The 56505-nt window shown below is 61.4% G+C and carries 55 protein-coding genes, 2 tRNA genes, 2 pseudogenes and 1 riboswitch (1 of these 60 only partly in view); of the genes and pseudogenes, 17 read left to right on the forward strand and 42 right to left on the reverse strand.

The genetic code is table 11. The features are described from left to right. Positions 1-77, reverse strand: a tRNA-Met gene (locus KG088_RS15735). A gap of 85 nt (positions 78-162) precedes the next feature. Further along, positions 163-1128, reverse strand: coding sequence for a choline ABC transporter substrate-binding protein (locus tag KG088_RS15740; RefSeq protein WP_406565615.1), 966 nt, complete (start codon positions 1126-1128; stop codon positions 163-165). Between the two features lie 199 nt (positions 1129-1327). On the opposite strand from KG088_RS15740, the gene betI reads away from it, so the two are divergent. The 3 genes from betI (at position 1328) to KG088_RS15755 (ending at position 6160) form a co-directional block, all read left to right on the forward strand. Next, the gene (betI, locus tag KG088_RS15745) at positions 1328-1933 is read left to right on the forward strand and encodes a transcriptional regulator BetI (RefSeq protein ID WP_213826954.1); all 606 of its coding nucleotides are present in this window, start codon (positions 1328-1330) and stop codon (positions 1931-1933) included. Positions 1934-1944: 11 nt separating this feature from the next. Beyond that, entirely contained in the window at positions 1945-3414 is a 1470-nt protein-coding gene (betB, locus tag KG088_RS15750; protein WP_213826956.1) for a betaine-aldehyde dehydrogenase, read from the forward strand. A 298-nt stretch (positions 3415-3712) separates the two neighbouring features. Next, positions 3713-6160, forward strand: coding sequence for an acyl-CoA dehydrogenase (locus KG088_RS15755; RefSeq protein WP_213826957.1), 2448 nt, complete (start codon positions 3713-3715; stop codon positions 6158-6160). 99 nt (positions 6161-6259) lie between these two features. On the opposite strand, the gene KG088_RS15760 is transcribed toward KG088_RS15755, so the two are convergent. The 4 genes from KG088_RS15760 to KG088_RS15775 form a co-directional block, all read right to left on the reverse strand. Further along, positions 6260-8113, reverse strand: a complete 1854-nt coding sequence (locus tag KG088_RS15760) for an SLC13 family permease (RefSeq protein ID WP_213826959.1) — start codon at positions 8111-8113, stop codon at positions 6260-6262. Positions 8114-8116: 3 nt separating this feature from the next. Beyond that, on the reverse strand, positions 8117-9445 hold the full coding sequence (locus KG088_RS15765) for an aspartate aminotransferase family protein (protein WP_213826962.1): 1329 nt from the start codon (positions 9443-9445) through the stop codon (positions 8117-8119). A 128-nt stretch (positions 9446-9573) separates the two neighbouring features. After that, positions 9574-10551 carry an NADPH:quinone reductase gene (locus KG088_RS15770; protein ID WP_213826964.1) on the reverse strand — a complete coding sequence of 326 codons (978 nt, stop codon included), beginning with the start codon at positions 10549-10551 and terminating at the stop codon, positions 9574-9576. 64 nt (positions 10552-10615) lie between these two features. Next, positions 10616-11185, reverse strand: coding sequence for a hypothetical protein (locus tag KG088_RS15775; protein WP_213826966.1), 570 nt, complete (start codon positions 11183-11185; stop codon positions 10616-10618). Positions 11186-11390: 205 nt separating this feature from the next. Between KG088_RS15775 and KG088_RS15780 the strand changes: the two genes are divergently transcribed. After that, the gene (locus KG088_RS15780; RefSeq protein ID WP_213826968.1) at positions 11391-12167 is read left to right on the forward strand and encodes a glycerophosphoryl diester phosphodiesterase; all 777 of its coding nucleotides are present in this window, start codon (positions 11391-11393) and stop codon (positions 12165-12167) included. A gap of 186 nt (positions 12168-12353) precedes the next feature. Here KG088_RS15780 and KG088_RS20065 read toward each other — a convergent pair. The 6 genes and pseudogenes from KG088_RS20065 to KG088_RS15805 all read right to left on the reverse strand — a co-directional run. Further along, positions 12354-12437, reverse strand: a pseudogene (locus tag KG088_RS20065) (cobyric acid synthase); the annotation flags it as partial. Continuing rightward, positions 12433-12615: pseudogene (locus KG088_RS15785) on the reverse strand (cob(I)yrinic acid a,c-diamide adenosyltransferase); the annotation flags it as partial. The pseudogenes KG088_RS15785 and KG088_RS20065, both read right to left, overlap by 5 nt. Before the next feature lie 87 nt (positions 12616-12702). After that, positions 12703-13470: an ABC transporter ATP-binding protein gene (locus KG088_RS15790; RefSeq protein WP_213826970.1), complete on the reverse strand. Its 768-nt coding sequence runs from the start codon at positions 13468-13470 to the stop codon at positions 12703-12705. Further along, positions 13470-14438 (reverse strand): FecCD family ABC transporter permease, encoded by a 969-nt coding sequence (locus KG088_RS15795; RefSeq protein WP_213826972.1) that lies wholly within the window; start codon positions 14436-14438, stop codon positions 13470-13472. Before KG088_RS15795 ends, KG088_RS15790 begins: the two co-directional genes overlap by 1 nt. A 12-nt stretch (positions 14439-14450) precedes the next feature. Further along, positions 14451-15347, reverse strand: coding sequence for a cobalamin-binding protein (locus tag KG088_RS15800; protein ID WP_213826974.1), 897 nt, complete (start codon positions 15345-15347; stop codon positions 14451-14453). After that, on the reverse strand, positions 15347-17206 hold the full coding sequence (locus KG088_RS15805) for a TonB-dependent receptor domain-containing protein (protein WP_213826976.1): 1860 nt from the start codon (positions 17204-17206) through the stop codon (positions 15347-15349). The genes KG088_RS15800 and KG088_RS15805 overlap by 1 nt, the downstream gene beginning before the upstream one ends. Before the next feature lie 144 nt (positions 17207-17350). Beyond that, positions 17351-17575, reverse strand: a riboswitch (cobalamin riboswitch). Positions 17576-17739: 164 nt separating this feature from the next. On the opposite strand from KG088_RS15805, the gene KG088_RS15810 reads away from it, so the two are divergent. Continuing rightward, positions 17740-18816 carry a PA0069 family radical SAM protein gene (locus KG088_RS15810; protein WP_213826978.1) on the forward strand — a complete coding sequence of 359 codons (1077 nt, stop codon included), beginning with the start codon at positions 17740-17742 and terminating at the stop codon, positions 18814-18816. Between the two features lie 42 nt (positions 18817-18858). Here KG088_RS15810 and KG088_RS15815 read toward each other — a convergent pair whose 3' ends face one another. The 14 genes from KG088_RS15815 to KG088_RS15880 form a co-directional block, all read right to left on the reverse strand. Beyond that, positions 18859-19713 carry a DUF2797 domain-containing protein gene (locus KG088_RS15815; protein WP_406565616.1) on the reverse strand — a complete coding sequence of 285 codons (855 nt, stop codon included), beginning with the start codon at positions 19711-19713 and terminating at the stop codon, positions 18859-18861. Continuing rightward, positions 19697-19981: a YeaC family protein gene (locus tag KG088_RS15820; protein WP_213826980.1), complete on the reverse strand. Its 285-nt coding sequence runs from the start codon at positions 19979-19981 to the stop codon at positions 19697-19699. Before KG088_RS15820 ends, KG088_RS15815 begins: the two co-directional genes overlap by 17 nt. A 12-nt stretch (positions 19982-19993) precedes the next feature. After that, the gene (locus tag KG088_RS15825; protein WP_213826982.1) at positions 19994-20848 is read right to left on the reverse strand and encodes a rhomboid family intramembrane serine protease; all 855 of its coding nucleotides are present in this window, start codon (positions 20846-20848) and stop codon (positions 19994-19996) included. 187 nt (positions 20849-21035) lie between these two features. Further along, entirely contained in the window at positions 21036-22022 is a 987-nt protein-coding gene (locus KG088_RS15830; RefSeq protein WP_213827112.1) for a metallophosphoesterase, read from the reverse strand. A 19-nt stretch (positions 22023-22041) separates the two neighbouring features. Then, positions 22042-22941, reverse strand: a complete 900-nt coding sequence (locus KG088_RS15835) for an NAD(+) kinase (protein ID WP_213826984.1) — start codon at positions 22939-22941, stop codon at positions 22042-22044. A 63-nt stretch (positions 22942-23004) separates the two neighbouring features. Then, positions 23005-23874 (reverse strand): DMT family transporter, encoded by an 870-nt coding sequence (locus KG088_RS15840; RefSeq protein ID WP_213826987.1) that lies wholly within the window; start codon positions 23872-23874, stop codon positions 23005-23007. 91 nt (positions 23875-23965) lie between these two features. Then, positions 23966-25645 carry a glycerol-3-phosphate dehydrogenase/oxidase gene (locus KG088_RS15845; RefSeq protein WP_213826989.1) on the reverse strand — a complete coding sequence of 560 codons (1680 nt, stop codon included), beginning with the start codon at positions 25643-25645 and terminating at the stop codon, positions 23966-23968. Between the two features lie 142 nt (positions 25646-25787). Further along, positions 25788-27527 (reverse strand): ABC transporter substrate-binding protein, encoded by a 1740-nt coding sequence (locus KG088_RS15850; RefSeq protein ID WP_213826990.1) that lies wholly within the window; start codon positions 27525-27527, stop codon positions 25788-25790. Between the two features lie 56 nt (positions 27528-27583). Then, a complete protein-coding gene (locus KG088_RS15855; RefSeq protein WP_213826992.1) occupies positions 27584-27856 on the reverse strand; it encodes a DUF2160 domain-containing protein in 273 nt (90 codons plus the stop codon). 13 nt (positions 27857-27869) lie between these two features. Further along, complete coding sequence (locus tag KG088_RS15860; protein ID WP_455026878.1) at positions 27870-28751, reverse strand: carbohydrate ABC transporter permease; 882 nt, start codon at positions 28749-28751, stop codon at positions 27870-27872. 13 nt (positions 28752-28764) lie between these two features. After that, the gene (locus KG088_RS15865) at positions 28765-29646 is read right to left on the reverse strand and encodes a carbohydrate ABC transporter permease (RefSeq protein ID WP_213826997.1); all 882 of its coding nucleotides are present in this window, start codon (positions 29644-29646) and stop codon (positions 28765-28767) included. Next, positions 29639-30739 carry an ABC transporter ATP-binding protein gene (locus KG088_RS15870; protein ID WP_213826999.1) on the reverse strand — a complete coding sequence of 367 codons (1101 nt, stop codon included), beginning with the start codon at positions 30737-30739 and terminating at the stop codon, positions 29639-29641. Before KG088_RS15870 ends, KG088_RS15865 begins: the two co-directional genes overlap by 8 nt. A 1-nt stretch (position 30740) precedes the next feature. Next, entirely contained in the window at positions 30741-31829 is a 1089-nt protein-coding gene (locus tag KG088_RS15875) for an ABC transporter ATP-binding protein (protein WP_213827001.1), read from the reverse strand. 497 nt (positions 31830-32326) lie between these two features. Continuing rightward, positions 32327-33010, reverse strand: coding sequence for a YqaE/Pmp3 family membrane protein (locus KG088_RS15880; RefSeq protein WP_319941455.1), 684 nt, complete (start codon positions 33008-33010; stop codon positions 32327-32329). 83 nt (positions 33011-33093) lie between these two features. Here KG088_RS15880 and KG088_RS15885 point away from each other — a divergent pair, with 83 nt between their 5' ends. The 4 genes from KG088_RS15885 (at position 33094) to putP (ending at position 36564) form a co-directional block, all read left to right on the forward strand. Next, positions 33094-33501, forward strand: coding sequence for a CBS domain-containing protein (locus KG088_RS15885; RefSeq protein ID WP_213827003.1), 408 nt, complete (start codon positions 33094-33096; stop codon positions 33499-33501). 383 nt (positions 33502-33884) lie between these two features. Then, positions 33885-33958: transfer RNA gene (locus tag KG088_RS15890), tRNA-Gly, on the forward strand. 99 nt (positions 33959-34057) lie between these two features. After that, the gene (locus KG088_RS15895) at positions 34058-34432 is read left to right on the forward strand and encodes a hypothetical protein (protein WP_213827005.1); all 375 of its coding nucleotides are present in this window, start codon (positions 34058-34060) and stop codon (positions 34430-34432) included. Positions 34433-35073: 641 nt separating this feature from the next. Further along, a complete protein-coding gene (gene putP / locus KG088_RS15900) occupies positions 35074-36564 on the forward strand; it encodes a sodium/proline symporter PutP (RefSeq protein ID WP_213827007.1) in 1491 nt (496 codons plus the stop codon). Positions 36565-36716: 152 nt separating this feature from the next. Here the strand turns inward: putP and KG088_RS15905 are convergent, their stop codons facing one another. Beyond that, the gene (locus KG088_RS15905) at positions 36717-37010 is read right to left on the reverse strand and encodes a hypothetical protein (RefSeq protein WP_213827009.1); all 294 of its coding nucleotides are present in this window, start codon (positions 37008-37010) and stop codon (positions 36717-36719) included. Between the two features lie 282 nt (positions 37011-37292). On the opposite strand from KG088_RS15905, the gene KG088_RS15910 reads away from it, so the two are divergent. After that, positions 37293-37907, forward strand: coding sequence for an OmpW/AlkL family protein (locus tag KG088_RS15910; RefSeq protein ID WP_213827011.1), 615 nt, complete (start codon positions 37293-37295; stop codon positions 37905-37907). 99 nt (positions 37908-38006) lie between these two features. Here KG088_RS15910 and KG088_RS15915 read toward each other — a convergent pair whose 3' ends face one another. The 5 genes from KG088_RS15915 to KG088_RS15935 all read right to left on the reverse strand — a co-directional run bounded on the left by KG088_RS15915 (position 38007) and on the right by KG088_RS15935 (position 41124). Continuing rightward, positions 38007-38507, reverse strand: a complete 501-nt coding sequence (locus KG088_RS15915) for a gamma-glutamylcyclotransferase family protein (protein ID WP_213827013.1) — start codon at positions 38505-38507, stop codon at positions 38007-38009. 7 nt (positions 38508-38514) lie between these two features. Next, positions 38515-38847 (reverse strand): YqcC family protein, encoded by a 333-nt coding sequence (locus KG088_RS15920; RefSeq protein ID WP_213827015.1) that lies wholly within the window; start codon positions 38845-38847, stop codon positions 38515-38517. Between the two features lie 72 nt (positions 38848-38919). Continuing rightward, on the reverse strand, positions 38920-39678 hold the full coding sequence (locus KG088_RS15925) for an amino acid ABC transporter ATP-binding protein (protein ID WP_213827017.1): 759 nt from the start codon (positions 39676-39678) through the stop codon (positions 38920-38922). Next, positions 39675-40349, reverse strand: a complete 675-nt coding sequence (locus KG088_RS15930; protein ID WP_213827019.1) for an amino acid ABC transporter permease — start codon at positions 40347-40349, stop codon at positions 39675-39677. Before KG088_RS15930 ends, KG088_RS15925 begins: the two co-directional genes overlap by 4 nt. A gap of 16 nt (positions 40350-40365) precedes the next feature. Continuing rightward, positions 40366-41124, reverse strand: coding sequence for an amino acid ABC transporter substrate-binding protein (locus KG088_RS15935; protein WP_213827021.1), 759 nt, complete (start codon positions 41122-41124; stop codon positions 40366-40368). A 325-nt stretch (positions 41125-41449) separates the two neighbouring features. Between KG088_RS15935 and KG088_RS15940 the strand changes: the two genes are divergently transcribed. The 4 genes from KG088_RS15940 (at position 41450) to KG088_RS15955 (ending at position 44517) form a co-directional block, all read left to right on the forward strand. After that, positions 41450-42499, forward strand: a complete 1050-nt coding sequence (locus KG088_RS15940; RefSeq protein WP_213827023.1) for a DUF3549 family protein — start codon at positions 41450-41452, stop codon at positions 42497-42499. 88 nt (positions 42500-42587) lie between these two features. After that, on the forward strand, positions 42588-43025 hold the full coding sequence (locus tag KG088_RS15945) for an ATP-dependent zinc protease family protein (protein ID WP_213827025.1): 438 nt from the start codon (positions 42588-42590) through the stop codon (positions 43023-43025). Positions 43026-43055: 30 nt separating this feature from the next. After that, positions 43056-43964 (forward strand): 30S ribosomal protein S6--L-glutamate ligase, encoded by a 909-nt coding sequence (gene rimK, locus KG088_RS15950; protein ID WP_213827027.1) that lies wholly within the window; start codon positions 43056-43058, stop codon positions 43962-43964. Between the two features lie 112 nt (positions 43965-44076). Continuing rightward, complete coding sequence (locus tag KG088_RS15955) at positions 44077-44517, forward strand: hypothetical protein (RefSeq protein ID WP_213827028.1); 441 nt, start codon at positions 44077-44079, stop codon at positions 44515-44517. Here the strand turns inward: KG088_RS15955 and KG088_RS15960 are convergent. The 7 genes from KG088_RS15960 to KG088_RS15990 all read right to left on the reverse strand — a co-directional run bounded on the left by KG088_RS15960 (position 44411) and on the right by KG088_RS15990 (position 51303). Then, positions 44411-45199, reverse strand: a complete 789-nt coding sequence (locus tag KG088_RS15960) for a SanA/YdcF family protein (protein ID WP_319941456.1) — start codon at positions 45197-45199, stop codon at positions 44411-44413. The two genes, KG088_RS15955 and KG088_RS15960, sit on opposite strands and share 107 nt — an antisense overlap. Positions 45200-45273: 74 nt before the next feature. Then, positions 45274-45846: a putative Fe-S cluster assembly protein SufT gene (sufT, locus tag KG088_RS15965; protein WP_213827032.1), complete on the reverse strand. Its 573-nt coding sequence runs from the start codon at positions 45844-45846 to the stop codon at positions 45274-45276. A gap of 8 nt (positions 45847-45854) precedes the next feature. Further along, on the reverse strand, positions 45855-47114 hold the full coding sequence (locus KG088_RS15970; RefSeq protein ID WP_213827034.1) for a cysteine desulfurase: 1260 nt from the start codon (positions 47112-47114) through the stop codon (positions 45855-45857). Positions 47115-47142: 28 nt separating this feature from the next. Next, positions 47143-48504: a Fe-S cluster assembly protein SufD gene (sufD, locus tag KG088_RS15975; RefSeq protein ID WP_213827036.1), complete on the reverse strand. Its 1362-nt coding sequence runs from the start codon at positions 48502-48504 to the stop codon at positions 47143-47145. Next, complete coding sequence (sufC, locus tag KG088_RS15980) at positions 48501-49253, reverse strand: Fe-S cluster assembly ATPase SufC (protein ID WP_213827038.1); 753 nt, start codon at positions 49251-49253, stop codon at positions 48501-48503. Before sufC ends, sufD begins: the two co-directional genes overlap by 4 nt. 70 nt (positions 49254-49323) lie before the next feature. After that, positions 49324-50766, reverse strand: coding sequence for a Fe-S cluster assembly protein SufB (gene sufB / locus KG088_RS15985; RefSeq protein ID WP_213827040.1), 1443 nt, complete (start codon positions 50764-50766; stop codon positions 49324-49326). 72 nt (positions 50767-50838) lie between these two features. Then, entirely contained in the window at positions 50839-51303 is a 465-nt protein-coding gene (locus KG088_RS15990; RefSeq protein ID WP_213827042.1) for an SUF system Fe-S cluster assembly regulator, read from the reverse strand. 332 nt (positions 51304-51635) lie between these two features. On the opposite strand from KG088_RS15990, the gene KG088_RS15995 reads away from it, so the two are divergent. From KG088_RS15995 to KG088_RS16005, 3 genes are all read left to right on the forward strand, one after another. After that, on the forward strand, positions 51636-52307 hold the full coding sequence (locus KG088_RS15995; RefSeq protein WP_213827049.1) for a DsbA family oxidoreductase: 672 nt from the start codon (positions 51636-51638) through the stop codon (positions 52305-52307). A gap of 163 nt (positions 52308-52470) precedes the next feature. Beyond that, positions 52471-53373, forward strand: coding sequence for a complex I NDUFA9 subunit family protein (locus tag KG088_RS16000; protein WP_213827051.1), 903 nt, complete (start codon positions 52471-52473; stop codon positions 53371-53373). Between the two features lie 187 nt (positions 53374-53560). Beyond that, the gene (locus tag KG088_RS16005; protein ID WP_319941457.1) at positions 53561-54691 is read left to right on the forward strand and encodes a histone deacetylase family protein; all 1131 of its coding nucleotides are present in this window, start codon (positions 53561-53563) and stop codon (positions 54689-54691) included. 98 nt (positions 54692-54789) lie between these two features. Here KG088_RS16005 and gloA read toward each other — a convergent pair whose 3' ends face one another. The 3 genes from gloA to KG088_RS16020 all read right to left on the reverse strand — a co-directional run. Continuing rightward, positions 54790-55335 carry a lactoylglutathione lyase gene (gene gloA, locus KG088_RS16010; RefSeq protein WP_213827053.1) on the reverse strand — a complete coding sequence of 182 codons (546 nt, stop codon included), beginning with the start codon at positions 55333-55335 and terminating at the stop codon, positions 54790-54792. Positions 55336-55396: 61 nt separating this feature from the next. Further along, positions 55397-55891 (reverse strand): Hsp20/alpha crystallin family protein, encoded by a 495-nt coding sequence (locus KG088_RS16015; RefSeq protein ID WP_213827055.1) that lies wholly within the window; start codon positions 55889-55891, stop codon positions 55397-55399. A gap of 211 nt (positions 55892-56102) precedes the next feature. Beyond that, positions 56103-56505: the 3' portion of a VIT1/CCC1 transporter family protein gene (locus tag KG088_RS16020; RefSeq protein ID WP_213827056.1), read on the reverse strand. 356 nt of this gene lie beyond the right edge of the window; 403 of the gene's 759 nt are visible here — the last part of the coding sequence; the start codon falls outside the window, past its right edge; the stop codon is at positions 56103-56105.

Raw genomic sequence — 56505 nt, forward strand, 5'->3', positions numbered from 1 at the left:
TGGTGGCTACGCCCTGATTCGAACAGGGGACCCCATCATTATGAGTGATGTGCTCTAACCAGCTGAGCTACGTAGCCTTATCAACACGTTGCCCGGCCATGGCCGGGCAACGGAGACAGATTATGCACGCGGGCACGCGCCAAGGCAAGCCTATGCGTCCGCTCACGCCTCGATATCAAGCGCCTGCTTGACCGCTGGCAGGGCTGGCTCACCCTCCAGGGTAGTCACGCCGTCCAGCCAGGTCTCGAGGACCTCGGGATTAGCCTGAAGATAGTCACGTGCCGCGTCGCGTGGGTCGGCGCCGTCGTCCATGATCGTCGCCATCAGCTGGTTTTCCATCTCAAGGGTGAATTCGAGATTCTCGAGCAAGGTGCCAACGTTACCGCACTCCTCGACATAGCCGCCGCGGGTGTTGGTATACACAGTCGCACCGCCCAGATCGGGGCCGAAATAGTCGCCGGCACCTTCAAGGTAGGCCATGTCAAAGTTGGTGTTCATGGGGTGTGGTTCCCAACCAAGAAACACCATCCATTTCTCGCGCGGCACCCGCGCGCTCAACTCGGCGAGCATGCCCGCCTCGCTGGAGTCGACCAGGTCCCAATCGCCGAGGTCGAAGGCATCGTCGTCGATCATCTGCTGAATCAGCTCGTTGCCGTCGTTGCCGGCCTCGATGCCATGCAACCGGCTTTCGAACTGCTCGGCATGCTCGACGAGATCCTCGACCGAGGTGACACCAGCATCGTGGACATACTGCGGAACCGCCAGGGTGTACTTGGCACCCTCGAGATTGGCACCCAGGCGGTCGACATCACCCTCTTCGACGTAGGGATCACTGATCGATGCCATTGAGGGCATCCAGTTGCCCAGGAAGACATCGAAGTCGTCATTTTTCATGCCTTGGTAGGCGATGGGCACCGAAACCGTATCGATGCGCGTCTCGTAGCCCATGGCCTCGAGAACCTCGGTCGCCAGGGCTGTCGTGGCCGTGATGTCGGTCCAGCCGACTTCGGCGAAGCGCACGGTTTCGCATTGCTCCGGCACGTCAGCCATCAACGGCGTTGCCACAAGTCCCAAGGCCACAGCGCTCAGGGCAAGGCTCATCTGACGTTGCATGGTTGTCTTGTTCATCTGGATTCCCCTCGAATGGATCATCGTCTCAAGTAGCTCAAAACGTCATTGCGGCGTCACGATCGACACCGACCAGCCATCGCACTACAGGCAGTTTTTATTGATTGAACGTTCAATAAAGAAATGGCAAGCTGACCTTATGGTAACCATGCCAGTGGGTGTGGTGGCAAGACGAATACCTAACGAAGGAGCCTGCAGGGTGCCCAAGGTTGGAATGGAACCCATCCGTCGTCAGCAGCTGATCAGGGCGACCATGATGTCCATCGATGAAGTCGGGCTGGCCGATACCACGGTGATGCGCATCGCCCGCCATGCCGGTGTCTCTGCCGGCATCATCGGTCATTATTTCGGCGGCAAGGATGGCCTGCTCGAAGCGACGATGCGCCAGATCCTTCACGATCTGGGTGAGGCCGTGGCCGCCAGGCGACGGTCGCTGGAGGCCCCCAGCCCCCGCGCGCATCTGGGGGCCATCATCGACGGCAACTTCGATCGCAGCCAGGTCACCGGGCCAGTGGCCAAGACTTGGCTGGCATTCTGGGCCAGCAGCATGCACGCGCCACGGCTCCAGCGACTGCAGCAGGTGAACGATCGGCGTCTGTATTCAAACCTGAGCAACCAGTTCTGCCGCCTGATGCCACGCGACCAAGCCCGCCAGGCGGCGCGTGGTCTTGCGGCGATGATCGATGGCCTCTGGCTGCGCGGCGCCCTGACCCCCGAGGGCCTGGATGCCACGCAGGCACGATTTCTGGCCCATGCCACACTGGATAAGCTGCTTGATGGCAACCAAACCACGCCAAATTTCTGAAGGAGGCCTCAATGGCAACTCTAGACCTACAGACCCTTTTCATCGACGGATGCCGGATAGCTGCCAGCTCCGGCGAGACCTTCGCCATCACCAACCCTTTTGACGGCAGCCATCTCGCCACCGTGCAGCAAGCTGCCGAAGCCGATGTCGACGACGCCGTCGCCGCGGCACGCCGCGGTCAGCGCCACTGGGCGGCCATGACCGGCATGCAGCGGGGTCGCATCCTCAACCGTGCCGTGGCGCTCCTGAGAGAGCGCAACGATGAGCTCGCCGAGCTCGAAACCCGCAATACCGGCAAGCCGATCAGCGAGACCGCGGCGGTCGACATCGTCACCGGCGCCGATGCGCTGGAGTACTACGCCGGCCTGGCACCGGCCATCGAGGGCACCCAGATCCCGCTGCGTGAGGACTCCTTCGTCTACACTCGCCGCGAGCCGCTCGGCGTGGTCGGGGCCATTGGCGCCTGGAACTACCCCTTCCAGATCGCTTGCTGGAAGGCTGCCCCGGCGCTGGCGGCCGGCAACGCCGTGGTCTTCAAGCCCAGCGAAGTCACCCCCCTCACCGCCATGGTGCTGGCCGAGATCTTCACCGAGGCCGGTCTGCCCGATGGCGTCTTCAATGTCGTGCACGGCGACGGCCGTGTCGGCCAGATGCTCACCGAGCATCCGGGCATCGACAAGGTCACGTTCACAGGCGAGGTGGGGACCGGCAAGAAGGTCATGGCCGCCGCCGGTGGTTCGACCCTCAAGGACGTGACCATGGAGCTTGGCGGCAAGTCGCCGCTGATCGTCTACGCCGATGCCGACCTCGACCGTGCCGCGGATGCCGCCATGATGGCCAACTTCTATTCGAGTGGGCAGATCTGTACCAACGGCACACGGGTCTTCGTGGAACGCTCCGTGAAGGACGCCTTCGAAGCACGAATCAGCGAGCGTGTAGCACGCATCAGGGCCGGCGACCCGAACGACCCCAGCGTCAACTTCGGCCCGCTGGTCAGCTTCGAGCACCAGGCCAAGGTGCTCGGCTACATCACGCTGGGCAAGCAGGAAGGCGCCCGGGTGCTGGTCGGTGGCGAGGCCTGGGATCAGGGCGACTTCGCGAAAGGGGCCTGGGCGGCACCCACGGTGTTCACCGATTGCACCGACGACATGCGAATCGTGCGCGAGGAGATCTTCGGCCCGGTGATGACGCTTCTTGCCTTCGACGAGGAAGCCGAGGTGATCAAGCGCGCCAACGACACGCATTACGGCTTGGCCGCCGGGGTCTTCACCGAGAGCCTGAATCGCGCCCACCGCACCATTCACCAGCTGGAGGCCGGCATCTGCTGGGTCAACACCTGGGGGGAGTCACCGGCCGAAATGCCGGTGGGCGGCGTCAAGCAGTCCGGCGTAGGCCGCGAGAACGGCGTCGAGACTCTGGCCCACTATACCCAGACCAAGTCGGTGCAGATCGAGATGGGCCCCTTCGAGTCGGTGTTCTAAGGAGACCCCCTGCCCCCAATGGCACGCCGGCGAGACAGGCAACGCAACGGCGCCTGGCCTGAGCGGCGAGTTCCGCCGGACTTATCGGAACCGAACCTCCACGCCCCGCGTCGGCTGACTGCCGACGCGGGGCGTTTGCGTTGAGACGGAATCAATATCCTGCATGGTCAATTGCAGAACAATGGGCTAATCTGCAAGAATTCAAACAACCGTTCGAAACCAACTATCCGAAACCAACTGTACCAAACGCCTCGTTCGAACGTGTCATGATTCAACTTCATTACGAAGGAGACCTTCGATGCTCACCTTGATCCTGTTCCTACTCGCGGTGGCCGGCCTGCTGGCGGTCATGCGGCGTGAAGCCGGCGCCTTGCCCGCGATCGGCGTTTTGGCCGTTCTCGGCCTGATCGGTCTGATCACCGGCGCACCGGTATCCGGCGCTATCCTGCTGCTCGGCGCCGTTGCCATCGCCGCCGCAGGCCTGCCGGCGCTGCGCCGCCGCTGGCTGTCGCCACGGCTGTTCGCCACCTTCAAGAAGGTCGCCCCCAAGGTATCGGATACCGAACGCACGGCACTCGAGGCCGGCACCGTCGCCTGGGACGGTGAACTGTTCTCCGGACGCCCGGCATGGGATCGGCTGCTTGGCGTCGAAGACGAGGGGCTCTCGAGGGAAGAACAGGCCTTCCTCGACACCCAGTGCAGCGTCGCCGCCGGCATGTGCAACGCCTGGGAAATCGCCAAGGAGCGGGCGGACCTGCCCCAGGAGCTTTGGGACTTCCTGAAGCGCGAAGGCTTCTTCGGCATGATCATTCCCAAGCAGTATGGCGGCCTGGGCTTTTCCGCCAAGGCCCAGTCGCTGGTGCTGCAGAAACTCTCGGTCAGCGAGACACTGATGGTTACCGTCGGTGTGCCCAACTCGCTGGGACCGGGCGAACTGCTGCTCAAGTACGGCACACAAGCGCAGAAGGACCACTATCTGCCCCGTCTGGCCGATGGCCGCGAGATTCCCTGCTTCGGCCTCACCGGTCCGCGCGCCGGCAGTGACGCCACCTCGCTGCCCGATACCGGCGTGGTCTGCCGGCAGATGATCGATGGCGAGGAAGTACTGGGCCTCAGGCTGAATTTCGAGAAGCGCTGGATCACCCTGGCTCCCATCGCCACCGTGGTCGGGCTGGCCTTCCGTCTCTTCGATCCCGAGCACTTGCTTGGCGACGAGGAGGACCGCGGCATCACCTTGGCGCTGATTCCGCGTGACACCCAGGGTATGGAGATTGGGCGCCGCCATCACCCCATCGGCAGCCCGTTCCTCAACGGTCCGATCAAGGGCAGGGATGTCTTCGTGCCGCTCGACACCATCATCGGCGGCAACGAGATGATCGGCCAGGGCTGGCGCATGCTGGTCGAGTGCCTCTCCGTCGGCCGCTGTATCACCTTACCCTCCGGCGCCACCGGCACCGCTCGCTACGCCGTTGGATGGAGCGGCGGCTTCGCGCGTATCCGTCGCCAGTTCAACGTCCCCGTAGCGGAAATGGAAGGCGTGCAGGAGCCCTTGGCACGCATGAGCGCCCTGGCGTACATCGCCCGCTCTGCGGTCTACCAGACCGCCAACACCATCGATCATGGCGAGAAGCCGGCGGTGCCCTCGGCAATTCTCAAGAGCCAGCTCACCGAATTCCAGCGGCTGATCCTGAGCGATGCCATGGATATCCACGGCGGCAAGGCCGTCACCCTGGGGCCGCGCAATTACCTGGGCATCGGCTATAGCGCCAACCCGGTGGCGATCACCGTGGAAGGCGCCAACATCATGACTCGCAACCTGATGATCTTCGGCCAGGGCGCCATTCGCTGCCATCCCTACGTGCTCGAGGAACTGGCCGCCAAGGACGCCGACAATCTCGAGGCCTTTGACCACGCCTTCTTCGCCCATGCCGGCCTGGTCTTAGGCAATGCCGCCCGCGCCCTCACCCAGGGGCTGGGCCTGGGCAGGCCAAGCACGCCCTTCGACACCACTGCTGCGCCTTACGCCCGGGACGTCGCCAGGCTCTCTGCCGGCTTCGGCCTCTGCGCCGATGCCGCCATGGCAAGTCTCGGCTCTTCCCTCAAGCAGCGCGAGATGCTCTCGGCGCGCCTGGGCGATGTGCTCTCCAATCTCTATCTGGCATCGATGACCCTCAAGGGCTGGCATGAGGGCGACAAGGTCGAGGGCGAGGCAGCGCTGTTACATTACGGCTGTACCTACCTGCTGGAGCGCGCCGAGCAAGCCTTCGATGAAGTCTTCGACAACCTGCCCAACCGAGCCCTGGGCCGTCTGCTACGTGTCCTGGTGATGCCTGCCGGCCGACGCTGGAAGCGCCCCCACGACGATCTGGCCCGCGAGATCGCCCAGGCCGTGTCACGTGATACCGTTCTGCGTCGCTACCTCCTGGAGGGTACCTGGCAGCAAAATGATGGCACGCGTGACAATCCACTAGCGCATTACAATGCCCTTCTCGCCACCCAGGAGCGCGCCGAAGCCCTTTACCGTACCGTCAACAAGGCCCATGCCAAGGGCGCCATACCGGCACAGGCCCTGCACCCCGAGCAGCGCGTGGAAGCCGCGCTGGCCGCGGGCCTGATCAGCGAGGACGACGCCATCTTCATGCGCGAGCGCGAAGCCGAAGTACTGGAGCTGCTCAGCGTTGATGACTTCGACTACGACGAGTTCGCCACCGACAAGGCCAACATCCTGCGCCACAATGCAGCATGATCCCGGCTGCCTGACCGTGTTTCGCCAGCCCAAAGCGCCCAGGCAATGCCTGGGCGCTTTGCTGTTCACCATCTCAAGAAGCACGGCCAGGAAGCCACCTCAGAGCGGCCAGACCAACAGAATCATCGGGACGGCAACAACCAGCACGACTAGCGACAGGGGCAGGCCGAGCTTCCAGTAATCCCCGAAGCGGTAGCCGCCCGGGCCCATTACCAGCGTATTGGACTGATGGCCGATGGGCGTGAGAAAGGCACAGGAGGCGCTGACGGCGACGGCCATCAGGAAGGGGTCCGGTGAAGCATTGAACCCGCTGGCCAGGCTGGCGGCAATCGGCGCCATCAACAACGCCGCCGCGGCATTATTGATCACGTTGGAAAGCAGCATCGAAAGAATAAAGAGCCCGGCGAGCGTCATCATCACCGGCCAATCACTGCCCAGTGCCAGCATCGCGTCGGCGATAAGCGCCGCCCCACCGCTGGTTTCAAGCGCCTTGCCGACCGGCAGCATGGCTCCCAGCAGAACGATTACCGGCCCGTCGATGGCCTGATAACCCTCGCGAAGTGGCAGCACCCCCACCAACAGAGACACCAGAGCCGCCGTGGCAAGCGCCACGGCGGCTGGCAGCAGGTCAAGCAGCATGACTAGAATGGCGATGGCGAAGATACCGATCGAGACCATCAGCAGGCGCGGGTGGCCAAGGCTCAGGTTCCGGTTGGCCAGTGGCAGGCAGCCCAGGGTGGCCAGGCTCTCGGAAATGTCGCTGACCCCGCCCTGCAGCAACAGCACATCGCCAGCGCGAAAGCGGATATCGTGGAGACGCTGCTTGAGACGGCCCCCATCGCGCGCCACTGCCACCAGATGCAGGCCGAACTGGTTGTGAAGGCGCAGCTGGCTGATGGTCCGGTTGATCATCATGGAGTCGTTGCGTACCACGCCTTCGATCAGCTGTAGCTCCTCGGTATCGACGATCTTGTTGCGTGGCTCCTGTGCGTCGCCTTCATCATCGGCCGGCTTCCCGACGTCGTTCACCTCGTCATCTTCGTCCGACTTGGCACTGAGCAGGAGTCCCGTCTTGTCCTCGAGCTGCTTCATCTCTTCGGGACCGGCTTCCACCAGCAGCACATCGCCCTCGCGCAGGCTACCGTGAAAGGCATGTCCCGCGCGTTGCCGACCATCGCGTACCACGGCCAGCACCGGAATGGTTTCCTCCAGCGCCGCATGCAGGTCAGGCAGCGTCCAGCCCACCGCTTTAGCGTCCTTGCCGACCTGCACCTCGAAAAGATAGCTCGCCGTATCGAACATCTCTTCCCGGGAGGCCTTGCCGGCGCGTTGTGGCGTCAACCGCCACCCGAACAGCAGGATAAAAGCCAGGCCGACACCAGCGACCACCGCCCCCACCGGCGAGAAGGAAAACATCTCGAACGCCTCCCCGGTGACCGATTCGCGATAGGTGGCGATGATGATGTTGGGCGGGGTGCCGATCAGCGTGGTCAAGCCGCCGAGCAACGACCCGAAGGCCAGCGGCATCAGCAGCAGCGAGGGCGAGGCGTCATGCTCCCTGGCCATACGCATCGCCACGGGCAGCAGCAGCGCCAGGGCGCCGACATTGTTCATGATCCCCGACAGCACTGCGACGGTGCCGGTGAGTACCAGCAATTGCAGAAGGAGACGGTCGCCCGCCTTGAGCACCTGTTCGGCGATCATGTCGACCACGCCGGAGCGTTCGAAACCACGACTCAACACCAGCACCGCCGCCACCGTGATCACCGCCGGATGGCCAAACCCCATGAAGGCCTCATCGGCCGGCACCAGCCCCAGCATGACGCCTCCCAGTAGCGCAGAGAGCGCCACCAGGTCGAAGCGGAAGCGCCCCCAGACGAAGGCGGCCAGTGTCAGCCCCAGAAGAATGAAGACCAGTGCGCTGTCCGACAGGAACGGCCAGTTAGCCGACATGCTTCACAAGCGTCCCAACGCATCGCGTACGGCGTGGTCGAGCTTGTCGGTAAGCTCGTCCAGATGAGACTCTTCGAGGATGAAGGGCGGCGCCAGCAGGATATGATCGCCGGTCCGTCCATCGAGTGTCCCTCCCATGGGGTAGCACATCAGGCCATGCTCCATGGCGGCTTTCTTGATCCTCGCATGAAGCTTGCGTTCGGGATCGAAGGGCTGCTTCCTGTCGCGATCCTCGACCAGTTCGATACCCCGGAACATGCCTCGCCCTCGAATGTCGCCGATATGCGGGTGTGAACCGAAGCGCTCGACCAGACGCTCGTGCAGTCCGTCTCCCAGGCGCGTCACCTGCGGCAAGAGTTGGCGCGCCTCGATGGCGTGCTGCACGGCCAGGGCCGCGGCACAGGCCGTCGCATGGCCGATATAGGTATGGCCGTGCTGGAAGAACCCCGAACCATTGGCAATAGCGTCATGGATTCGACGGCTGACCAGGGTGGCGCCGATCGGCTGATAGCCGGCACCGAGCCCCTTGGCAACGGTGATCAGGTCCGCCGTCACGCCTTCCTGCTCGGCGGCGAAGAGCGTACCGGTGCGACCCATGCCACACATCACCTCATCGAGGATCAGCAGGACGCCGTGACGATCACAGACCTCGCGCACCCGAGTAAAATAACCTGGAACCGCCGTCACCGCACCCAGGGTCGCCCCGACCACCGGCTCGGCCACGAAGGCCATCACGTTCTCCGGCCCCAGGCGCTGGATCTCCTCCTCGAGCTCAGCGGCCAGGCGAATGGCGTACCCTTCCAGGGTTTCGCCCGGTCGCAGGCCGCGATAGGCATAGCAGGGGCTGACATGACTGACATTGATCAGCAGGGGTTCGAACTGGCGACGCCGCCATTCATTGCCGCCCGTGGCCAAGGCGCCAAGAGTATTGCCGTGATAGCTTTGACGCCGGGCGATCAGGTGCTTGCGCTCGGGCTGGCCGATCTCGATGAAGTACTGGCGGGCGAGTTTCAGCGCCGCCTCGATCGCCTCCGACCCTCCCGAGACGAAATACACCGACTCCAGCCCCTCGGGCGCGCGCGCGACGAGATGGTCGGCGAGGGCCTCCATCGGCTCGGTGGTAAAAAAGGACGTGTGCGCATAAGCCAGCTGACCTACCTGATGGCGAATAGCTTCAATGACGTCGGCATCGCTGTGGCCAAGGCAGGATACCGCGGCACCGCCACTGGCATCCAGGTAGCGTTTGTCGTGGCTGTCAATCAGGTAGGGCCCTTGCCCCTTGACGGCCATCGGATAGCGTTGCGTCAGGTTGCGGTGGAATACGTGGCTCATGACACTCTCCCGAACTGTTCACTTCCATGCGCGTTGTTCTTTCCCATGATAGTGGCTTGCCAATGGCGGGAAATAAACCCGCCATCGTGAGCCACGCATACCACCTTCCTTGAATGAGAGCCGAGGGATCAGGGCAAGAGGATGGTGGACCCGGTCGTCTTTCTGCCCTGCACGGCATCCTGTGCCTTGCCCGCCTCCGCTAGCGGGTAGCGCTGGGCGATGTCGATCGTTACCTTGCCGCTCTCCAGCATGGCGAAGAGGTCGTTGGCCATCATTTCCAGGCGCTCGCGAGTATCGGCATAGCCGTTGAGGCTCGGGCGGGTGGCGAAGAGCGAGCCCTTCTGGTTCAGGATACCGATATTGACGCCGTCCACCGGCCCCGAGGCATTGCCGAAACTGACCATCAACGCGCGGGGTTTCAGGCAGTCCAGGGAGAGCTCCCAGGTATCCTTACCCACCGAGTCATAGACCACGTCGCACATCTCGCCATTCGTCAACTCGCGCACCCGCTCGGCCACGTCCTCGCGAGTGTAGTCGATGGTCGCCCAGGCGCCATTCCTCTCGGCGAGGGCCGCCTTCTCGGGCGAGCTCACGGTACCGATCAGCTTCACGCCCAGCGACTTGGCCCATTGGCAGGCGATCGAACCCACACCCCCGGCGGCGGCGTGAAAGAGAATCGTCTCGCCACCTTTCAGCGGACAGGTCAGACGCAGCAGGTAATGCACGGTCAGGCCCTTGAGCAGACAGGCAGCGGCGGTCTCGAAATCGACGGCAACCGGCAGCACCACGGCCTTGTCGGCGGGCGGGTTATGAAATTCGGCGTAGGCGCCCAGCGGGCCCTGCGCGTAGGCAACGCGGTCCCCCGTCTTGAGGTGCGTGACGCCCTCGCCCACCGCATCCACCACGCCGGCTCCCTCGGTCCCCAGTCCAGAAGGTAGCGAGGGGGCGGGATACAGGCCGGTGCGGAAATAGATGTCGATGAAGTTCAGACCGATCGCCTCGTTCTTCACCCGGACCTCGCCAGGGCCGGGCTCGGAGGGCGCGACGTCGACGAGTTCGAGAACCTCGGACCCACCGGTGCGGGCGAATTGAATGCGTTTGGCCATGAAGCGCTTCCTTGGATAGTTAACGGGAGATCATGCGCTATCCAAACGCTGAACGCCCCGGCGGTCAAGTGAGGGTGTCGGGGAACGCTTCCAGGCCATCGACAAAGCGACGCTTTTCGTTCTCGAACATCCTGGGATCATGCTTGAAGTGGCGTAGCACGACATCGTCATCGACCCGCAAGGTCGCGGTGAGCTCATCAAGACGTTCGGCGGGATGGCGAGATGCCACGCCGATACGCTCGCCGTCACCTCCAGTCAGCCAGCGGGTGATGCCACAGCGGCGATAGAATGCCTCCTGCTCGGCATCGGCGGCGCTCACTCGCAGCGGCGCCTTGAGCGCCAGCTCGCCGATCAGCCGACAGCGGGGCTCGTCGTTCTCGGTAAGGCTGCAGGCCAGGGTCAGCGTCATGCCCTCGCCGGTCTCATCCAACACCAGCAAGGCCAGCGCCAGCGGTGTTCCCTCGGCGTTCACCAGTGCCAGCAGGCGCGCGGCCTGTTCGACAAACAGCACCCGACGGGTGCCGGCAAATGTCACCAGCGGCGCCAACCCCGCCGCCTGGCCGTAATGTTCGGCACACAACCGTGCCAGGCAAGCATCGCGGTTGGCCTCGTCGGTGACATGCAATACGTTCATTGCGCTATCCTTTGATCTCGTTATGATCACGTTCGGCGCGAAGCCTAGCATAACCTCATCTCGCTGGCGTGGCGGCCACGTTGTCCACGGGTGAGGAGACAGCGCCTTTGCGACATTCATACGTTTGTCATTTTTCAGACACAAACTCGACCCTTGTCTATCGCACCTTAATTCGCAAGTTATCCGCACCGAGGGAACCGCTTGTATGCCGCACGCCACGACCGCCAACGCCCTGCCGCGTACCATTGCCCACCGCGGCCTTTCGGCCCGGGCACCGGAGAACACCCTGACCGCCGTTCGTGGGGCCAAGCGGGCCGGCTGCGATTGGGTCGAGCTCGATGTACAGTTGCTCGGCGACGGTACGCCGGTGATCTGGCATGACAACGGCGTCAGGCGCTGCTCCAATTCCCGCGGCAAGCTGGCGAAGCTGACGCGGGACAGGGCAAGCGCCCTGGACGTCGGCAGCTGGTTCCACAAGGACTACGCCGGCGAGCCCATGGCCACGCTGGAAGAAATGCTGGCGCTGATCGACTCGCTCGGCATGGGGCTCAACCTGGAGCTCAAGGTCAACCGGGGCCGCAGCGGCCAGGCGCTGGTCGACACCGCCCTGCCCATGGCGCTGCGGGCGTTGCCGGCCGAGCAACTGGTGGTGTCGTGCTTCGATGCCCCGACCCTTTCGGCCGCGCGTGCCGTCCAGCGCGATGCCGAACTGCTGCGCATCGGCCTGCTCTACGACAAGCTCCCAGCCGACTGGCGAAAAGCGGCCGAAAGGCTCGACGCCTTCAGCCTGCATCTCAACTGGCGCAAGCTGAAGAAGAAGGATGCCCGCGCCATCAAGGATGCCGGCTACGCCCTGTTCTGTTACACCCCCAACGATCCGATCGCGTTCCACCCGCTCTGGGGCTGGGGCGTGGATGGCGTGATCAGCGACGATCCCGCGCTGTTTACCGAGTACCTGCCTGACCAAAACGCCGACGCCTGATCCACGGCAGGCGGCGTCAGTCGAGCAGCGCCGTAAGGGCCGCCATGTCCAGGTGCGCCTCCACGCAATCGGCCAGGCGGTCCAGCTCACGCTGGCGATGCTCACCGTAGTCCACTGCCTCAGCGCCAGGCTGCGCCAATCCCAAGCGACTAAGAAGCGCCCGGCACGCCAAGGGCCAGTCGAGCCCCGGCTGCAACAGCGCCATATCGCCGCGACCATCGTGCTCTTGCCGGCATCCGAGGTCGTGCCCTGAATCATCAGTGTGGCCATGACCCAGGGCACGCGCCAGCATGCTGAAGCTGGAGCTGCTCTTGCCCTTACCGGGACCGGTGAGCACCAGCAGCATGCCCTGCTCCTTCTGGGCGTGATCGATACGCGACCGCATGATCTTCTGCTTGTGCGCCATGCGCCGCGCATGGCGTTCGGAGTCTCTGGCGTTGTCTCGCATGATACGTCTCCCGTTCAGGGGTCAGGGCCAGAGCGACTCGCGCCTCACCGCGTAGATAGTTGGTGAGAAAGAGTTGGAAAACAGACCTTATCTCATGGGGACGAAAACCGGCGCGCCATCGATCTCGGCGGTCGCCAGGCGTTGGTCATAGAGCCGTTCCAGGACACTCGGCACCAGCATGTCGCTTGCCGGCCCCCAGCAGGCCTCGCCATCGGGATAGAGCAGCAATAGGTGGTCGCACCAGCGCGCGGCCAGGTTGAGGTCGTGCAGGCACATCAACACCACCTTGCCTGCGGCCGCCTGCTCGCCCAGCAGCGTCATGACCGACGTCTGGTGGTGGAGGTCGAGATGGTTGGTGGGCTCGTCGGCCAGCCATAGCTGTGGCGACTGCGTGAGTACGGTGGCGATGGCGACGCGCTGGCGTTCGCCCCCCGACAGCGTATTGACCAGGCGGTTTTTCAAATGCGCGACGTCCAGCCGCTCGAGCGCTGCCACGGCGAGGCGCACGTCATCGCCCCCCTCCATCTGCCAGGCCGACAGGTAGGGATGGCGACCGATCAAGGCGGTTTCCAGCACCGTCGCGGGAAAGCCGTCCTGGCGCTCCTGGAAGATCAGCCCCAGCTGGCGAGCGACCCGCCGCCGCCGCAGGCCCGCCAACGGCTGACCGTCCAGGTCCACCTCGCCGGCACGCGGGACCCGCAGCCCGGCCAGGGTTTGCAACAAGGTGGTCTTGCCGGCGCCGTTGGGGCCCAGCACCCCCCACACCTGCCCCGGCGCCAGGCAAAGATCCAGCGCTCTGCCGTCCGCTCGTCCGGGCACATCGATCACCAGGCCGCGCGTCTCGAGTCGGCTCATCAGCGGCTCCGGTACAGCAGGTAGAGGAAGGTCGGCACGCCGATCAGCGCGGTGATCACGCCCACTGGCAACTGCTCGGGGGCGATCACGGTACGCGCCAGGGTATCAGCCAGCACCAGCAGGGTGCCCCCCGCCAGCGCGCAGGCGGGCAGGATCAGGCGCTGGTCGTTGCCCAGCACCAGGCGCAGCATGTGGGGCACCACCAGCCCGACGAAACCGATGCTCCCCGCCGTGGTGACCGCCATCGCGGTCAGCAGGCTGGCGGTGACATAGATCGTCCACTCCAGCGGGCGAACCGCGACCCCCAGCGCCGCCGCCTGCATCGGCCCGCGGGCCAGCACGTTCAGGCTGCGCCCCAGCGGAAAGCCCAGCAGGCAGACCAGCGCCAGCACCAGCAGCGAGGGCATGGGCGTGCGGGCATAGGCGAGATCCCCCATCAGCCAGTACAGCATGCCCGGCAGGCGCTCGGCGGGGCTGAGCGCCAGCATCAGGGTGACGACCGCGCCCCAGCCCGCGGCGACCACCACGCCCGTCAATAGCAGGCGCGAGGGCGTCCAGCTGCCGGTGCCGTGGGCGAGGCCGAATACCAGCAGCGTGGAGAGCAGCGCGCCGGCGAAGGCCGAACCGGAGATCACCATGCCGCCGAGCCCCGCTAGCATCGCCGCCAGCGCGCCGACCGCCGCGCCGCCGGACAGGCCCAGCACGTAAGGGTCGGCGAGCGGATTGCGCAGCAGCACCTGCATGAGGGCACCGGCGACCGCCAGCAGCCCGCCGGTGGCGAAGGCGGACAACGAACGCGGCAAGCGCAGCTCGAGAATCAGGGTGCGCGACAGGGCATCGCCGCCGCCGCTCAGTACCGCCCATAGCTCGCCAAGCGCCAGGTTGGCGCTGCCAACGCTGGCCGACAGTCCCATCGCCGCGAGCGAGGCGGCCAGCAGCAGCGCCAGGGGCAGGGTCAAGCGACGCATGATGCCTCGCGATCAGCGCCGGGCACGGGCCACCTCCAGTTTCTCGCAGAGTATTTGGCTGCCGTCGAGCAAGCGCGGGGTGGGTCGCTGGATCAGCGACGGCGGCACGAAGAACAGGTTGTCGCGGTCGACCGCGGTGAGGCCGGGATACTGAGACCAGTGGTCAAGCCAATCGCGATTCTCTTCGCCCATGCCACCGGCAATTATGGCCTCGGGGTCGGCGTCCAGCACCGACTCGTCGTCGATGCGCGGGACCAGTCGCGACTGTTCACCAAAGACGTTGTGTCCCCCGCACAGCTTGATGACCTTGCCGATCAGGTGGGCGTCATTGACGGTCATCAGCGGCTCGTCCCAGACTTGGTAGAAGATGCTCACCGCCTCGGCATCGGCATGGCGTGCCGCCAGTTCGGCGATGCCATCGCGGAAGGCCCGGGCCGCCCTGTCGCCCTCCTCCCGGGTGTCCGCCAGCCGCGCCAGGCGCTCGATGGCGGTCGACACCCCCTCGAAGTCGCGCGGTTCGATGTAGAACACCGGCATGCCCAGCGCCTCGATGGTCTCCAGTTGCTCGGCGGGATTGCCGGTCACCCAGCCGATCACCAGGTCCGGCTGCAACGACACCAGGGTTTCCAGGTCGACCCGAGTGTGGCTGCCCACCGAGGCGACCTCCTTCGCCTCGGGCGGATAGTTGCTGTAGGAGACCACCGCTACCACCCCGTCCCCGGCCCCGGCGGCATAGGTCAGTTCGGTGGCCCCGGGCGAGAGGGTGGCGATGCGCGACGCCGGTTCCTCCAGGCAGACCTTGCGCTGGCGGTCGTCGACAGCGCAGGTCTCGCCCCACGCCGGCAGGGCGAGCCAGGCCGACAGCCACACCAGGCCGGTCAATAGCCCCCTTGAGAGTCGGATAACCATCACTGGCCGAAGTGCACGCTGACGAAGGCGGCACGCCCGGTGTTGATGAAGTCGAAGGGAGTACTCGCGAAGGTCACGGGGTCGAACTCGGTCCCCTGGGCGGTGGCATACTCCTTGTCCGTCACGTTCTCCACGATGGCGCGCAGCGACCACATCGGTGCGAACTGCCAGCCGGCGCGCAGATTGACGATCCCGTAGCCGGGCAATCGCTGCTGGTTGGCGCTATCGTTGTAGCGATGGTTCTGGGCGATCCAGGAAGCGCCCAGCGACCAATCCCCCAGCTCGCGATCGACATCCAGGCGCAGGCTCTGGGTGGCACGGCGCGCCAGCTGGTTACCGGTTCTGTGGTCTTCCGGGTCGGTATAGGTCAGCGCCGCCTGAAGGGTCCAGTCGTCGATCTCGGCACCGGCGGCGAGCTCGGCGCCGCGAATCCTGGCCTCGTTGACATTGACCGGTCGGAAGCTGGCATCCGGCGCGATCAGGTCATCCACTTCTGTCTGGTAGGCGGCAAGATCCCAGAACCAGGCGCTGTACTGGCCCCGGATCCCCAATTCAAAGGTGTCGGAGGTCTCGGCATCCAGATCGGGGTTGCTCGAGCCGGCGAAGGGGAAATAGAGCTCGTTGAAGGTGGGCGCACGGAAGGCCGTTCCGTAGCTGGCCCTGAGGGTATGGTGGTCATCCAGGTCGTAACCCAGCGCCAGGCTGCCGGTCAGCTCCTCGCCGAACGCCTCGTTGTCATCATGGCGCAGGCTCAGCTGGGTGGTCAGCGGCTGGAAATCCAGAAGCCCCTGGGCGAACACTGCGCGGTTGTAGCGGCTCTCCTCGTCGAAGCGCAGACCCGAGGTCTGGCTGTCGCCAAGGTCGTCTTCGCTGTACTCGGCCCCGAGCACCAATTCATGCTGGCCGAGCGCCAGGGTGTTCTTCCACTGGGCAGTCCATGTCCGGTTCTCGAACAGCGAAGTATAGGTCGGCGCCACCGTATCGCGCTCGTCGCGCGCTTCACTGAGGGTGACGCGACTCGCCCAGGTATCCGTCACGGGGGTTTGCGCATAAACCGCGGCCACCTGCTGTACGAAGTCGTCCTCGGCAGGCCCGGACGCATCGAATTCCGTGCTGCCGTGACCGCGTAACGCCAGCATGCCGACCTCGCCCCCACCATCGAAGGCATGCGAAAGCCTCACCAGGCCGGTAGTGTTGTCGAAACCCTTGTCGTCGCCACCGCGGCGCACCGGTTGGCCATCGGTATCGAAGCGACTCGCGGCGAAGTGGTAGCGGGTGCCGCCCTCTGCGCCTGAGAAGCTGGCGCTGTAGCGCCGGGAATCGAAGGAGCCGCCGCCGGCGGAAACACGCGGCTGGGGATCGCCCTCCCCTTCCGGGGTGAACAGCTGGACCACGCCACCCACCGCATCGGCACCATAGAGGCTGCCGCGGGGGCCCCGTACGATCTCGGCACGCTCGAACATCCGCGGGTCGAGGAATTCCCAGGCGGCGGCACCCGTGGTCGCAGAACGCAACCGAATGCCGTCGATGAGCAGTACGTTGGCATTGCTTCCGGTGCCGCGGATGAAGACGCTGCTCTGCTTGCCGAAGCTGCCCTGGGTGGTGACATCCACGCCCGGCTGGCCACGCAGCAGATCGGACAAACTGACAGGATCCTGACGGCGCAGCGTCGCCTCGTCGATGACGGTCACGGAGGCGAGGGTCTCGTCGGCCGTTTGCGGCACCAGCGACGCGGTGATCACCATGGGATTGAGATCGACGCTCTGGCCAGAGGTATCGGTCTGCGCCTGAACGGCCAACGGAAGTGTTGCCAGGCCGAAGGCGGCCAAGCCAGGAAGGGCGGAGGTTCTGGATTTCATGTGAGACCCTTGCACGCCGTACTCACCCGCACGGCAATATGGTTGCTGTCACCGGGACGGCAGCAGGGGATCGAGGAGGAGGAGGGACAAACAGCAGAATGACAACGGCGACGCCAGCCCTGCCTCGACGTCGCCCACCGCGAATCGGCATTGAACTCTCGGGCCGGTCTCCGGGCTGACGAGCGGAAACAGGACAGAGCCTGGCTTTCCGAACGGCTGCCTTCCCGTGCCTTGAGCACAGTGGCGTAGTAGCCGTCCTTGTCTCGATCACCGTTGCGGGGGCAGCGTCGGAATAGCCTGTAAAGGCGCACCGACTTCCCGTTTCACTGGCGGCAACCCGCCGCCAGCACCTGAGAGAGAACGTAACCTAGCAACCTACAGCCAAGCCGTCAACGAGGGTCAACACCATGCGTCACCGCCAAAACGCGACGCTGCCCACCACCCTCTGTCGTGGCGAATACCTCGTCCAGCCTGGCACTGACATGCGCTGGCTTCGCATCTATACTGTATGCATAACCAGAAAAGGAATTGTCATGACACAAACGCCCCCTAAAGGCGTGGCCCGCAAGGGCCGGGGCGCCACCTTCGATCCCCACAACCGCTTCGCGCCCAGCGTCAGCGAAGCGGTCGACGACGGCTGGTGGCAGGCGGAAGCCCCGGCCATGTTGGCCACCGAGGTGCGCGACGAAGCGAGCAAGAGCGCACTGTCGTGGAATCGCTCGCCGGACCTAGGCTTCGATCGCTCGCTGAATCCCTACCGCGGTTGTGAGCATGGTTGCATCTATTGTTTCGCTCGGCCCAGCCACGCCTATTGGGACCTGTCGCCGGGGCTCGATTTCGAAACACGCCTGATCGCGCGTACCGGCCTCGTCGAGCGCTTGACGGAAGAGCTCTGCAAGCCGGGCTATGTCTGCCGGCCCATCAACCTGTCCGGCAACACCGACTGTTACCAGCCGCTCGAGGCCAAGCGCCGCACCACCCGGGCGATACTCGAATTACTGTTGGCCTGCCGTCATCCGGTGACGCTGGTGACCAAGGGCGCGTTGATCCTGCGCGATCGCGACTTGCTCGCCGAGATGGCCGAGCGACGACTGGTAAGAGTCTTCATCAGCCTTACCAGCCTGGATGCCGAGCTCAAGCGCACTCTCGAACCGCGTACCGCCTCGCCTCAGGCAAGGCTTCGGGTCATGCGCGAGCTCAGCGCCGACGGCGTGCCGGTCGGGGCGCTGATCTCACCGCTGATTCCCGGCCTCAACGACCATGAACTGGAACGCCTGCTCGACGCCGCCCACCACGCCGGGGCGCGGACCGCCGCCTGGATGCTGCTGCGCCTGCCGCACGAGGTCGCGCCGCTATTCGAGGACTGGTTGCAGACGCACTACCCCGAGCGTGCCGGCAAGGTGATGAGCCTGATCCGGCAATGTCGGGGCGGTAAGGATTACGACGCCCGCTTCGGGCATCGCATGCGGGGTGAGGGTGTATTCGCCGAGCTGCTGGAACAGCGCTTTCAAAAGGCCAGCAAGCGATTGGGCATAAGCCAGCGCAGCGAGATGGGCCTGGACGTCAGCGCTTTTCGCCCCCCTCACGCCCAGGGCGATCTATTCAACTGACCGCCACGTGGACTCGATGGCGAGAGAGCGATAGCGTGGCCTTCAGCTCACCACCACCTCATAACCGGTGTACTTGCGCAGGTTGATCACGCCGCTGTCGAGGATCAGGTACTGGCCCTTGAGGCCGAGCAGGGTCCCCGAGACGTGGGGCGTCTTGTCGAGGTTATGCGAGGCCACCTTGGTGGGGTATTCGAGTACCGGGTAGTCGAAGGCCACGGGGGAGTCATCGAGTACCTGGATCGCGTCGTCACCGAAGCGCTCGCGCAGGTTGGCCAAGCCGCTCTCGAGCCGCGCCAGCAGGCGGTCACGCTCGGCAGGCAGATCGAGCCCGACGGTATCGTTTTTGAGCATGGCCCGCCAGTTGGTGCGGTCGGAGACCTCCTCCTTGAACAACACCTCAACGAAGCCCGATTGCTGTCGGGTCTCAACGCGCAGGATCGGCAACGCCTGCACGGCGCCCTGATCGAGCCAGCGCGTCGGGACTTGGGTGCCACGTGTGATGCCTACCTTCAGGTCCGAGGCATTGGCCAGATAGACGATGTGCGGCTGGAAGCAGTGACGCTCGCCCCAGGCCGGCTCGCGACAGGTGCCCTCGAAGAAGTGGCAGAGTTCGGGCTTCATGATGCAGGTATCGCACTGGGCGAGTGTCTTGAAGCAAGGGTAACAGTAGCCCTGTGCAAAGCTTTTCTTGGTTGCCCGGCCGCAGTGGGTACAGACGATGGCACCGGTCCATTCCAAAGTAAAGGGCTTGCCGAGCATAGCGTTGAGATCGCGGCGATGCTCGCCGGCCCGCAGGGTGTAGCGAGCCGGGGCGCCCGGTTCGATGGCCATCTTGCTCAGGCAACCCTGGAGGGGCGTTACGCTCTCGATCAGCGACAATTCAGTCACCGGCGGCATCCCGGGCCAGTCCCGTCATCTCCGGCGATACCCCCGCCCCACTGCTGTCGGCCCCGCAGGTGCGGCGTTCGAGATAGCCGACCCGCTCACGCTCCGGGACCTTGTTCTCGGCTTCGTAACGCATCACCGCCTCGAGACAAAGCGCGGTCTGTTCGGTGCTGAGCATGCGGCCATCCGGCCACTTGCGCAGGGAGACCGCCTGTTTGAGGCTTGCGTAGATGGCCGGGGTCATCTGCTGGATCATTCGCTCGAAGGTCATATCGCTCATGGCATCGTTCTCTCAGGAGTGTTGACGGGCTCGGCCAGAATGATACCAGCCCAGCAACAGGCCCACGACCAGCCCACCCAGATGGGCCTCGTTCGCCACATTGCCGAAGCCGACCCATGCCGCCATGTCAGTCATGGTGAATACCATCCAGCCGAGCATGAACACCACCAGCATCTGCGGGACGAAGAAGCCGCTGCGCGGGGCGCGACGCGACATCAGCCAGACATAGCCCAGCAACGCGAAATCGACACCCGACATCCCGCCGAACAACACCGTGCCGGTGGCGTACTGGGCTAGGTTGGCGCCGATGCCAGCGACCAGCAGGATCGTCAGCATGCGCAGGCTGCCCTGCAGCCGTTCCACCTGGCGACCGAAATACCACAGCCACATCATGTTGAAGATCAGGTGCATCCAGCCAAAGTGCAGAAATGCCGGTGAAAGTAGGCGCCATACCTGTCCGGAACTCATCGCCTCGGTCAGGGTGCCGACGGCCAGGCTCCCCGTCGGGGTCACCCCCAGCGGCACAATGGCCAGCATGGCGATGACCAGATCGCCGAGCACCGCCATGGTGGCGAACACGACCAGGCAGACGATCAGGGTGGCCGCACTGACCGGCGCCTGGCGCAGCGGTCCCAGGAGGTCATTAATGCCGTGACGCGCGGGTGGCGGCTTGTCAGGCATCAGCGAATCGCCGCGCTGCCAGCGATGCAGCAGACGCAGCATCGCTTCCTGCTGGGACGGGTCAACCAGCCACAGCACCTGGCCATCGGCCTCCTCGGTCACGCGATGAGCAATGCGGTGCGCCCAGAGCGCGCGGCGTAACTCGCGCGCATCGGCATCCGGCGGAAGGACAATCACCCGGTACATGGCGACTCCAGCGCGGGTTGAGGCAAAAAACAGGCGTCGCTCATCGGCGTTAAGCGAGCGACCATAAAAAAACCGGCGGAGGGGCCGCCGGATAAGAGCAAGGAATCATTCAAGGGAACACTAACTCTGATAGCGCCAGCCGACGGGAGTTCAGTCGAGGAGAAGATTATTTGCGTAACATTTTGTATCAATCGAAATCGATCTCCCATGGCTGCGGTCTCGCCTCCTCCTCTCTCGGGACACCAACCCACACCAGGTGATCCGCATTGAGTCGACGCTCGCCGCTCCAGCGGTAGGCCACCAGACGGCCGAACTTGACGGCACTATAGTCCAGACAGGCGATGTTGGGCGTCGGCAAGGCCGGCACGCCCTCGCACCAGTAGTGACCGATGAACAGGGGGGGCTGTTCGGGACCATAGTAGCTGAGCCGGGCGGATTCCTCCCGCGTCAGCGCGCGCTGTTCCAGATCGCCGGGCAGGTTGTCGGGCTGGAAGACGACGTCGCCCCAGGTTTGCGGCTGACGGGCCCAGAAATGGGTGCGAAAGCTGCGCCGGGTGAAGCCGTCCCCGGACTGAATCTGCACGCCCTCGGGCAACGGTATCTGCGTGCCGCGGGTCAGCCGGTCGAGAATGCGGCAGGCGCGTGTGCCTGGCGTGACCGACTCGACCAGAAAGGCCTTGTTGATGCGGGCATCGGGATGGTTGCGCTGCAGATCATCGATCAGCGGCTGGTCCCAGCAGGCATGCACGACGCGCAGGCCATCGTGCTCAAGGAAGAGTGGGATAGTCAAAAACCAGTCCAGGGCGTCTTCCCACTCCTGAGGATGATCGCGGAACTGCGCTAAAGTCTCATTGATGATGCGATTGTGTCGCGGACTGTGCTCGCGCAGCCAGTCATGACCAAGACTGGCTGGGCCTCGATGACAATAGGCCAGGGCGTTGACTTCGTGGTTGCCCATGACGATCTCTGCCTCGCCCTCCTCCACCATCCGTCGCGCAATGCTGACGGCGAGGCGGATGCGCGGACCACGATCGATCAAATCGCCGAGGAAGATCACGCGTCGACGGGGATGGCGATAAACCCCGCCGCGCTGGTGGTAACCCAGCTTCTCGAGCAGCGCCGCCAGAGTGGCGCCGCAGCCATGCACGTCGCCGATCAGGTCGTAGCCTTCGATCCTCACCGATGTCGTCACGTCAGTCCCCCAGGCGATTACTCCAGCCCAGCTTGCTGCGCAGGACCTCGTAGAAGTTGTGCCCCAACGGATGCACCAGCTGTACGCGCTGTGGCTTGCGGCGGATGACCAGAACATCGTCGGGTTTGGCGACGGCGCGCGTCTGGCCGTCGCAGCTGATGTGGGGATAGGTCTGGTTGGTCTCGCCGATATGCAGGCGAATCTCGCTGGCGGCATCGATGGCGATGGGTCGGCTCGAGAGCGTATGGGGGAACATCGGGACTAGCGTGACGACCTCCAGCTTGGGGTGCATGATCGGCCCTCCGCCAGACAACGAATAGGCCGTCGAGCCGGTCGGCGTGGCGATGATCAGGCCATCGCTGCGCTGGCTATAGACGAACTGGTCATCGATGAACAACTCGAACTCGATCATCCGCACAGCCTTGCCCGGATGCACGACCACCTCGTTGAGCGCATCGCCATTGCCGACCGATTCGCCGTCGCGGTAGAGCTCGGCATCGAGCAGAAAGCGCTCTTCCAGCTCGAAGCGCCCGTCCAGCACCTCGCCAACGCGCACTTCAATCTCATCGGGCGAGATATCGGTGAGAAAGCCCAACCTGCCGCGATTCACGCCCAGCACCAGGGTGCCACTATGGCAAAGCGTGCGCGCGGCACCGAGCAGACTGCCATCACCCCCGACCACAATCACCAGGTCGCACAGCTCGCCAAGCACACGACGCGTGGCCTCGGGATGACCATGATCGAGCAGGACCGTGGCGGTCCTGTCTTCGATGATGACGTGATAGTCTCGCTCGTCGAGGAAGCGGATGAGGCGCTTCAGGGTCTCGACGACCTTGGCGCTGCCCAGGCGGCCGATCAGGCCAATATTCCTGAACCCAGGGTTATGATAGGGAACTTCCATGCGCTGGTCTCTCGCGTCGCGACCGCTCATTATGGCGTTTGCCCGGCGGGCGGGCAAACCGGGTCAGGCCGCTTGCGCGGTGCGATGGCGCTGCCACCGGTCGTTGACCAGCAGCGAGAACACGATGATCGCGCCGCCCAGCGCCAGCCGTGGCATATCCGCATCGCGGTTCCAGATCATCAGGTTGACCAGCAAACCCGCGGGAATCAGGGCGTTGTTCATGATCGCCAGCGTGCCGGCATCCACGCGGGTGGCGCCCAGGTTCCACAGGAAGTAACCCAGCCCCGAGGCCACGAGTCCCAGCCAGGCCAGCACGGCCCATTGCATGCCGGTGGTGGGTAATGCCTCGCCACTCCCCAGCACGAAGAACGCCGGTAGGGCCACCCCCAGCGCGCCGAGGTAGAACCAGGCGAAGATGCTGTGCCGAGGTAGCGAGGCCGGCAATGCCGAGGAGAGTCGGCGATAACCCACCTGCCCCAGCGCGAAGCAGACATTGGCCCCCTGCACGACCAGAAAGCCGAGCCAGAATGTATCGCTGATGCCCTGATAGCGGATTACCGCCGCCCCGATGACCGCGAGCGCCGCGGTGACAAGATGGAAGGGGGTGAAGCGGCCAAACAGGGCGTCGTCGATCAAGGTGACATAGATGGGCGTAAAGATGGTGAACAGAAGCACCTCTGGCACCGACAGCAGCAGGAAGGACTGATAGAAGAAGATGTACATCACCCCTAGTTGGACGGCGCCCAATCCCATCAAGGCGAGACGCAGTCGCCCCTTGAGCAGCGACGGCCGCAGGAAGGGCAGGAACACCAGCATTGCCAGCACGACCCGGATGAGTACCGCAAAATAGCTGTCGACCTGCCCGGCCAGATAGACCCCAATCAGCGAGAAAGACAAGGCCCACAGTGCCGTGACACCGACAAGATAACCCACGGTAAACTCCAATGGCTTTTGAGGTTGACCGGCAGTATACCGCCCCACTTGGTTCATGCAATGCGGTGGCGCTCACGTCATGCGCCGACCGTTACCATCGAAGCTTTTCCGAATGGGCCGGGTTGTCGTTTTCGGCCTCGGGACTCAGGGCTTCCAGAAGCGGGTCGGGCTCCTCGGCCAGGTACTCGTCGAGCCGTTCGCGCGCCGTATCGCCAAAGAGAATCTCGCAAGCCTCGACAAGGCCGGGCGAATGGCGAATGGTGTCTTCGGGCACCACCAGCGAGATCTTGGATCGCCGACGCAGGAAGTCCTCGAGACGCGTGATCATTTCCCGACGCCGGGCATGGCGAAGTTCACAGCGCAGGTACTCCGTGCCGGCGATCAGCACATCGCCTTGCCGGGGGTCCTGGCGGATATCCTCGAGCATTTCCATGGCCTGGGCGCCGTAGCGGCGCCATAGGCGATCGCTGAGTGGCTCGGACGCCTCCGCGGAGGTCATGGCATCCAGATCCATCAGGCGGGCCTGTTGCATGAACGCCTCCCTGACAGCCTTGTCGGGTTCGCCATACCAGCGGAAGTCTGGGAACGGGATGTCCACCCCGAGCTTGCTCACCTCCTCGACAATTTCCTCCCCAACGTTGAGGCAGTCGGTCAGCTTGCCGCCGAAGATGCTTAGATGACGACTCTCGGCGTCGATGTCGACCGCATGCTTGCGTGATAACTGCAGGAAGTCGCGATCGCCGCCCGAGCTGGCCTTGACCGCTAACGGGCGAACGCCGCAGCGGGTGGCGATGATGTCGCTCGTCTGGAGGGGCTTGTCGAGGTTCAAACGCTTGTTGATGTTGTCGAGGACGAAGGCCACATCGTCGTCGGTCACGCCGACTTCAGGCTTCTCGACCCGCGTATCGGTCGTACCGACGCAGGTTCGCGTACCCATGGGGATAACGAAGAACAATCGACCGTCATCGGCAAAGAAGGCTAGCACGCGACCGCTGGCAGTCAGGCGCGGCACGATCAGATGGATTCCCTTGGAAAAGACATGCTGGTAATCGGTCTTCTGCCCGGAAAGATTGTTGTGCTGGTCGACCCAGGGGCCGGCGGCATTGACCATGACGCGCGAGCGTATCGCGAAAGTCTCGCCGCTCATGCGATCTCGTACCTGGGTCACCCAGCGGTGCTGCTCGCGTTGCGCGCCCAGTGATTCCACGTAATTGGCCGCCACTGCGCCGAAATCCAGTGAACTGCGCACGAAGTTGAAGACGAAGCGCGCGTCGTTGTCGTGCAGATAGGCGTCGGAATACTCGAAGCCGCCCACGGCGCCATCAATATTGATGATGGCTTCTTCTTCCTTGATCCGCTTGGGCGAGAGGAACTGCGGTATTCGGGTAAAGGCGTTGCCGATGAACCAGTACAGCCAGGCGCCGGCCCAGAGATATAGCGGGTGATAGCGAAACCCGCGGGTGATCGTGGTCAAGAAGCGGATTTCCTGAACCGTCGAGGGATAGCTCTTGATCAGGTGATTTCGGCTCTTGCACAGCTTGCGGACCAGTGCGAAATCGCGGCTTTCCATGTACTTGATGCCACCCCAGACCAGATTCGAGGAATGCATGCTGGTACTGCCGGCGAAATCGCCACGATCGATCAGCGCGACCTTGACGCCCTTGCCGCTGAGCGCCGCCGCCGCCGACGCGCCATTGATCCCTCCCCCGACGACCAGGACATCGAATTCCCGCTCGGATAGCTGTCGAATGTTGTTCTGGCGAAGTTGCATTTTGAGGCCCTTCTTCCAACAAGAGCCCCGCTCAGCGTGCGCCGAGCGGGGCCATGGTCCCGTTCGGGCAACCGGTCATGTCACTGCCTGGGCCTCCCCGCGAGGGAGACCAGGATGAGCCGACTGGCTCATCCCTCGAGCATCAGCGTGATCCGGCGGCCATCCAATCTTCCATCATCTGGTCGTAAGGCACGGTCTTGCCTTCCGGCATCTCGTTGTCGAGCTTGGCCTTGGGTGAACCTTCCTGTGAGAGCCAGTATTCCGGATCACGTTCTTCGTTGAGCACCGGCGAGTAGGTCTCGAACACACGGGCCCGCGCCAGGCGCGCCATGATGCTGTCGAGATCCGCGGCCAGGTTGTCCAGCGCCTCCTTCGGTGTGATATCGCCGCTGACCGCCGGTGCCAGGTTCTGCCACCACAGCGGCGCCATGCGCGGATAGTCCGGGACGTTGGTGCTCGATGGCGTCCACATGGACTCGTTGGGGCTGCGGTAGAATTCCACCAGGCCACCGAGTTTGGGTGCCATCTCGGTCATCTGATCGGAGAAGACGTCGGACTCACGAATCGGCGTGAGGCCGGCCATCAGTTTCTCTAGCGAGACCGTCTTGGCGGTGGTGAACTGCGCATACAGCCAGGCGGCGGTGCGGCGATCCTCGGGCGTGGAATCGAAGAAGGTCCAGGAGCCCACGTCCTGATAGCCAACCTTCATGCCCTCTTCCCAGTACGGCCCGGTCGGTGAGGGCGCCATCCGCCACTTGGGGTTGCCTTCATCGTCGGTGACCGCCACGTCGGGTGAGGTCATGTCGGCGGTGAAGGCGGTGTACCAGAATATCTGCTGGGCAATCTGGCCCTGCGCCGGTACTGGTCCGGCCTCACCGAAGGTCATGCCCTGAGCTTCTTGCGGTGCATAATCGCGCAGCCAGTCGACCATCTTGGTCACCGCGAACACCGATGCGGGTGAGTTGGTAGCGCCACCGCGGCTCACACTTGCGCCGACGGGCTGGCTATCCTCGTTGACGCGAATGCCCCAGTCGTCCACCGGGTTGCCGAAGGGCACGCCGGGGCTGCCCATGCCGGCCATGGAGAGCCAGGAGTCATGGAAACGCCAGCCCAGCGACGGATCGCGGCGGCCGTAATCCATGTGACCGTAGACCGTCTCGCCGTCGATCTCGCCGACATGCTCGGTAAAGAACTCGGCAATGTCCTCGTAGGCCGTCCAGTTGGTCGGCACACCCAAGTCGTAGCCGTAGGTGTCGCGGAACTGCTCCTGAAGATCCTCGCGCTGGAACCAGTCATAGCGGAACCAATAAAGGTTGGCGAACTGCTGGGTGGGCAGCTGGTAGATGCTGCCATCCGGACCGGTGGTATACTGAAGACCGATGAAATCATCCAGGTCCAGCGTCGGCAGAGTATAGTCGGCCCACTCGTTCTCCATTGCCTCGGAAAGGTTAATGGTGGTGCCGTAACGGATATGGGTACCGATGGCATCCGAATCGTTAACGTAACCATCGTAGATATTGCGGCCCGATTGCATCTGGGTCTGCATGTTGTTGACCACATCACCTTCGCCGATGATGTTGTGTGTGACGTCGATACCCGTCAGTTCGCTGAAGGCCTCGGCCAGCACGTCACGCTCGTAGACGTGCGTGGTCAGGCCTTCGGACACGACATTGATTTCCATGTCGCGGAATGGCTCGGCTGCCTGAGCGAACCACTCGAGCTCGGCAATCTGCTCTTCGCGAGTCAAAGTCGAATCCTGAAAGTGCTCATCGATCAAACGCTCGATGATGGCACTGGTGTCGTGGTTATCGGCGTGCAGCGAGCCGCTTGCCAGCATCACGCTGGCAGCCAGCAGAGAGAGTCGCATTCTTGTCGGTTTCATAATGACCTCTTCGTGTGTGTAGCCCGTCCGTGAGCAAATGACTCCATGGCTTTGCATCAACCCCAGCGCATCAGTATCAATAACCAGAGCACTGATGCTCCCAGGGCCAACCAAATACTTAGCGGCGTGAAACCCACCACTAGCAGGTGGATATAACCTGCCGACAAAAGACCGATAAACAGCCGATCCCCGCGCGTGGTCGAAATCGGCAAGAAGCCCTTGCGTTCCACCGTCGGCGATACCACTTCCCACATCGTCATCCCGGCAAGCATTGCCGCGATGGTGGAGAAGAAGATCGTCGTGGGCACCGTCCAGACCATCCATTCCATGACGCCTCCTCCCTCAGGTGCGGCCCAGGGCGAAGCCCTTGGCGATATGGTTGCGGACGAAATAGACCACCAGGATGCCCGGCAGGATCGTCAACACGCCGGCGGCGGCCAGCGTGCCCCAATCGATGCCCGAGGCCGTGGAAGTGCTGGTCATCACCGAGGCAATCGGCTGGGCTCCCGTCGAGGTCAAGGTGCTGGCCAGCAACAGCTCGACCCACGAGAACATGAACAGGAAGAACAGCGTGACCCCTATCCCTGAGCTGATCATGGGAATGAAGATCTTGATAAAGAACTTCGGAAAGCTGTAACCGTCGATGAAGGCCGTCTCGTCGATTTCCTTGGGCACGCCGCTCATGAACCCTTCGAGAATCCAGATCGCCAGCGGAATATTGAACAGGCAATGCGCCAGCGCCACGGCTATGTGCGTATCGAAGAGCCCAACCGTGTAATAGAGCTGAAAGTACGGCAGCAGAAAGACCGCGGGCGGCGCCATGAGGTTGGTTAACAACCAGAAGAACAGATGCTTGTCACCGATGAACTTGTAGCGGCTGAAGGCGTAGGCCGCGGGCAGCGCCACCAGAATGCTGATGAACATGTTCATCACGACATAGGCGATCGAGTTCAGATAACCCATGTACCAGGTCGACGTGGTGAATATCTTGCCGTAGTGCTCAAAGGTGAAATCTTTCGGCCACAGGGTCAGCCCGCCGAGGATCTCTGTATTCGACTGAAACGACATGTTCAGCAGCCAGTAGATCGGCAGCAGCACGAAGAGCAAATACAGGCCCATCAGCATCTTGGGACGCCACCTAAGTGGTGCCGAACGCGATTTCCTTCTGCGACTGGCATCCGCCGCTGCGGCACGCTGGCGAACCGCCGTGGGGGTATGGGGCATGGAATCCGTCATGTCAGATTCCCTCCTCTTGTTTTTCTTTCTGCATGTTCATGATCGCGGTGTAGAAGACCCAACTGACCAGCAGGATGATCAGGAAATAGATCAGCGAAAATGCCGCCGAGGGACCGAGGTCCTGCTGGCCGATCGCCATGGTGGTCAGCGACTGGCTGAGAAAGGTCGTCGAGCTACCCGGCCCGCCGCCGGTCAAGACGAAGGGTTCGGCGTAGATCATGAAGGAGTGCATGAAGCGCAACAGCACACCGATCACCAGCACATTGGTCAGCTTCGGCAACTGGATGTATCGAAACACCGACCATTTGGAGGCCCGGTCGATACGTGCCGCCTGGTAATAGGCCTCGGGAATCGAGCGCAGGCCGCTGTAGCAAAGCAGAGCGATCAGCGGCGTCCAGTGCCAGACGTCCATCAGGATGATGGTGCCCCAGGCATCCACGGTGCTGCGCGTGATGTTGTAGCCATACCCCAGCTCGCGGAGCCCCCAGCCCATCAGGCCGATGTCGCCACGGGTAAATATCTGCCAGATGCTGCCCACCACGTTCCAGGGAATCAGCAGCGGCAAGGTCACCAGTATCAACACGACCGATGCTTGCCAGCCTTTCTTGGGCATGATCAAGGCAATCCCGATACCCAACGGCACCTCAATCGCAAGTACCGTCATGGAGAACGCGAACTGGCGCAACAGGGCTGCCTGAAGGGTCGGATCATTGAGCATCTGAGCAAACCATTCGGTCCCCGTGAAGAAACGGGTATTGGCATCGAAAACGTCCTGCACCGAATAATTCACGACCGTCATCAACGGAATGATCGCCGAAAAGGCGACAAGCACCAGCATGGGCAATATCAGCCACCATGCCTTGTTGTCATAGACTTTATTCATGATTTATCTCCACACGGTACTCATCGACATACATCCCGATACGCTCTTGGGGAAAACGGATAAATGCCTTCCCCTTAGGGGTCGATTGTTCCTCATCGATACGCGCTTTCAGCAGCACATCTCCGAACCGCAGTGAGAGAACCGAGTAAGTTCCCAGGTCCTGAGCACCAACCACATCTACCTCCATGCCACCATCGACTGGCGTGTCATGAACTTCGATAAAGTCGGGGCGAATACCCAGCTTGATATTGTCGGAATGCGTATTGGCGATGATGCTGCAGACACGCTGATCGACCGGCACGACATGCTTTCCGCTTAACAATTTGCCATCACGTACACGCACATCGACGAAGTTCATTCCGGGGCTACCGATGAAATAACCGACAAAGGTATGTGCCGGCTGCTCAAACAACTGGCGTGGGGTACCAAATTGCACCACCTGCCCTTCGTACATGACCGCGATCTTGTCGGCGAACGTCGAGGCTTCTAACTGATCGTGGGTCACATAGACCATGGTGATATTAAAGCGCCGGTGAATCTCCTTGAGCTTGCGGCGTAGCTTCCATTTCAACTGGGGGTCGATGACGGTTAATGGCTCATCGAACAGGATTGCCGAGACATCCTCGCGTACCAGGCCTCGACCCATGGAAACCTTCTGCTTCTCGTCGGCCGTCAGGTTCTTGGCCTTGCGTTTCAGTTGAGGTGTTAGTTCGAGAACATCGGCGACTTCGCGCACCTTTTCGCGAATCTTAGCTTCGTCGATCCCCACGTTTCTCAGTGGAAAGGCAAGGTTGTCGAACACCGTCATGGTGTCGTAGATCACCGGAAACTGAAAAACCTGCGCGATGTTGCGCTGCTCGGGCGGCAGGTCGTTGACGAGCTCCCCGTCGAAAAGTACCTCACCACTGGAGGGCTGCAGCAAGCCGGAGATGATGTTCAACAGAGTGGATTTTCCGCAACCAGAGGGGCCCAGCAAGGCATAGGCGCCCCCCTGCTCCCATACGTGATCCATTTCCCGTATGGCATAGTCCTCGGGAGAGGTTGGGTTCTTCAGGTAGGAATGCGCCAGGGTCTTGAGCGTGATTTCTGCCATGTCACATACCTCCCAGATGGGTGGGAATGTGGACGACAGCCCCTTGCCTGTCGAAGGCATACACCTTATGCGTCGGGAAGTAGAGCGCTACCGGATCATCGGGATCAAATTCGTGAACGCCCTCGAGCAGCACCGTCATGTGGAAGAGATCATTGTGCACATGCAGAAATGTCTCCGAGCCGCTGATTTCGGCGATATCGACCTTCATTTCGACCTCGATGTCATCGGTCGCCCGGCGCTCCAGGGTGATATGGGATGCTCGAACGCCGAAACGGTATTCGCCCGGCGGCAGTGAACGCAGATCGTCGTTGACAGGAAAGCGAATCCGATTATCGAAGCTCACTTCCGAGCCAGAGATATTGCCTCGGACAATATTGATGGGCGGTTCAGAGAACATCTCGGCGGTCTGGATATCTCGCGGCCGATGATAGACGTCTTCGGTGCGGCCATATTGCAGCAACCGACCCTCATGCAAGACAGCCGTGTTTCCGCCAAGCGCCAAGGCTTCCCCAGGCTCGGTCGTGGCATAGACCGCAATACAGTTGCGCTGGCCGAATAGGGTATTCAGTTCCTCGCGCAATTCTTCGCGAAGCTTATAGTCCAGGTTGACCAGCGGTTCGTCGAAGAGAATGACATCGGCATCTTTTACTAGCGCCCTTCCCATGGCGGTGCGCTGCTGTTGGCCACCGGACAGCTCGAGAGGATAGCGATCGAGAAAATGTTCGATATGCAACATTTCAGCCGTTTCGCGAACACGTCGATCGATTTCCCCGACGCTGACCTTGGCCAGCCTCAACGGAGACGCGATGTTCTCGTAGACGTTTAATGCCGGGTAATTGATGAACTGTTGATAGACCATTGACACATTGCGACGACGGACCGAGACGCCGGTGACGTCTTCTCCATCCATCAGGATGCGCCCGCGGGTCGGTGCCTCAAGCCCCGCCATCAGGCGCATCAGCGTCGTCTTTCCGGCCAGGGTGCGCCCCAGCAGGACATTGAACGAACCCGGCGCGAGTTCGAGATTGATGCCCTCAATGTGCGTGGCACCGTTGACCACATGATCGATGTTTTCAAGGATCAGGGACATTGTGTCCTCGTTTTCATCGTTGTTCTGCTGCGTTAGGGAAGACCGCCGGCCTTGATCGTGTAGGCCGACCTGCCATGAATGCGTATTGATCGACCGTCACGGCAATGGAACGGTGGTCTCGGTGAGACGCTTGTCGACACCACCAGCGGTGGGCGTTGGGAAGAGCGGCATGTTCGGCACCCCGAATTATCGTTATGAAGGGTCGGCATTCGTGGCTGACGGCAGATCCGCGCGTCTATATGTTCTATTTCAATCACGAATAACCAAAAATGTTCGTTTCCGATAACGAGACTAGCCTAGCCGGCGCCCCTGAGCAATGGGAGGAACGGCTAACACGCCTTATACCATGGTCTAAAAAACTAGGTATCGAGAGAGAAGTTCGCGGCGAAAAGTACAGGAAGGCAATGGGATTTCAGAGGGATACGACATGATGATACAAAACGCAGGATCGCTGCATTTTCATATTCGATCATGGCGTGAGGACTGCCGGAAGGATGTCAGTCACGCTGCTTCTTGAAGAGCCACCAGAATGCATGTCCCACGCCTGGCAGCCATCCCAAAAACGTAAGCAACACATTGATGGCAATTCGCACAAGCCCGCCACCGGCAAGCCCCACTGCCAGTGGCGGCACCAGAATGGCCAATACGAACAGAGCGATGCGTGGCGCCGCTGGTTCAATCATGGGGGGTTCCAAGGCTTTTTCGAACCCGGGGGCCTTTTCATTACGATCGACCCGTACGGCATCGCCGGCAGCAGGCGTGAAGGACTGCACAGCGCTTTGGTCTGAATGCGCGACCGCTCGGCGATGCGCCTCATGGTCAATCTTTTGATCAATCTGTTCGGCAGCGTCGGCCAGGTCCTCATGATGTTTTTCCCAATCTTCCCAATCATGCGGAGTCCCGGCACGAGGCGGTTGCCCTCCTGCCTCTCGGGCTCGGGCCCAGGCTTTCTCTTCCAGCGTATTGGGACGCTCCGGTTCGCGACCCGAATCGATACCCTTGCGGGCCATGTATTCTCGAGCGTCCATATCATGTCTCCTTGATTGTGCCTCACCGCGAAGGGTGGTATGGGTAAAAAAGTCATTGTGGCTTACTTGGAAATCATTGCCTGGATGGGGTTCCGTCGCGCCCGGATAATGCGAAAGTATAACGTTGGCTATTATCGTTGTTGCTGTCACCATGCTCCGCGCCCGTCGGCTATGCTGTACTCGAGACCGGGCCAGGCGCCCGAATACCGGCATCAATGCAGCAAAGGAGAAATGCCATGCCCAACAAGGCTCCTACCATCGTTCGCGAGATCATGTCGCGTGATTGCTATCGGGTGACCGGCAAGACCTCGATCTCTACTCTGGCTCAGGGCCTGGCACTGCATCGTTTGCCAGGTGTTCCCGTCGTCGACGAACGCGACCATCTTATTGGCTTCATTTCCGAGCAGGACGTGCTGGGCAAGGTCCTGGAAAGCTCCTATCTGAATGAGGAGCCACCGCTAGTCCACGAAATGATGCGTAATGAGGTCTTGTCAGTATCGCCTAACAAGAGCATCAGCGATCTTGCTCAGGAGATGCGTGGCCCAAAGCCAAAGGTCTACCCGGTCGTGGAACAGGAGCGCCTGGTCGGAATCGTCACCCGCCGTGACGTACTGAGTGCCGTGCTGCGCATGCGATATAGCTGAGCGGGGTTGCTCGACCGTTAGCCAGCCGCCATGGCGGCGGCTTTCCCTACGCAGGACATGCCACTGCGCTTCGACAGTGATCCTACCCAGACCCATCGGAATACATGTGCACGAAAAAAAGAAAGCCGCCCGTGGCGGGGCGGCAAGCAAGGATCGAATAAGCTAGCCAAGTCAACAGTATTAGCGACTGCTATCGCGCTGTTGGCCTGCACTAGATCTGACAGCGTTTGACGCAAAAGTTCTCACCGCGACTGCATTTTTCCTCGAAGCTGCCAAACTGTTGATCATGGAGATGCCGACATCAGGGGTTTGCCGCCCTTGTTCGGGAAAAAGTGAGACAGCTTGCAATGGGTAACGTATTGGAATTATTATGGAAAAGCCGTGCGGGTGTAGCTCAATGGCAGAGCAGAAGCTTCCCAAGCTTAAGACGAGGGTTCGATTCCCTTCACCCGCTCCACGCCAGACAGATTCCTTGCCGTGGTGAAACACTTGTTCTTCGTGGCAAGCCCGCCGCTACTCGCAGGTTTTGACGCCATATCGAGTCGTGGGTGACGACATGACACTATATCTTTTGGTTTTCCTGGTCTGCTTGCTACTTTTTGTCAGCGTCATGGCCGCGCTTCTGCTCTCCGGTACACCTCGCTACCGTACTGAGCCCCAGCATTTGATCGAGCTGTTCGACAAGGCGTTGAAAAGCCATGTCGGAGAAAGTGAGTGGAATGCCATCATCGACTACCCGATCCGTCACGACGACTATCTGGATGGCATACGGCGCCGCGCTCGTCGCCTGATGGAGGAACATGGCCGCTACTGGCGACTCGCACAAGGTCGCCCACTACTGGATGAAGCCGGCCAAGAGGAATTGCGCGCCCTGCGCGAGCATCTCGTTCGTCACACTGAACTGAGGGATCATCGTCGACAGGAGAGATGAATCATTTAGCTTACAGGCGCGGGAATCGGAACCTCATACCGCAAGGATGGAAGCTATCGCACCAAACGTTGTACGCCAGACACCTCTCGATACCGCCACCCACCAGATAGTCATCGGCTCGCGAGGACAGGCAGAATTCGAGATCGAAAGTCTGGGCCTCCCTCACCGCCTTTTCCAACCAGAGTGTTCTCTCCCATGCATGCCGTGGCACCTTCGGCCATTCCTCAGCCGACTGCGGTGCAATGCGAATCGCGAAAGTTCGCCGACAGCCCAGCCTCTCGCTAAGCCTCTTTCATCTCTTTGACAGATTGATGTAGATTAACTTACTAGGCTAGACGAACATCCACCCACTTCGAGGTCATCGGCAGAACTCAACACCGCCGTCCCGGGCGGCAATGCATCACTGTTGTCACTTGGCAATGAAGAGGGTTGAAGGGCGCGTTGCTTGAAGCAGTGCGGAACGAAAACCAGACGACAGGAGGTAAGTATCGCGATAGGAAGGATGGCGTCACAGGCGAAAGCCCCTTGTTGCATGAATGGAAAACAGAGTTAAACAATAAAGCGTTCCCCTACCGAATTCTGCACGGTAAATGCGCTAACCTGTCGGAGCTACGTCCGGCCTAATGAACTGGAGAAGTTTCATGGCTACTGGTGTCTGGATCAGTCTTTTTGGTTACTTTGCGCTCATGATCGCCATCGGCTTTTATGCGATGCGCAAAGCGACATCTTCGTCTGAAGATTACATGCTGGGCGGCCGATCCCTGAGTCCAAAAGTAGCGGCATTGTCGGCCGGTGCCTCGGACATGAGCGGTTGGTTGCTGCTGGGTTTGCCCGGCGCAATGTTTGCTTCTGGTTTAGGTTCGGCCTGGATCGGTATTGGTCTGCTCGTGGGTGCGTTCTTTAACTGGACGCTGGTCGCTCCACGCCTTCGTGAACAGACGGTTCACTACGGTAATGCGATTACCATTCCGGCTTTCCTTTCAAACCGGTTCCCGACTCAAGCGATGTCGCTGAGAACGGTATCCGCTATCGTCATCGTTATCTTCTTCGCGGTTTACACGGCCTCAGGCTTGGTGGCAGGCGGTAAATTGTTCGAAAGTGCGTTTTCCGGCATTTTCACTTTCGGTGGCCTAAGCGACTACGCCGCAGGCGTCATCATCACACTGGGCGTGGTACTGGCCTATACGGTCGTCGGCGGCTTCCTGGCCGTGAGCATGACGGACTTCGTACAAGGCTGCATCATGATGCTGGCACTGGTGATCATGCCGGCGGTCGTGCTCTTTGGTGAAGGTGGTGGGGGTTTCGCCCAGGCGTCACAGACCCTGAATGAAGTCGATCCCACGCTATTGTCATGGACGGAGGGACTGACCTTCATCGGCTGGCTGTCTGCGGTTACCTGGGGGCTGGGCTATTTCGGGCAGCCGCACATCATCGTGCGGTTCATGGCCATCCGGACTCTGAGGGAGGTGCCTGTTGCTCGTAACATCGGCATGAGCTGGATGCTCATCTCCCTGATAGGCGCAATCTCTCTGGGTGTGTTCGGCCGGGCCTATGCGATTCGCAATGGTATGGATGTCCAGGATCCGGAAACAATCTTTATCATCCTGGCCAACCTGCTGTTCCATCCGCTGATCACGGGTTTCCTCTACGCTGCACTGCTTGCTGCGATCATGAGCACCATTTCCAGCCAGCTTCTGGTGTCGTCTTCATCACTTACTGAGGACTTCTATCGCCTGTTCCTGCGCAAAGAAGCGTCCGAGAAAGAGAGTGTGGCCGTAGGCAGGATTAGTGTCGTACTGGTTGGCCTGGTTGCAGCCGTCATTGCGTCTGATCCTGACTCTCAGGTACTGGCATTGGTCAGTAACGCCTGGGCAGGATTCGGTGCGGCGTTCGGCCCGCTGATTATCCTGTCACTGATGTGGCCGCGCGCGAACGGTGCTGGCGCCATTGCGGGTATGGTGGTGGGGGCCGCTACCGTTATGATCTGGATTACACTAGGCTGGAACGGCGAGTTCATGGGAGGCCCCGGTGTATATGAGATCATTCCTGGCTTCATCGCCGCCTGGATTGCCATCATGGTGGTAAGCCTTGCCACACAAGATGTTGGCGAGTACCAGCACATCACCCGGTAACCAATAGCGCTAACAACGCTCTGAGCAATGAAAAGAGCTTCTACAGGATAATGCCAGTCAGTGCTAACTGACTGGCATTATCCGTTTGGGCGGCTTTTTCGTGAACAGCGCCATGGTTGATGCCAGGTTGACCCCCTTAAAGCGGCCTTTGCTCAAATCCACAGGGCTCGCATTACCAGCGTCAGCGCAAAGACCCCCAGGGCCAGACGGCTCCACAGAGGGGAAACGGCTCGCCGGAGCCAACGTCTTCGTACCTTCACTCCCATGCCATGTGTGAAGGCGGCCCCCAGGGACCAGACCCCCAACCCGATGAGCGGCAATCGCAACGGCAAGGGCAAGCTTCGCAGCAGTGCCGGTTCGAGCAGGAGCCAGATAGCCAGGCCGGCAGCGAACAGCATCACTACCAAGGCAACCCAAGGCTGCTGCTGGCGTGTCTCGATGATCATTTCCGCTCTCCTCATTACCTCTCCTCATTCAAGTAGATCCCTCTGGAAGACGCGAGCCAGCCCGCATGGGAACCCCTGAAATGTGACAACTCTTATACGAGCAATCATCACTCACGAGCTTGTAAAAACCCTAACACCAATACATGCCTTATATCATAGGGCCTTGGAAGTTTACAAAATTTTACACGACATTCTCAAACGGCGTTCCTATATTGATCTTGTACAAGTCTTGAAGAACGTGGCATGACGACTTCGTCGCGCCCTGCTATAGAGGATACTAGGATGAATACTGTCAAATTACTCTCGGCTGTCGCCATCACTGCGGGTGTCGTCGCCACCAGCCAAGCAGTCATGGCCTACAGTGCCGGCGATATATTCGTTCGTGGGGGGGTCGCCAAGACTGAGGTCGCCTCAGACAACGGTCGCGTAGATGTCGCTGGCGATCTCGACGTCAGTGACGAGCGCGGCCTGACCTATGGGGTCGGCGTACTGGTGCATGACAAGGTCGGTCTCGAACTGTCCGGCCAGGAGAAGGTGGAACATGACCTGAGTGGCGACATTGGTGCACTGGGCAGCGTAAACCGCTTGCCCTTCAACCTGATGGTCAACTACTACCCAATGGGAGGACTGGACTCACGCGTGCAGCCCTACATCGGTGCGGGTCTTAACTACACGCGATTTACCGGGGAAACGCTGTCGGGACTCGATGTCGATAACAGCTATGGTGCTGTTGGCCAGTTGGGGATCGACCTGGCAATAACGCATAATTTCATGCTCAACGGCTTCGTCAACTATGCCGATGTCGGTCCCGACGTCTCTCTTGAGGGAGCGGGCGACCTGGGCAGCGCCAAGGTCGATCCGATGACCATCGGTGGAGGGGCGACTTTCCGCTTCTGACCGATACTGTCGGCACGAGTCGTCGGCAGTTCGATCTTGTCAGCATTCCGCGAGGCCCGCCAAATGGCGGGCCTCAACGCGTAACACAACGAGAAGGCATCAGCGAGACTTACGCCGCGAGAGCCCGAGAGCCGTCAGTGCGGTCTCCCCAAGATCGCTCACGGCCTCCACCTCAGCGAGCCGGGCATGATAGGCGCGGCTCAGGTAGGGCTCGCCGGCCAGCAGGTGTTCCAGATACTCCCTTGCCGGGCGCAGTGACATCGCGGTAGTGCCGGGTGCGGCAATATAGACCCAGGCCTCGATCTCACCCTCGCAAGTGGTCACCGGTAGGCGGTGACGCTCGTAATCGACGGGATAGCCTTCAAAGGGGTCCATCATCCGGATCTGCTCGGGGCGTTCAAGCTCGAAGAGCGCACCCTCGACGCGCTCACCGGCGACAGCGGCCACGTTGGCATGGGCAACACCCGCGATTTTCGACGCCTTGTCGAAGCGCAAGCAGTAATCGTGCAGTACGCCTGCCATCACCCGGCGAGTCGCGCCGATACGCGCTGCCACACGTGCGGGATTCATGTTGCTGCCATAGGCAAAGTACCAGGGCATGACGGCCTCAGTTCTCAGTGACCAATTGATCGATCCTCTCGACCGCCTGGTGCATCAACAATTGCTGGACGCTACTGGCGCCCTCCTGTTTCAGGTAGGCCTCCACCGCAGGCGCCACGTCGCACTTGGCTGGCATGGCGGCTTGGGACTGCACGAGCGCATCCAGGCGCACGATGAAGACGAAACGCAACCACTGGGGCAATGCCATGGTATCGATACAGAATGGTTGATGACTGGCGAAGGCGTGTTCTGGCGGACGTTCCATCCGCCATAGATTGTTGGCCTTCATGGTGGCTTCCAGGTCGCGCAGGGCGGCACCCAGTTCATCGTGCACGGTCATGATAACGACTCTCTTTCCCGAAAATGCCCCATTATCCCTGCTCGATGCCACGCCTGGCCAGCCGTCCTGGCGTCATGTCGACTCCAGCGACACCTGATTGGCGAGCACCTTGCGCAGAAAATCACGGGTACGCGGGTCCTGAGGGTCACCGAACAACCGTGAAGGCGGCCCCTGCTCGACGATACGACCCCCTTCCATGAAGATCACGCGATCCGCCACATCCCGCGCGAACCCCATCTCGTGGGTCACCACCAGCATGGTCTGACGCTCATGGGCCAGCTGCTTCATCAGCGCCAGCACTTCCTCGACCCACTCAGGGTCGAGCGATGAAGTCGGCTCATCGAAGAGAATCACCTCGGCCTGGGCGGCCATGGCACGCCCGATGCCGACACGCTGCTGCTGACCACCCGACAGCGAGGCGGGATAGGCATCGGCCTTGTCGGTCAACCCGATGCGCTCGAGGATTTCCCGGGCCCGCGCATGGGCCTTCTGCTTCGGCCAGCGATTGACCACGATCAGGCCCTCGGCGATGTTCCCGAGCGCCGTCTTGTTGGCAAAGAGCGCATAGTTCTGGAATACGAAGGCCGTGCGGCGACGGGCCTCGAGCATATCGGCACGGCTTGCCCGGGTGACATCCACCTCCAGGTCGCCAATGGTCAGGTGGCCGGCGTCGGGTCGCTCGAGAAAGTTCAGGCAGCGCAGCAGCGTCGACTTCCCGGTCCCTGACGGGCCGATCACCACGATGATCTCACCCTGTTCAATGGCAAGGTCGATGCCATCGAGCACGGCGACGCCGCCGAAGCGCTTGACGAGTCCCTGCACCTTGATCATCGGCGATATGCCTCGTTGAGCCGGGTTTCCAGGCGCCGCTGGCACCAGGCCAGGAGCTCGACGATGACCCAATAGAAGACCGCCACAGTGATGAAAGCCTCGAAGTAGAGGAAACTGCCGGCGGCCTCCTTCTGGGTGGCCCCCATCAGTTCGGTGACGCCCAAGGTGAACGCCAGCGACGTGGCCTTGATCATGTCGATGAAATAATTCATCAGGGTGGGCACCGCCACCCGCGTGGCCTGGGGCAGAACGATGCGCCGCATCAGCTGGCCGTTGGTCATGCCGATGGACAGGGCGGCCTCCGTCTGGCTGCGGTCGACGCCGACGATGGCGGCCCGAATCGATTCCGCCATGTAGGCCGAGAAATGCAACGTCAGCCCCATGATGGTCGCGGTGATACCGTTGATCTGAGTCAAGAAGGCCAGCAACTGCGGCAAGCCATAGTAGAACAAGAACAGCTGGACCAGCAGCGGCGTACCGCGGAAGAACGAGATGAACAGCAGCGTGGCCGCGTTCAACCCGGGAATGCGCAACACGCGGATCACCGCCAGGCCGCAAGCCAGCACGAGGGCTAACGCCATGCCCACGGCCGCCATCTGCAGGGTAAGAGGCAGGTAGCGCAGCAGGACAGGCACCAGCCCTAGCATGTAGTCGAAATCGAGAACGCTCATCAAGGCGTCTCAGCTCCTAAGGTCGGGTGATGTCGGTGCCGAACCAGCGCTCGGAAATGGCTTGGAGCTCGCCCGATTCGCGTAGGGCATCGAGAGCCGCGTCGATTCTGTCACGCAAGGCGCGCCCGGACTCGGTGTCCCGAAACGGCAAGGCATTGCGGATTTCGGAGAATGGCTGACCGGCCAGGGCCAACGGTAACGGCTTTTCCTGAATCACCTGGCTGGCGCTCACGCGATCCATAACGAAGGCATCGACCCGTCCTAGCGCAGTGTCCTGCTCGATATTGCTTTCGTAGGTACGGATGTCGATCTCGTCGGCGTAGGGCAGTTCGCGCAACAGTTCTTCATAGTTGGAACCCAGGTTAACTGCCACGGTCTTTCCTTTGAGGTCCTCGACGCCCTGGATCTCCTCGTTACCGGCTCTGACCACCACTTGCGCACCGTCGTAGACGTAGGGTTCGGTGAAGGCATACTTGGCCGAGCGCTCTTCAGTAATCGTGATCTGGTTGGCAATGGTATCGATGCGCCCCGACTCGAGCATGCCGAACAGGCCCGAGAAATTGGCGGTGACAAACTCGGCATCACCGCCCATTTCCTCGGCGATAGCTTCCATGACGTCGACCTCGAAGCCTTTCAGGGTATCCTGCTCGACGAAGGTGAAAGGAAAGTAGCCGCCAGACATGCCGACCCTGATCGGCTCATCATCTGCCTGGGCAAGCCCGCCGAGGGCGAGGGCACCGACAGATACGAGAGTCATTACCATGTAACGCAGCATGAATTTACTCCTTTTTACGGGGTGTCCTAGAAAAACCCACGGTTTCTTAGGGGTTCATGGCCAAACACTCTAAGTAGTAAACAAGCGAGTTACCAATAGCGGTTGGTTATGAGAGGCAATGACACGCATGGCCCTATACTCATTCACAGAAACCCTGCACGTCCCTGTGGATAATCACTGGAAAGTCGTCTCTTCGCCAGACAACACGGGCGCTTGGGTCTATCGATCATTTTCTGATCAGCGTCGAGACGTCACCCGTGTTCGGTACCTGCTGACAGCCCGGAATCGTCACGGTAGAGTGCACTGTTCGAGCCTGGGAGACAGTATGCAACCCATCCACAGCCTTCATGATTTCTTTGTCCGCAGCGGTGCCGAGGTGTGGCTCTATCACCTGGGCAGACGCGTTGAACCCTGCGCGCTGGAAACCCTGGCGGCCTTCGAGGCCGGGGAGATGCCCTGGCCTGAGCCGTGGCAGAACGAGGCGCGCCTAGGCCTTGTATTCCGCTTGGGCAACGTGCGCGACCCGCTGATCTGGTTTCTCGCACTACCGCTCGACGAACAGGGCCAGATTATCCCGGCCCGGCGGGATGACTTCGTCCAACGCCTGCTCGAGACCCTTGGCCGCAGCGTTTCGGCCGACGGCCGCGAGAGCCATCATGAGGTGGATAACCTCATGCAGGATAACCCTCTGGCCTTCACGCCCGCGCTGCCATTCCGCGCCGTGATGCATGCGCGCGCCAATCGGGATATGGGCAATGTTGCCAGCCAGCATCTTGAGCCGGTGGAGGCTTACCTCAGCGGCCAGCAGGCCGTTGACTGGCGCGCGCTGGGCTTGCAGGGATTGGCAGACTTTGCGGTGCGCCACGACTCGGTGCAGGCCCGCGAACTCGCCGCTCAATTGCCCAGCCTTCCCGAGGATGTGCTGACCCCGCTGTGCTACTGCCTAGAACATGTGGCCATCGACGATGCACTAGCCCTGGCCTTGCGCGACCGTGGTGATAAAGCCGCCGACAGCGGTGACATCGAAACATTCTGCGCATGTGTGCGCGCCATTGGTGGTGCCGATCGGACGATTGCCGGCGCCTGGTTCGACGAGCTGCTTGACGACCCCGACGCCTGCGGACCCGACCTGCTCGCCGCCATTGCCGGACGCGGTTGGCCGCACCTAGAGCATGCCGAGCGGCTACCACGCTTTCTCGAGCGACTGGCCGAGCGTCACGACACGGATTTCATGAGTGTGGCCCGCGACCTCGCGGTGATTCCACGCCTGCGTCTGCCACTGCTCATGACCCTGCGCGAGTCGTCGGCAGATACGGCGATTGGCCGCCGGCTGGCTGGCCTTGGCACAGTTCGCAGCCAGGCCTCCGGCAACTAGCTCCTTGTGAACTAGCGCCACGTCAGCACGATTCAGGTCGCCAGGCTTCCCCAGCACATATCACCGTGACACCCTCCTGGAGAACACGATGAAGGAACTGCCATACCAGGCCAGAGCGGTCATCGGCCGTCGCGAAATGGTGACCTTGCCCGAACTGGGCATCACCCTCTGTGCCAAATCCGATACCGGTGCGCGAACCTCGGCGCTGCATGCCGAGGACATCGAATCCTTTGAAGAAGACGATCGCCTGTGGGTCAGTTTCACCACCCGCAGTGGCGGGCCGCAAACACCTCCGCACGTGTTCAAGCTGCATCTGCACGACCGGCGCCATGTGCGCAGCTCAAATGGCCAGGTGGAGTGGCGTTACGTGATCCGCACGCCCATGCGCCTTGGCGAACTGGAATTTCCGCTGGAACTCAGCCTCACTGACCGGCGCGATATGCGCCACCCCATGCTGCTTGGCCGCCGCGCGCTTCGCCGCCTGCTGGTGGCGCCCGGCGCCGCCTTTTTGCATGGTGAACCCTGACGCTTCTTGGCCATCGACATGGAGTGCCGTATGCATATCGCCCTGCTGTCTCGCAATCGCAACCTCTATTCAACTCGCCGACTGATCGAGGCGGCCGAACAACGTGGCCACACCGCCCGGGTTGTCGATACCCTTCGCTGCTACATGAGTATCGCCTCGCATCACCCGTCGATTCACTACAAGGGCAAGGAGATCGAGCATTTTGATGCGGTGATCCCGCGCATCGGCTCGTCGGTGACCTTCTATGGCTGCGCCGTGCTGCGCCAGTTCGAGATGATGAGAACCTATGTCCTCAATGACTCGGTGGCCATCACGCGCTCGCGTGACAAGCTGCGCTCGCTGCAGTTGCTGTCGCGCAAGGGGCTGGGGCTTCCGGTCACCGGGTTTGCCCATTCACCCGATGACATCCCCGATCTCATCACCATGGTTCGTGGTGCGCCCTTGGTGATCAAGTTACTCGAAGGCACCCAGGGCATTGGCGTAGTGCTGGCTGAAACCAACCAGGCAGCCGAGAGCGTTATCCAGGCGTTCATGGGTCTGAAGGCCAACATCATGGTCCAGGAGTACATCAAGGAGGCGCGCGGCGCCGACATCCGCTGTCTGGTACTCGGGGATAAGGTCGTTGCCTCGATGAAGCGACAGGCCGCCGATGGCGAGTTTCGTTCGAACCTTCATCGGGGTGGAACCGCCAGCGTCATCCGCATCACCCCTGAAGAGCGTTCCACGGCGATTCGGGCCGCCAAGTCCATGGGGTTGCGTGTTGCCGGGGTCGACCTGTTGCGCTCCAATCACGGTCCGGTGATCATGGAAGTGAACTCTTCGCCGGGATTACAAGGGATCGAGACCGCGACTAGCCGGGATATCGCCGGCTTGATTATTGAGCATATCGAGAAGAACGCCATTGCTCCGCGCAAGACACCCACCAAGCCGAACGGTTGATATAGGTTTTAAATAACGAGCAGAGGAAAATGGCACAAATTTATCCGGCTCAGGGGTAGCAAAACACCGTTCACCCACGCACAATCTGCGTCACCGGAGGAGGTGACCATCCATGTTTCTCGACAATCGCCAAGTGGCGATGGACAGCGCTCTCGAAGCCTTGGCTGACAGCATCGATTACTTTCAGGACAATCTGGAACGCCTGAAGCCGACGCTGCGCGACACCCTGAAGCCGCATTACGAGCAACGGGCGAATTCATTGCAAGCCTTGCAGGAACTCTCGCGCAAGCATCTCGATCTCTTGCCGCGCGATGCCGATGTCGAGCGTGACGATTACTTGTGGTTGTGGAGCCGACTGAAAAGCTTTGTCGGCAACGAAAGCCAGGTGGTCATCGGTGAACTCCTCGAGCAGGAGCGCGTGTTAATGCAGGCGCTATCGACGCTGTTCACTCATCCTCTCCCCGACCCGCTCGAGCCAGTGATAGAAGAGTGCTGGAAAGGGTGTCGTTCGCTGATCCGTGAGCTTTACGCGTTACAAAAGCAGAAGCCCTGACCCACGGCCCTCCTGCGTTCCTGCTGATTAGCCATGACGCCTCCCAACGACGCGGGAATATCTCGAGTGGCTCAAGGGGCCCCAGAAAATGTGGCTCTCTTCCCCACAGATAAAGATCTCCCAGAGTCGCCACGCGTGCTAGCCACTCCCTCGCCTTGATACGCCAGAGCCCCATCACCGCCCCCCCGGGGACGGCAGCGCAACCGCTGACTTCAAGACCCAGCGCCTTGCCAATGAACAGCGCTCGTGGCAGATGCCAGGCCTGGGTGATCAACAGGGCGCGCTCTACTCCAAACACGTCCCGAGCGCGCGCCAGCGTGTCAAACGTGCTGAAACCAGCGTAATCTAGCGTCATGTCAACATCGCGCACCTGTCGCTCGCGCAGATCACGCCACATCGTGACCGGTTCGTTGTAATAGCGAGTACTGTTGTCACCGGAAAGCAGCAGATGATTAACCCGGCCGCTATGCACCAATTGTGCGGCGGCCACCATACGGCTCTCGAAGTAGGGGTTGCGCACGCCGCTACGGGTCCAATGGGATGTACCGAATACAATACCGATGCGCTCGCGGCTGCACATCGGTAGCTCCTGCTCGATCAGCTCTCGAGTACTGCTCAGCACCCATAGATTCGCTCCCACCAACACCAATGTCGCCAAGAGCATCAGAGCTCCCAGCGACATCAACAGACTCTTGAAGACTTTCCACCACAGCGCGTGCATCGGGGGGTTCCGGGACCAGGCAACGACAGGAGACGCTAGAACATGCCCAGTTCCAGTCTTGCCTCGTCACTCATCATCTCACGGCTCCAGGGCGGATCGAAGACGATCTCGGTGTGGACCTTGCTGATCTGTGGAGCGCCGAGAATCTTGTTACGCGCATCGGCGGCAATCACATCGCCCATCCCGCAGCCGGGAGCGGTCAGGGTCATGCGGATGGTGACCATTCGCTCGCCACTGATCAACCGCTCGATTCGACAGCCATAGACCAGCCCCAGGTCCACGATATTGACAGGAATCTCGGGGTCGAAGCAGGTACGCAGTTGATCCCAGACGAACTGCTCGATTTCATCTTCGCTAGCGTCTTCGGGCAGCGTAGGCCTGGGCAGCGCCTCGAGACCCAGCGCATCGAGCTGGGCCCCCTCGATCAAATAGAGCCGGCCCTCGAACCCCACGCTCACCGAGCTGCCCTTGGCCTGCATCACACTGACGGTACTATCCTCCGGCAGGGTCACGGTCTTGCCGAAGGGGATGGAAATGGCCTCGACATCGCGCTGGAGCGGCAGAGTCTTCCCTCGCTCGAGGCCGGTTAGCTGCTCGATATCACTCATGGGCCTCCTTAGCGCACCATGCCGATGACCCGTTCCAGAGACTCAACGAAGACGTCGACCTCTTCCAGGGTGTTGTAGGCGGCAAACGATGCACGGCAGGTGGCATCCACACCGAAATGCGCCAGCAACGGCTGGGCACAATGATGGCCGGTGCGAATCGCCACGCCGAGCTGATCGATCAGCAGGCCAATATCCTGGGCGTGGGCACCGTCGACGACAAACGAAATCATCCCCGCCTTGTCCGGCGCGGTCCCCAGCAGGCGAAGACCGTCGATGCGCGACACCTGCGTCGTGGCATGCGCCAGCAGCCTGGCTTCCCAGGCTCCTATGGCCTCCAGACCGACTCCCTGCACCCACTCCAGCGCCCTGCCGAGTGCTATCACCTCGGCAATGGCCGGCGTGCCCGCTTCAAACTTGTGCGGTATGCCGGCGAAGGTAGTGGGAGACTCGAAGGAGACCTCCTTGATCATCTCACCACCACCCTGCCAGGGCGGCATGGCCTCGAGCAGTGACGCCTTGCCATACAACACACCGGCACCAGTGGGTCCATAGACCTTGTGGCCCGAGAAGGCATAGAAGTCTGCATCTATCGCGACCACGTCCACCGGCTGGTGCGGTGTGGCCTGGGCACCGTCGATGAGGATGCGTGCGCCATGCTCGTGAGCTACCGCCGCCATATCAGCTACCGGATTGATGGTACCGAAGGCATTGGAGACATGATTCACCGCCACCAGGCGGGTGCGCTCGGTGAAAAGCGCGCGGTAAGCCTCGAGGTCCAGCACGCCACGCGAGTCGACCGGAATCACCTTGATGATGAGGTCGAGCTCCGCCGCCAACAACTGCCAAGGCACAATATTGGAGTGATGCTCGAGGCGAGACACCAACACTTCATCGCCGGCCTTGAGATTGGCGCGTCCCCAACTATTGGCGACCAGGTTGATTGCCTCGGTGGTACCGCGTGTGAAGACGATTTCGCGGGTCTCGCCGGCCCCGAGAAAGGCGCGCACCGTCTCACGACAGCCCTCGAAGGCCGCCGTGGCCTCGTCGGAGAGGGTATGCAGGCCACGATGAATATTGGCGTTGTAGCGACCGTAATAGTCACTGAACACCTCGATCACCTGCCTGGGCGTCTGGCTGGTCGCCGCATTGTCGAGATACACCAGCGACCTGCCGTGCACCTCGCGCGCGAGGATCGGAAAATCCGCGCGTACGGCGGTTACATCCAGAGCCGGGACCTCGAGAAGATGTCGGGTGGCCAGTTCTGTCATGGCTGCTTCCTCATGTCATGTACAGCGCTCATTCTTCGCCAAGCGCGACGGCGGTTTCCACCAGGCCGGCCAGGTTGAAACGTTCGGGCAGCTTGCCGGCTACAGCCAACTCGACACGCTCAGATATGACATCCAGTGTCACTTGCTCAAGCACTTCGCCAGCAAAGGCCAAGGTCAAAAGGCCGCGCGCGGTCTGCTCGTCGATACCCCGCGTCCGCAGGGCGAAGACAGCCTCCTCATCAAGCTGCCCCGTGGTGGTGCCGTGGGAGCACTTGACGTCATCGGCATAGATCTCCAGCTCAGGCTTGGCATCGATGTGCGCGCGATCGGACAGCAGCAGGTTGGCATTGCTCTGGAAGCCTTCGATCTGCTGACTGTCGCGCTTGACCACGACCTTGCCGTTGAACACGCCATGGGCACGGTCATCGAGGATGCCCTTGTAGTTCTCATTGGAGAAGGTACGCGGCGCGTTGTGGTTGGCCAGGGTGTGGTTATCCACGTGCTGGCGCCCTTGACCGTAAAAGAGGCCGTTGAAAGTGGCCTCGGCGCCTTGGCCGTTGAGCTCGGTCACCAGGTCGTTGCGCACCAGGCCGCCACCCAGGTTCAGGTTGAAGGAGGTGAAGCGGCTGTCGCGGCCCTGCTCGACGTGGATGCTGGCCACGTGCAGGTCGGCCAGGGGCGCCTCCTGCAGCTTGTAGTGGGTCAGGATGGCCCCGCGGTCAAGAATGATCTCTTCCACCAGATTGGTGAAGTTGGCCGCCGTGTCCTCGCCGATATGGTGCTCGATCAGCGTGGCTTCGCTTCGACTGCCGGCCTCGACAAGAATGCGCGGATGGCTCATCACCGGCGCGTCGTTAGCGCGAGACAGAAACTGCAGGATGATCGGCTTATCCACCACGGACCCAGGTGCTAGACGCAGCACGGCGCCCTCTTCCATAAAGGCGGTGTTGAGGGCCGAAAAGGAAGAAAACTCGACGCCGGTCAGCCTGCCCAGAGGACCGCCTACGGCTTCATGGTTGTCTTCCAGCGCCTGGGAGAGGGGGAGCAGCTGCACGCCTTGGGGCAGGTCATCAAGCTGGGACAGCGATGCCGAAAACACGCCATCGACAAACGTCAGGCGATGCGCCTCCACCGGCAGTGTCAGCGTTGCTGTCGTAGCAGGTGAAAACTCGGCGTCAGTCGCCAATTGGAAGTCGCCGCTGGCGATGGCTCGCACATCGGTGTATTTCCATGCCTCGACGCGACGATTGGGGAAGCCCAGCGCCTCGAAGCGTGCGGCCCCGGCCTGGCGCCGTGCAGCGATCCAGGTAGGCTCGGGGCCTTGCGAGGCATCGCGCTGGGCGCTGCGCTCGGTGAGACGATCGAGAAAGCGTTGCACATCACTATTCATGCGGCCGATTCCTCCAGTACCCACTCATAACCACGGGCTTCGAGTTCATGCGCCAACTGGGCGTCGCCGCTCTTGACGATACGACCGTCGACCAGCACGTGGACCTTGTCCGGCACCACGAAGTCGAGGAGACGCTGGTAGTGAGTCACCAGCAGGATGCCTCGGTCCGCGGCGCGCAGGGAGTTGATTCCTTCCGCCACGACACGCATGGCATCGATGTCGAGGCCGGAGTCGATTTCGTCGAGCATGGCAAGCTTGGGCTGCAAGACCAGCATCTGCAGTATCTCATTGCGCTTCTTTTCGCCACCGGAGAACCCCTGGTTGACGGCGCGCTGCAGGAAACTGCCATCCATCTTCATGAAGGCCAGCTGGTCCTTGATCAGCTTCAAGAACTCGGGCGCGGCGATTTCTGCCTCGCCTCGCGCCGCACGCTGCGCATTGAGCGCGGCCTTGAGCAGATAGATATTCTTCACCCCGGGAATTTCCACCGGGTACTGGAAGCCCAGCAGCAAGCCCGCCTGGGCGCGCTCCTCGATTTCCATCTCGAGCACGTCCTGGCCCTCGAAGGTGATGGACCCCTGCGTCACCTCATAACCGTCCTTGCCGGCAATTACCGCAGATAGAGTTGACTTGCCGGCACCATTGGGGCCCATCAGGGCATGAACTTCACCCGCCTTGATGGTCAGGCTAAGCCCCTTGAGGATCTCGGAACCCTCGACAGTGACGTGCAGATCCTTGACTTCGAGCATGTTGATCACCTTGATTCGATTCACGCCGCAGCGGCGGCGTCGGTATATTCGTGGGTTGGCCTGCCGGGCCTTAGCCGACGGCACCTTCCAGCGTCACATTCAGCAGGGCTTCTGCTTCCACCGCGAACTCCATCGGCAATTCCTGGAAGACGTCCTTGCAGAAGCCATTGACGATCATATTCACCGCATCTTCTTCAGAGATGCCGCGGCTCTGGCAATAGAACAGTTGGTCCTCGCCGATCTTCGAGGTGGTCGCCTCGTGCTCTATGGTCGCCGTGCTGTTACCGATCTCCTGATAGGGAAAGGTATGCGCTCCGCAGGTATCGCCGATCAGGAGTGAGTCGCACTGGGTGAAGTTGCGCGCGTTCTTGGCGCGCGGGCCGATCTTCACCAGGCCCCGGTAGGACTGGTTGGAACGGCCAGCGGAAATACCCTTGGCGACGATCGTGGAGCGGGTGCCCTCGCCGATGTGGATCATCTTGGTGCCGGTATCGGCCTGCTGACGGCCGTTGGTCACCGCCACGGAGTAAAACTCGCCGATGCTGTCTTTACCGCGCAACAGGCAGGAAGGATACTTCCAGGTGATAGCGGAACCGGTCTCGACCTGGGTCCAGCTGATGTGCGAGCGATCGCCACGACAATCACCACGCTTGGTGACGAAGTTATAGATGCCGCCTTTACCGTTCTCGTCGCCCGGGTACCAGTTCTGTACCGTGGAGTACTTGATCGAGGCGTCTTCCAGGGCGACCAGCTCGACGACGGCCGCATGTAGCTGGTTCTCGTCCCGCATCGGCGCGGTACAACCTTCGAGATAGGACACCTGCGCCTGCTTCTCACAGACGATCAGCGTGCGCTCGAACTGGCCGGTATTGGCTTCGTTGATACGGAAGTAGGTCGAGAGCTCCATGGGGCAGGTCACGCCCTCGGGTATGAAGACGAAGGAGCCATCGGTGAACACCGCGGAGTTCAGTGCCGCAAAATAGTTATCGCCCTGGGGCACGACCGTTCCCAGGTACTGCTTGACCAGTTCCGGGTAGTCGCGAATCGCTTCGGACATGGAGCAGAAGATCACCCCGGCCTCGTGCAGCTTCTCCTTGAAGGTAGTGGTCACGGACACGGAGTCGAACACGGCGTCCACCGCCACCCCGGCCAGCGCCGCACGTTCGTGCAGTGGAATACCGAGCTTTTCATAGGTCTCGAGCAGCTTGGGGTCCACCTCGTCGAGGCTCTGCGGCATGTCCTCGGGACGCTTGGGAGCGCTGTAATAGGAGATCGCCTGGTAGTCGATCGGCGGGTAGTTAAGGTGTGCCCAGGACGGCGGTGTCATCTTCAGCCACTGATGATAGGCCTTCAGGCGCCACTCGAGCATCCACTCCGGCTCGCCCTTCTTGTTGGAAATAAAGGCGATGGTGCTCTCGTCCAGACCGGGCGGGACCGTGTCGCTTTCGATATCGGTGATGAAACCTTCCTTGTACTCGCGACGGACGAGCTGTTCCATTTCCTGCGTTGCCATGATGTTTCCCCTCCCGGGCGGTTGGCCTGGCGAGCATCGCTCGCCTCGGGTCGTGAATCCGGTTCGGTGGGCTCAGGCCATGTCGCCGGCCAGGCTCACGCTTTGAATGGGTAGCTGCACCGGCAGCTTGATGGGCGACGTATCGGCCAGATGAGCTAGGGTCACGCTGTCGAGCAGGGTTCGCACGCCAAGCGACACACGTTGCCAGTTGTCAGCGACCCCACAGGTCGCGGCCAGGTCGCAATCGCCATCGGCCTGGCTGCACTCGGTCATCGCCACCGGCCCTTCAATGGCGGTGATGATATCGATGGCTGTGATTTGGGAAGCGGGTCGTGCCAGCGAATAACCGCCCTGCGCCCCACGACGTGATACAAGCAGCCCCGCTTTCACCAGCATCTTGAGTGTCTTGCTGACGGTAGGGTGAGGAAGCTGAACAGCCACGGCCAGCTCAGCTGCGGCGTGAGACTGCTCTGGATGACGAGCGATCTGTGCCAGTACCACGGCGGCATAGTCTGTCAGCCGTGAGAGCTTGAGCATGCCTGGCCTCCTGGTTAGCGCAACACCCGATGCTGGGCGGTGCCTTCAATTGCGTACCATTTTAGTCCTGTATCATTTCGATGTGAAGCCCCACCGTTGGTTTCTGACTAAACAAGCCGAGTTAGGCGCACGATCGCTGCAGATCGCATAAATAAGACTAATGATTCGCATTTGTGAGGAATCATTTTATCGTCGTCAATCCATGCTCGTGTCGGGCAAGAGCCACCAACAAAAAGACAACCCGGACAATCGACACGACACGCGACCTGTCAAGAAGATGCCATCCTCTTGATACAATCCCCCTCCCCCTCCCCCTCAACCAGGAGCCCGACATGCCCCCAGCACGCATCACCCTGGACGTCTTCAGCGATTACGTCTGTCCATTCTGTTACCTCGAGCTGCCAGAGCTCGACGCCGTTCTCGAGCGGTTCGGTGACGAGGTCAACCTGCACTGGCGAGCCCTCGAGCTACGCCCCGACCCAGCACCAACGCTTGATCCCGACAGCGAGTATCTGCATGACATCTGGACGCGCGCCGTCTATCCCATGGCCACCGAACGAGGCATGACCTTGCGCTTACCCAAGCGTCAGCCACGCTCGCGGCTCGCCCACGAAGCCGGCGCCTGGGCGGATACCGAGCAGGTCGACAAGGCCGATACCCTGCGCCGTGCACTGTTTCGCGGGTTCTTCGAAGAGAGCCTGGACCTGGCCGACACCCGGGCACTCGTCAGTCTGGCCTGGGACCTGGGCCTCAACGGAGGAGCATTGTATGAAGCGCTGGTCGACGGACGCTATCGCGAACAAGTTCTAGCCGATCAGCGTCAGGCTCATGCTCTGGGCATCGGCGGCGTGCCGGGCCTGCGCTTCTCGATTGATGGTGAGCATGCCGGCATTCTGGAAGGCGCACAGCCGCGTCGTCAGTTACTGCTGGCCGTCGAGCGGCTGCTCGATGCCACGCGTTCGTCTCACGCAAGAGAAGGCAGCGGGTCAGACCAGCGACGGTAGGTACCTTCGGCCAGCGCCTTCGAAAAGAGTTCCCAGCACCAGCACTAACATTGTTACATCGCAATTCTGCCCCAGGCTAGACGGGCGACGCGCCTAACGTTCCCATTGAGCAGCCAAGTGGGCACAATACTCACGGTCATCCCGATTGTCGGAATATGCGTTCATGCCTGCACAGCTGATCACAGTTTTCGGTGGCACCGGCTTTCTCGGCCGCGCCATCGTGCGTGAACTGGTGGATGCCGGCCAGCGGGTGCGTATTGCTGCGAGGCACCCCGTCATGCCGCTGCACACCGAAGGCGGCGAAGCCATCGAACTGGTTCGCGCCGATATTCGCGAAAGCCGCAGTGTAAAGGCAGCCGTCGGCGGCGCGGACAGCGTGGTCAATGCCGTGAGTCTTTATGTCGAGCAGCCGGGGGCGAGCTTCGAGACGATTCATGTCGAGGGTGCCGCCCGGCTAGCCTCTCTGGCGCGTCAGGCAGGTATCGAACGCCTCGTACACATTTCCGGCATTGGCGCCCGCACCGACTCCCCCTCGCCATATGTTCGCGCTCGCGCGGAGGGTGAAAGCGCCGTGCTGGAGGCCCTGCCCGGCGCTATCATCGTTCGCCTGAGCGTGCTTTTCGGACCCGATGACGCCTTCCTCACCACTCTTGCCGGCCTTACCCGAATGCCGGTAATCCCGCTATTTGGCCATGGCCACACCCGTCTCCAGCCGGTGCATGTCACCGACGTGGCCCGCGCCCTGATCCGCCTGCTTGGCGAGCCACTCACCCAACGTCGTCTCTTCGAACTCGGCGGCCCCGATGTCATGCGTTATCGCGACATCCTGACGCTACTTATGGCCCACCTGCATCGTGAAAGACCGCTGGTACCGCTACCCTTCTTCGTCTGGCGGGTGTTGGCCGCGACCACCTCGCTGATGAAAGACCCGCCGCTGACCACCGATCAAGTCATTCTGATGCAGCAGGACACACTGGCCAGCCGTGACGTGGGGACTTTCCGTGATCTGGGGATCGTGCCTCGCTCACTGCGCGACAGCCTTCCCACTTGCCTGCCGAATTCGTGAATCGAGCGTTGCCATAGATATGAACCGCCGCGCCGTTGCTGGTATGACGTGGCGGAATTGTGCTAATCATTCATGGTGAATTCGTTAACCCTCGTGGATTGGGGGTAGTGACATGGCGATGCTGGGATAGCGACCATGGGCTTTGTCTTCAATCCACATTGCTTTGTCAGCCCCGGGAGACCTGCCAGTGGCCGATGAGAACAGAGTGATCGCTTTCTACGATGAGCGCGTCCTTAGCCATGAGCCGAGTCTCGAAGTTCCGTTTCTGCCCGATCGCATGGACCGGCGAATCCGGCATCTTCTTGCTGGGCTAAGCGCACCGTGGAAGTACCCCGAACATCCTGGCCGATTGACGAGCATTCGCGAACTTCTGGAACGCGAGCCAATTGCCGGGGTACGCTTCGAAGCGGGTGTCGAAGCCACACGTGAACAGCTCGCCCGCGTCCATACCACTGCCCACCTGGACCATCTATTCGCATTGCGAGGCAAGAACGCCTGGCTCGATGTGGACACTACCGCCGTCTCGCCCGGCAGCATCGAGGCCGCCGAAGTCGCTGCCGGCACCGCAATTGCTGCAGTCGAGGCGGTAATGCAAGGGCGCGCCGATAGCAGCTTCGCCCTGGTGCGCCCACCCGGTCATCATGCCGAGCCGGTGCGCGCCCGTGGCTTCTGCCTGTTCAACAATGTGGCTGTGGCTGCCGCGCACGCCCTGGCGGTACTGGGCTGTGAGCGCGTCATGATCATTGATTGGGACGCGCATCATGGCAACGGTACTCAGGAGATTTTCTGGGCAGACCCGGACGTGCTGTTCGTCGACATTCATCGCACCGCGCCCTTCTATCCGGGCTCGGGTCATCTCGAGGAAATCGGTGCCGGTCTCGGCGAAGGCACCACGGTCAATATTCCCATGCCGGGTGGAGCCGGTGATGAGGCTTATCTGAAAGCGTTTCGGGAGATTCTGGTCCCCGCCGCCGACTGGTTCAAGCCCGATCTGATCCTAGTGTCGGCCGGCTTCGATCCGCACTGGCACGACCTGGCGTTGAACGTCTCCTATGAAGGTTTCGCCGTCATGACGGGGATTCTTCAACAAATGGCTCACCGCCACTGCAACGGCAATCTGGTCTTCGTTCTCGAGGGCGGCTACAACCTGGAATCATTGTCGATGGGCGTCAGGTCGGTACTCAGTGTGCTGGCGGGCCAGACGCCACCGGTACCCGGAAGCATTGGCTTGGCGGAAGTGGAGGCCGCGGCAGCCTTTCACCGCGGCGCCTTCGTCAGGCTCACCGACGATGAGGTGCCGAGCGACCTGAAAACATGAATGGCCAATCACAAACCCTCGCGGCGATGAACCTTGCCGCGAGGGTTTGTGGCACTGGCGGTCGGGTGGACTCGCTCAGCCCGGCATCAGCGTGTCGCTCAGCGAATCGGCTGGTCGCCGAGCGCTGAAAGGCGATCTGCCTGCACCACCTCGATCCAGTAGCCGTCGACGTCCTTCACGAAGATCACGTTTTTCATCTTGCCCTGGTCCGAACGCTTGACGAATTCGACACCATTGGTGTCGAACCAGGCTTCCGTGGCGTCGAGGTCCGGCACCGAGAAGCAGATGTGGCCGAAACCTTGCGGCTCGGCATTACCATCATGGTAGATACGTCCCGTCTTTTCCTCGCTGCCCCAGTTGTGGGTCAATTCCAGCAAGCCACGCTGACTGAAGGTCCAGACGGTGCGCTCACCTGCATCCTCGGGCAATGTTTCGCCGGTCTCCGGGCGACCCAGAAAGTACAGCGAGAACTGCATCTCCTCGAAGTCCAGCCGACGCAACATCCGCATGCCGAACACCCGCGTATAGAAGGCCAGCGAAGCTTCCGGGTCCTTGATGCGCAGCATGGTGTGGTTGAGGCGAAAGCCCTCGGTTTCGGCAGGTGGCGTCTCGACGCCCGGGTGCTGCTCCCCCTGAAAGCTCATAGTGGTTTCCTTCGTTAACGACATGGAAAGTGCTGAGTATCACACGAAGACACAAGAATATTTATTTCACCTCGACCTTGCGGCGATGGTCTCCCTGCAGCTTCGGTAGGGTGAGCTCTAAAATGCCGTTGTGAAAACGTGCCTCAACCTTGTCCGCATTGATCTCGCTGGGCAACGCTACCGTTCGTGAGAAAGTGCCATGGACGATCTCACTACGGTGATAATCGCCCTTCTCATCGCGACTTTCCTTATGCGTATCACCCTTGATGGTCACCGTACTCTGGGTAACCGAGACGTCGAGATCCTCGCGTTCCAGACCGGGCAGTTCGGCGCGAAGCAACACCTCCGTGTCACGATCGATGACGTCGACGCGAGGCGTTCGCCGCTCTCCACCCGCCTGACGGCGGTCCCAACGCATGGGAAAGATGCCATCTCGATCGAATAGGCTATCGATTATACGATCAAGCTCACGCAGCGGGCTCCCGCCTCGTGGTGGCGCTTCCGAATGGGCTTGACTGTCGTTGGTGGCGTCTTCCTTGCCCTTTTTCTTGGTCATGATGGTCACTCCTGTGTTGCGTACACGACGTAATGGGCTATGACCGGCTACGACGGCCAGATCATCACTGCTGGCCCCATGCTTTTCTGGAGACCCACGTTCCTGGGGGATGGTTCCTATGGACGGTTCTTATGTCTAACTGTCGGAGCAGATCCCTAACGACACCATGACCTCGATCACTGAGCACCCGCACCCCCTTACCCTCCATAGGTCATACCCCCACCCCGAACCAGGCATGAGCAAGATGGCCTGTCACGAAGGCCAGCCCTGCGGCGGCGCCACCCATCAGCAGCGTGCGAAGCCCTGATCGAAGTATCGGCTGCCGGTAGACCACGCTCTTCAGCATGCCGATGAGAAAGAACATCAACGCCGCGACCGTGAGGCTTGCCAGAAATTGCTGCGTTGCACTAAACGCCGCCAAAGTATAAGGCAGCAAAGGCATCATGCCGACGACCAGGAAGGCGACGAAGGTCGCCGCCGCCGAGCGCAAGGGGCTCAATGCCTGCGTCTGCAGGCCATGCTCTTCGGTGAGCATGGTATCTACCCACACATCGCGATCCTGGCTGATGATGTCAACCACCCGTTCCAGCATGTCGCCCTCGAAGCCCTTCTGG

The sequence above is a fragment of the Halomonas jincaotanensis genome (assembly GCF_018448785.1).
In the GTDB taxonomy this organism is placed as follows: domain Bacteria; phylum Pseudomonadota; class Gammaproteobacteria; order Pseudomonadales; family Halomonadaceae; genus Halomonas; species Halomonas jincaotanensis.

Bases quoted from the DNA above. Each gene is read 5' to 3' on its own strand.
- KG088_RS15740 (WP_406565615.1), bottom strand. From the start codon at position 1,128: ATGAACAAGACAACCATGCAACGTCAGATGAGCCTTGCCCTGAGCGCT.
- betB (WP_213826956.1), top strand. From the start codon at position 1,945: ATGGCAACTCTAGACCTACAGACCCTTTTCATCGACGGATGCCGGATA.
- KG088_RS15755 (WP_213826957.1), top strand. From the start codon at position 3,713: ATGCTCACCTTGATCCTGTTCCTACTCGCGGTGGCCGGCCTGCTGGCG.
- KG088_RS15760 (WP_213826959.1), bottom strand. From the start codon at position 8,113: ATGTCGGCTAACTGGCCGTTCCTGTCGGACAGCGCACTGGTCTTCATT.
- KG088_RS15765 (WP_213826962.1), bottom strand. From the start codon at position 9,445: ATGAGCCACGTATTCCACCGCAACCTGACGCAACGCTATCCGATGGCC.
- KG088_RS15770 (WP_213826964.1), bottom strand. From the start codon at position 10,551: ATGGCCAAACGCATTCAATTCGCCCGCACCGGTGGGTCCGAGGTTCTC.
- KG088_RS15775 (WP_213826966.1), bottom strand. From the start codon at position 11,185: ATGAACGTATTGCATGTCACCGACGAGGCCAACCGCGATGCTTGCCTG.
- KG088_RS15780 (WP_213826968.1), top strand. From the start codon at position 11,391: ATGCCGCACGCCACGACCGCCAACGCCCTGCCGCGTACCATTGCCCAC.
- KG088_RS15790 (WP_213826970.1), bottom strand. From the start codon at position 13,470: ATGAGCCGACTCGAGACGCGCGGCCTGGTGATCGATGTGCCCGGACGA.
- KG088_RS15795 (WP_213826972.1), bottom strand. From the start codon at position 14,438: ATGCGTCGCTTGACCCTGCCCCTGGCGCTGCTGCTGGCCGCCTCGCTC.
- KG088_RS15800 (WP_213826974.1), bottom strand. From the start codon at position 15,347: ATGGTTATCCGACTCTCAAGGGGGCTATTGACCGGCCTGGTGTGGCTG.
- KG088_RS15805 (WP_213826976.1), bottom strand. From the start codon at position 17,206: ATGAAATCCAGAACCTCCGCCCTTCCTGGCTTGGCCGCCTTCGGCCTG.
- KG088_RS15810 (WP_213826978.1), top strand. From the start codon at position 17,740: ATGACACAAACGCCCCCTAAAGGCGTGGCCCGCAAGGGCCGGGGCGCC.
- KG088_RS15815 (WP_406565616.1), bottom strand. From the start codon at position 19,713: ATGCCGCCGGTGACTGAATTGTCGCTGATCGAGAGCGTAACGCCCCTC.
- KG088_RS15820 (WP_213826980.1), bottom strand. From the start codon at position 19,981: ATGAGCGATATGACCTTCGAGCGAATGATCCAGCAGATGACCCCGGCC.
- KG088_RS15825 (WP_213826982.1), bottom strand. From the start codon at position 20,848: ATGTACCGGGTGATTGTCCTTCCGCCGGATGCCGATGCGCGCGAGTTA.
- KG088_RS15835 (WP_213826984.1), bottom strand. From the start codon at position 22,941: ATGGAAGTTCCCTATCATAACCCTGGGTTCAGGAATATTGGCCTGATC.
- KG088_RS15845 (WP_213826989.1), bottom strand. From the start codon at position 25,645: ATGCAACTTCGCCAGAACAACATTCGACAGCTATCCGAGCGGGAATTC.
- KG088_RS15850 (WP_213826990.1), bottom strand. From the start codon at position 27,527: ATGAAACCGACAAGAATGCGACTCTCTCTGCTGGCTGCCAGCGTGATG.
- KG088_RS15855 (WP_213826992.1), bottom strand. From the start codon at position 27,856: ATGGAATGGATGGTCTGGACGGTGCCCACGACGATCTTCTTCTCCACC.
- KG088_RS15860 (WP_455026878.1), bottom strand. From the start codon at position 28,751: ATGCCCCATACCCCCACGGCGGTTCGCCAGCGTGCCGCAGCGGCGGAT.
- KG088_RS15865 (WP_213826997.1), bottom strand. From the start codon at position 29,646: ATGAATAAAGTCTATGACAACAAGGCATGGTGGCTGATATTGCCCATG.
- KG088_RS15870 (WP_213826999.1), bottom strand. From the start codon at position 30,739: ATGGCAGAAATCACGCTCAAGACCCTGGCGCATTCCTACCTGAAGAAC.
- KG088_RS15875 (WP_213827001.1), bottom strand. From the start codon at position 31,829: ATGTCCCTGATCCTTGAAAACATCGATCATGTGGTCAACGGTGCCACG.
- KG088_RS15880 (WP_319941455.1), bottom strand. From the start codon at position 33,010: ATGGTGACAGCAACAACGATAATAGCCAACGTTATACTTTCGCATTAT.
- KG088_RS15885 (WP_213827003.1), top strand. From the start codon at position 33,094: ATGCCCAACAAGGCTCCTACCATCGTTCGCGAGATCATGTCGCGTGAT.
- KG088_RS15895 (WP_213827005.1), top strand. From the start codon at position 34,058: ATGACACTATATCTTTTGGTTTTCCTGGTCTGCTTGCTACTTTTTGTC.
- putP (WP_213827007.1), top strand. From the start codon at position 35,074: ATGGCTACTGGTGTCTGGATCAGTCTTTTTGGTTACTTTGCGCTCATG.
- KG088_RS15905 (WP_213827009.1), bottom strand. From the start codon at position 37,010: ATGATCATCGAGACACGCCAGCAGCAGCCTTGGGTTGCCTTGGTAGTG.
- KG088_RS15910 (WP_213827011.1), top strand. From the start codon at position 37,293: ATGAATACTGTCAAATTACTCTCGGCTGTCGCCATCACTGCGGGTGTC.
- KG088_RS15915 (WP_213827013.1), bottom strand. From the start codon at position 38,507: ATGCCCTGGTACTTTGCCTATGGCAGCAACATGAATCCCGCACGTGTG.
- KG088_RS15920 (WP_213827015.1), bottom strand. From the start codon at position 38,847: ATGACCGTGCACGATGAACTGGGTGCCGCCCTGCGCGACCTGGAAGCC.
- KG088_RS15925 (WP_213827017.1), bottom strand. From the start codon at position 39,678: ATGATCAAGGTGCAGGGACTCGTCAAGCGCTTCGGCGGCGTCGCCGTG.
- KG088_RS15930 (WP_213827019.1), bottom strand. From the start codon at position 40,349: ATGAGCGTTCTCGATTTCGACTACATGCTAGGGCTGGTGCCTGTCCTG.
- KG088_RS15935 (WP_213827021.1), bottom strand. From the start codon at position 41,124: ATGCTGCGTTACATGGTAATGACTCTCGTATCTGTCGGTGCCCTCGCC.
- KG088_RS15940 (WP_213827023.1), top strand. From the start codon at position 41,450: ATGCAACCCATCCACAGCCTTCATGATTTCTTTGTCCGCAGCGGTGCC.
- KG088_RS15945 (WP_213827025.1), top strand. From the start codon at position 42,588: ATGAAGGAACTGCCATACCAGGCCAGAGCGGTCATCGGCCGTCGCGAA.
- rimK (WP_213827027.1), top strand. From the start codon at position 43,056: ATGCATATCGCCCTGCTGTCTCGCAATCGCAACCTCTATTCAACTCGC.
- KG088_RS15955 (WP_213827028.1), top strand. From the start codon at position 44,077: ATGTTTCTCGACAATCGCCAAGTGGCGATGGACAGCGCTCTCGAAGCC.
- KG088_RS15960 (WP_319941456.1), bottom strand. From the start codon at position 45,199: ATGTCGCTGGGAGCTCTGATGCTCTTGGCGACATTGGTGTTGGTGGGA.
- sufT (WP_213827032.1), bottom strand. From the start codon at position 45,846: ATGAGTGATATCGAGCAGCTAACCGGCCTCGAGCGAGGGAAGACTCTG.
- KG088_RS15970 (WP_213827034.1), bottom strand. From the start codon at position 47,114: ATGACAGAACTGGCCACCCGACATCTTCTCGAGGTCCCGGCTCTGGAT.
- sufD (WP_213827036.1), bottom strand. From the start codon at position 48,504: ATGAATAGTGATGTGCAACGCTTTCTCGATCGTCTCACCGAGCGCAGC.
- sufC (WP_213827038.1), bottom strand. From the start codon at position 49,253: ATGCTCGAAGTCAAGGATCTGCACGTCACTGTCGAGGGTTCCGAGATC.
- sufB (WP_213827040.1), bottom strand. From the start codon at position 50,766: ATGGCAACGCAGGAAATGGAACAGCTCGTCCGTCGCGAGTACAAGGAA.
- KG088_RS15990 (WP_213827042.1), bottom strand. From the start codon at position 51,303: ATGCTCAAGCTCTCACGGCTGACAGACTATGCCGCCGTGGTACTGGCA.
- KG088_RS15995 (WP_213827049.1), top strand. From the start codon at position 51,636: ATGCCCCCAGCACGCATCACCCTGGACGTCTTCAGCGATTACGTCTGT.
- KG088_RS16000 (WP_213827051.1), top strand. From the start codon at position 52,471: ATGCCTGCACAGCTGATCACAGTTTTCGGTGGCACCGGCTTTCTCGGC.
- gloA (WP_213827053.1), bottom strand. From the start codon at position 55,335: ATGAGCTTTCAGGGGGAGCAGCACCCGGGCGTCGAGACGCCACCTGCC.
- KG088_RS16015 (WP_213827055.1), bottom strand. From the start codon at position 55,891: ATGACCAAGAAAAAGGGCAAGGAAGACGCCACCAACGACAGTCAAGCC.